Here is a 49,285-nt window from a genome sequence, read left to right as displayed (position 1 = left end):
TGGGCCCCCCGCACAGTTGCGGTAGTGGCACATCTGGAATCCGTGTCCTCGCACATTCGACGTGAGTGACGAGGGGCTCGTCAGCTCCCACTCCGCACTGCGTGCGTCGCGGATGGGTCTGCATGGGAAACCAAGGGGGCTGTTGGCCGCGGTGGGGCTTCGACTTCGCCTCGGCGTCAGCGGACTCAGTGTCTCAGAATCGTCGCCGATACCCAACATAGTTAGCGGCATACGAAGCGTGGCCGGGTGCAAAAATGGTAAGCCGTCTTTTGAAGTGCCGTGGGCATCAAATACGGCAGGCAGCTTCGAGAGAGGCCGGTGGATTCGAGCACGGCAGGCAGCCTTGTGAGGTACTGCTGCGCGAAAAAAGCGGTGGGTCGTGAGTGAAGTACCGCGTCGGCGCGCGCAGCGCCGCCGGAGGTATGACGCCCTTGTCACTCACGCCGAATGTGCGGGGACACGGATTCCAGATGCACCACTACCGTGACTGTGCGGGAGACCCGCTTATGAGCTAGCGGTTTGAGCTGCTTTCTTTTGCCTACTTTTCTTTGCAGCAGGCAAAGAAAAGTAGGTGCCTGCCCCGCACAGGGGCGACGCTAATAAACCACTAAGAATTCAAGGAAAGGCCAACGCCGCAGGCAAACAGACGAAACAGGCGCCGCGCAGACAATACCCCCGTCAATAAGCAATACAAACAGACTTGATTTCAGTATAGGAATCAACGATAGCCTTCCCATGTTCGCGTCCAATCCCGGACGCCTTGAACCCGCCGAATGGCATGGCGGGATCAACCATGTTGTGCGTGTTAACCCAAACGGTTCCCGCTTCGATGCCGTCAACCAGCCTTAACGCCTTGTCGAGCTGATTCGTCCACACACTCGCGCCAAGACCATATTCCGATGCGTTGGCCTGCGTCAGGACCTCGTCGATATCGTCATAAGGCATTGCCACCAGCACCGGCCCGAATACCTCCTCCCTGACCACGGAAAGCGGCTTGCATGTGCGATTGGCAATGACCGTCGGGCGGACAAAGAAGCCATCCGCATCAACGGCCGCGTCACGCGACAGGATCTCGCCGCCTTCCTGTCTGCCTTGCGCAATCATTCCCATGACCTTGTCGCGGTGCCGTGCGGAAACCATCGGTCCCATCTGCGTCGCTGCATCGAACCCGGAACCCAATGCAATGCTGTCAGCCACCGCCGCAATGCCTTGTACGACTTCGTCATAGATCGATCGCGCAACGTACAGGCGAGAACCCGCGGTGCAGACCTGTCCGTGGTTGAAGAAAATCGCGCCGGCAGCGCCTTCAATCGCTTTCTTCGGATCACAATCGTCCAGCACGATCACCGGGCTCTTGCCACCCAGTTCCAGCGACGCCCGTTTCAGATCGCTAGCGCATTGGCGGCCGATGATGCGGCCCACTTCGGTCGATCCCGTGAAGGTGACTTTGTTCACCATGGGATGCTTGACTAGCGCTGCGCCGGCGGTCTCGCCGCGGCCGGTGACGACGTTGAATACGCCCGGCGGGAAGCCGGCTTCGTGGGCCAGTTCGGCCAGGCGGATCGCCGTCAGCGGCGTTTCCTCGGCGGGTTTCAGCACTACCGTGCAGCCGCATGCCAGCGCTGGGGCGATTTTCCATACTGCCATCAGAAGCGGGAAATTCCACGGGACGATTGCGGCGACGACGCCCGCCGGGACGCGCTTTGTTGAGGCGTTGTAGCGGGTGCCGGGCGGGAAGGGGATCGACAGATCGAAGGTGGTGCCCTCGATTTTGGTGGCCCAGCCAGCCATGTAGCGCAGCCATTGGACGCTGCCTGAGACTTCCAGCATCTTGGAGAAGGCGATTAGTTTTCCCTGGTTCAGGGTTTCTAGTGCGGCGAGTTCGTCGGTGTGTTGTTCGACCAGGTCGGCTAGCTTTAGTAGCAAGCGTTCACGGGCGGTTGGCGGCATTCTGCGCCAGGTGTCTGACTCGAAGGCTGCTTTGGAGGTTTTGACCGCGTGGTCGATGTCTGATTCTGACGCGTCTGGGAGGTGGGCTAGTTGTTCTCCTGTTGCCGGGTTGTAGATGGGGAAGGTTTTGCCTGCGGCGCTTGTGGTTTTTTCGCCGTTGATGAACATTGTTTTTGGTAGCTGCGCTGTTTGGATTTTCTGTTCGGTCATGGTTCGTCTCCGTCGGGGGGATGTTGGCGGTGCTATTCGGTTGTTGCTTTGTTGCTCTGTTGCTCTGTTGCTTGCCTTGGGTTTTGGCCTTTCCTTGAATTGTTTGTGGTTTATTAGCGTTCCCCCTGTGCGGGGGGCACGTACTTTTCTTTGCCGCCGCAAAGAAAAGTAGGCAAAAGAAAGCGGCTCACACCACGCCTGCTAAGCGGGTCCCGCAGCTCTCAGACGGTAGTGGAACATCTGGAATCTGTGTTCTCGTACATTCGGCATTCGTGACAAGGGAGTCATACTTCCCGACTTGCACTTTGTGCTCGTCGGAAGAGTCTGCCTCTGCCTCGCGGGAGAGGTGGTTTGGCTGCTCGCGGTGTGCTTTTCTTTCGAACCAGTTGGTTGCTAATGCGCCGGCGCATATCACGTTCGTGATCGCGCTTAGCGCATACAGCACGATGAATCCGTCGCCGAAAAAGTAGGGCGTTGTCGATAACGTCGCTCCCAACACCATGCCGATGTGGTGGGCCGCGCCGGGACAACCCGTGCTCAATGCGCCGCGTGATTTTCTCCGCAGTTTCATGAGCGCCGGAATCGTCAGACAGTCGAGAATCAGAAATATCTTTCCTGCAAGTAGTGCCAGTGTTGGACTGTCCACGGATGCAAGGACCCCAATTAACGCCGCTCGTAGCACGTACAGCACAATCAACATTCGGTTGCTATCGCCAGAACGGTCGGCGATGAATGCCATCGCGCAAACGGCACCCACCGAAAGCAAGATCTGCCATACCGCTGGTGTGCCACTCATGCCGCAAATCGCAAACAACTGGAAACGCGCGAGACTGCCGCTCGATAGGCCCGCAAGCAATGCGAGCAGCGCCGTCGTGCCGATCGCGTGGATGACCTTGGCAGACTGGTCCGTGTCTTGATTCGCGTGTTGATTCCGATCGAAGTCCGCAGGAGGCAAGGCTGGCACGCCAGCAAAATGCTGCCCGTACAACAGCAATGCGCCACCTGCTGCCACAAACAACTCAGCTATCGTGGTGGAATGATCCAATCCACTCACATACGCAGGCACGACGACCATTGCACTCATCGCGGCAATCAGCGTCACCGCCGTTGCAAGCGTGGTGTGCGGTTTGGACATGCGTGACACCAACAACGGCACGATCGTCATCGTTGCCAACGCCAACACGCTCATCCACAGCGCGTTGGCTCGTTGACTAAGACCGGCTTGGGTCACCAGGGTCGCGGAGCCGCTCACGACCAACACACAGGCCGTCCCGCTAACGCTCGCAATTAGAGCGCGCGCGGCGCCACGCACGCCCACTATTAGTCCGCGTGCCGCACCGCCCACGCTTGCCATCGACACACGCGCTGCCCGACTCGTGCTCGCAATTAACCCGCGTGCCATGCCCCTCGCGCACGCAATCCGCCCGTGCACCGCACTGCCCACGTCCGCACTCCGCATGCGTGCCACGCCGCCTTCGCTTGAAGTCAGCCGGCGCTCCACGCTGCACGCGATCTCGGGACGCACGCATGTCGCGTCGGTCAAGCGTGCAGCAGCGAGCCGTTCGCCGCGCGTCGCCGAATCAGCGCTTGCAGCAGCCATGATCCGTGGACTTGCCGTCTTCAACGCTGTTCTGATCACGCTCGGACGGCAAGTCCATCGTCGGGTTGGCGGAGAAGAAGTTGTTCGGCTTGAGCATGAAGCCGGCGTATTCCACCGGCATCACCGGGAAGTCCTCGGGTTTGCACACGTGCGTGTGACCGAAGCTGTGCCACAAGACGATGTCTTCATTCTCGATGTTGCGGTTCGCCTCGATGTAGCGCGGCAAACCATCACCACCCGCATGCTGGTTCGGATAGTCGCCGCTCGCGTAGCGCTCGGCGGAGTCGAATGGTGTGACCCACACGTGACGTGTCGCAAAGCCGCCGCGTTGGCGGACCTTCGAGCGCTCGTCGGCCAGCATCAGCGGGGAGTCGTTGACGATCAGCTTGTAGCCCGGATTCGCACCGACAGCGTTCTTCACGTTCGGGTTGGTCACCTTCCAGTAGCGTCCCGTGCCACCGTTCGCAAGGCGCGCGGCTTCGCCCTCCGTCTTGAACACGCGCCTGGTGGTGTCGAAGACGTTGCCGTACGGATTCGTTTCGCCCATCGGACGCGGTACGAATTCGTGCTCGCTGACGGTGTTGCGTTCGCCGTCCACCATCATGTGCATCCGTGCATTAAAGAAATGCTGGTGGGTCGGGCCACCGAGATTCTCGGTGATCATGCCGCCCCACGGATACGTGTCGCCGTGGGCCACCGCCGACGTTTGTACGATGCCAGTCAGCTTGCATTCGAGTTGAATCGTGCCGTCCTGATACAGGTACCAGTAGAAACCGTAGTCGTAGTTGCCCACCGTCGCGAAAAACGAGATCACAAGGCGTCGCGACCGGCGCATTTCGAAGACGCCGGTACGGAATTCATAGTGCTTCCACAGGGTGCCGTAGTCTTCTTCGTGCATGCACACGGCGTTCTTCATCAGGAACGCATTGCCGAAATCGTCGGCTGACGGGATGTCGAAATAGCGAATCGTGCCGAGACAATCGCAACCGAGTTCAAGTTGATTCGCCAGTTTGCCAAGGCCGTATTCGCCGGCATCGAATGCGCTTTTCCAGTAGTGATTCGTGCTCGGATCGGAGTAGGGCACGCACATCTCCGTCACACTCGCACGGTAGATGATCGGCCGCGTGTTCTTGCCGTCGTCCCATGACAGTTGATGCAGCACCAGCCCTTCGCGCGGCGTGAAGCCGACCCGGAAGTTCCAGTTCTGCCAGCTCACATGCCAGCCGTCGATCTTGAAGCTTGGGCCCTCGGGTTGACTGATCGACAGCGGTTTGAGCGTGTTGCGTGGCTCGCCGAGGCTCGGCGTGTCGTAGTTGTGCTTCGCACGCGGAATCGGGATGATGCGGCCGTCGTCCACCAGCTCGATCACTTTCTTCTCGAGCAGATCGACTACCGCCACCACGCCCTCGATCGGATGCGCGTAGCCGTTGTCGGTCACGGTTTCGCGGTAGTAACTCACGCAACGCACAAGGCGCCGGCCATTCTCGTTCTCCCGGTCGAAGCAGCCGGCGGAAAACGGATCGACCTGGACGCGCTCCAGATCCTTCTCGGTCAGACCGCGTTTCATCACGGCAACGCGCCAGGCGTCGTCGCCCTTGACGATCTGCTCGGCGTTCATGAAATCTTCGATCATGATCGGCGGTTGGCCGTAAGGCGCCTGATCGAACGGCAGCACGTTGCGCGAGGCGACTCTCTTCTCTCTCAGATCCACATTGAATTCAGTGGTCGTCCCATTCGTGCGGTCGATTGCCAGTACGAACGCCGTGCGCGAAAAATATTCGCCGGACTTGAATGCGAGCACTTCAGCCTTCGGCGGCTCACGCAATTCGACCATCGGAAAGCGGACCTGCGCGTCGAGGTTTTCGGCGGCCTTCACGAGATCGCAGGCAAGCTGCATTTCGTCCGGACTCAGCGGATCGAGCGGATGAACGGGGGCGTGAGCGGCTTTCGTGGCATTCGTGTTCATAGGGTTCCCGTAAGGAGTGTGCTGGACCAGACTGCGTGCCGGCGATGCTGAATGAAGCGCGGCGAACGCTGAGTCGATGGCCAATCGTAGGAACCCAATATTATTTTCGCGCTTGCTTATCGCGCCAAATGAACGATAAAGTGCGCCAGGTTCAATGACACGGCAGTACATTAGCGAAGACTTGAGAGGAGACGCTCTGCATGAAAAAAGTCACGCTCAACGGCAGTTTCCCGATGATCCGCGGCGCGGTAATGGGACCGGTTGTGCGCGCACTCGATGCATCAGGCGCCAATTGCGACGCCCTGCTTGAAGCGTTCGGCATGAGCCGCAAGCTCCTGTCGAATCCGTATGAAATCCTGCCGCTCACGCGTTATGTGGCGGCATTCGAGCGTGCGGCTGAAGTACTCGCAGAACCCTCGCTCGGCTTGCGTCTCGGTAGTGAATTGCAAGTAACGGAGCTTGGGCCGGTGGGGCTCGTGTTTCTCTCGTCACCGACCTTGAATGCGGCGATACGCAAGTTTTCGCTCGCGCTCGCGTCGTGGCAGAACACCACCAGCTGCGAGTTGCTGCGCGATGGCGAATGGCCGGTCTGGACCTATCAGATCGCCAATCCGCAAATCTGGCCGCGCCAGCAGGACGCGCAATACAGCCTTTCGACGATGTGCCATATGATCCGGCTCGTGCGCGGCGCGGCATGGAATCCGGTCGAAGTGCATTTCGAACACGCCGCGCCTGCCGACCTCAAACCCTATGCGCGTAATTTCCGCGCACCGGTGCGCTTTCATCAGCCTTTCAATGGTGTGATTCTGCGTCCGCAAGATCTTGATGCGCCGCTCAAGAGCGCAGACACGCAGATGGCGCGCATGATGGAGCGCCATGCGACCGACCTGATTGCGCGCGACGCGGTGCCCCACAGCATCGTTGAACAGGTGCGCGATCTGGTGATGCGGCGGCTAGCGCACGAAAAGCTGATCGTCGCCGACATCGCGAAGGATCTCGGTCTCTCGCATCGCTCGCTGCAACGGCATCTGGCCGAGGCAGGGACTTCCGTGCGGCAGATCGTGCGCGAAGAGCGGCAGCGTAGTGTGGAAGGACTGCTTGAACATGACGGGCTCACCAATGCGGAGATCGCTCGCGCCGTAGGTTATGCCGACGCAACCGTGCTGTGGCGCGCCACGCGCAACTGGAAAAAACAATAAAAGGGGGTGATGCGATTGTTGTCATTCTGAAAGCACGCGAAAGCGCAATCGTCACACGAAAAAGCTTCAGGTTCCTAAGTATTCGCTGCGAACCGTAGTGCCTGACACGCTCACGAGCATTGGCGCAAATTATCGAAAATTTGGCGCAATTCGCGAAGTCGTTTTATTTTTTAGCTACCTACCATGCGCTCACACCGAATCATCGAACGTCGGTCGACCGAGCGCCTTGACCAGCATTTCCAGGGTTCAGGCGAGTTCCAGACTAGCCAACAAAATAGAGGCAGCGATGAATGAACCCTATTCTCCGACCCGTTTGATCGACGCGGAGAACCCCGTGAAACTGAAGGGCAATACGCTAGGCTTGTGGCAGATCGTGTTCCTTGTGATTTCCGCAGCCGCACCGCTGACGGGGATGCTCGGCGCGGTGCCGCCCGCGATCAGCCTGGGCAATGGCGCAGGCATTCCGGGCGCGTTCGTGATTGCCGGCATCGTGCTGCTGATTTTCAGCGTGGGTTTTGCGTCAATGAGCCGGCACGTGGTGCGCGCCGGTGCGTTCTACGCGTACATCACGGCCGGACTCGGACGGCCGTTGGGCATGGCCGGCGCACTCGTCGCGCTGATGTCGTACACCTTCATCCAGATCGCGCTGTATGGGTTGTTTGGATTCTTCTGCACGGTGATTCTTTCTCCACTCCTGCATACCGCAATGCCCTGGTACGGCTATTCGCTGATCTGCGTGGCAGTGGTGCAATTCACTGGCATCCGCGGTATCGATCTGAATAGCCGGCTACTCGGCGTGCTGATGTGTCTCGAACTGGGCATTCTGCTGCTGCTTGCCATTGCGATCGTCGTGCATGGCGGTGGCCCGAACGGCCTCACGCTCGCGCCGTTCACACCGGAGCACGTGTTCAGCGGCCACCTCGGCATTGCCGTGATGTTCGCCTTCGCGTCGTTTATCGGTTTCGAAGCGACGGCGATTTACGGCAAGGAATGCCGGGACCCGAAGGTGACCGTGCCGCGCGCGACGTATGTCTCGGTGATACTGATTCTCGTGTTCTTCGCCTTCGTTACGTGGACGATTGTTTGCGCGTACGGACTGAACGACGTGGTCGCGGTCGCGACGAAACAGCCGGGCGATTTCTGGTTCATTCAATCCGGCAAGTACCTGGGCGGTGCGGTAACGACGGTGATGAGCTTCCTGCTGCTCAGCAGTATCTTTGCGAGTCTGCTGTCATTTCATAACACGCTGGTGCGCTATATCCACGCGCTGAGCCTGGAGGGCATCCTGCCGCAAGCGCTCAACCGGGTGCACGAAAAATACCGTTCGCCGTATGTGGCTAGCTATCTGCAGACGTTCTCCGTGTGCGTCCTGCTCGGGCTCTTCATCGCGGCGGGCAGCGATGCGTTCAACATCGTTTTCAGCTGGAGTTCGGCGCTCGGCACGATCGGTATCGTGATGCTGCAAGCGGTGACGAGTTTTTCCGTCATCGCGTTCTTCCGCAAGACGCGCAAGGACACACGCGTATGGCACTCGTTTCTCGCGCCCCTGGTGGGCGGCATCGGCCTGCTGTATATCGGCGTGATTCTGGTGCGCAATCTCGATGCGCTCAGCGGCTCCGACAGCCCGATCGTCAGGTCTTTCCCCTGGATCGTATTCGCGGTGGCGCTCTTCGGCGTCGTGGCCGGTTTCATCTTGCGTAAGAAGCGGCCAGACATCTACGCGCGCTTCGGGCAGTAATCGAACAGCGCGCAAGGCACTCAGCGCGCGCCCCGTCTCGTCACGTTCTAACGATCGACTGCTGCCGTTCATTCCCGAGCGGCAGCGGAGCGCTGTCGTTCGTCTGGTTCGGCGGGTTCGGCCGGGTCGTCCTGCTGGTTCTCGCTGATTTCACCACTCAACTTTCGACAAAAAATATGGCACACAAATTCGTCAAGCGCTCGGCGCTTGCGCTGGCCGCGTGCGGCCTCGCGATGGGCGCGCATGCGCAATCTTCGGTGACGCTCTATGGCACGGTCGACGCCGGCGTCGTCTACACGACCAACCAGCAGACAACGCTCGCCGACGGCAGCACCAACGGCCACGCGAATTACCAACTGGCGGGCGGCAACCTGGTGCCTTCGCGGTGGGGCTTGATGGGCACCGAGGATATCGGGGGCGGCACCACGGTAAACTTCACGTTGGAGAATAGCTTTCTGATCGGCAACGGCGCGATGGTGCAATCGAATACGCTATTCAACCGCAACGCATGGGTCGGTTTGAACAACGGCACGTACGGAGCACTGACATTCGGCCGTCAATACGATCCGTTTTCCGACTACATGGGCGCCTATGCATCGAGCAATAACTGGGCGACGTTGTACGGCTCGCATTTCGGCGACGTCGACAACCTCAACGAAGCGTTCAACTTCAACAACTCGATCAAGTACATCAGCCCGAGCTTCGGCGGTTTGACGGTTGGCGGCCTGTTCAGCCTGGGTGGCGTCGCGGGGAATTTTTCGCAGAACAAGGGCTGGGCGCTGGCGGCGAATTACGCACAGGGGCCCCTGTCGTTGAGCGCGGGGTATCTTGAGTTGAATCAGCCGTTGCAGGCGGCCTTAGGCGGTACTGCAGGATATATCGGCGATTTCAGCTGCGCGAATGCCGGCGCGTCGTATTGTCTGCTGCAGCAGGCGAGCAAGGTGAGGATTTTCGGAGCAGGGGGCTCGTATGCGTTCGGCAAGGCGAGCGTGGCAGTGAGCTATACGCATACGCGTCTGTCGCAGAGCCAGTATTTCGCAAGCGTGGCGAACCCTGCCGGGGCCGATATTTCATTCGACATTGCCGAACTGAACACGACCTATATGCTCGCGCCTGATTTGCAGTTGGGTCTGGCGTATATCTTCAACGACGCCAAGCCGAGCGGCGGAGCTTCGACGCGCGTGCATCAGATCAATCTGGGTGCGGTGTACAGCCTGTCGAAGCGGACGGCGGTCTATGCGGTGGCGATCGGGCAGAAATCTTCCGGTGCGGGACTGGGGATCAATCCGTCGACGGGGCAAACGGAGAATCTGGCGCAGATTCCGAATATCGTCAATTCGGATACGGATAAACAACTCTCCGTGATCGTTGGCGTGCGGCACAATTTCTGATCTGCCCGCGCGGCGCTGGCATACAGATCAACGCAGCCAGCGCCATATGGCGAATCACTCAACGTGCCACGCGGGAAAACGCTAATCCGCCACGCGTTTGTCCGCAAGCGCGCTCTGGCAATCCGCCAGTACCTGCTTCACCAGCCGCGCTTGAGGGTCAAGCTCGTCGGTATCGAGAATCTCCTCGACAGCGTCCCGCGCCCAGTCGGCATCGACAAAATTCGCGTGCCGCCGCGCAATCTCCAGTGCGGTTGCCGACAGTCTGGCGATACTCAACCAGTCTGCTTCCCGCGACCGGAGGTCGAGCCACTTATGGGCGGCCTGCACCTGAAACGCCGCGTCGGGCCAGTCCTCATTCAGGTAATAAGCGCCAAGGGACCCGCATGTGAGCCAGCACAACAGCTCCAAACGGTCACGTGGACTCAGATGATGGCGTACATCACTCATGGCGACGCTCGCTGCTGTAATTTGCGTTCCGGTCAGGACGGCAAGCCGTCCTCCGCTTCTGTTACACAATATCACGCAGTATTCACGAGCGGCAATTCCTGACTGACCCTGGCCACGCGGGCGCCACAAATACCACGCGGCGGCCGGGCCGGCGCCGCCGCACTAGCGCGTAGCAACGATAAAGAGGCGCGGAAAGGGCAACAGCACGGTGCCGTCTGCGAGAGCCGGATACGCCCGCGCGATCTCACCCCGGTAGCGCTCCAGGAAGGGGCCTTCCTCGCTGTCGTCAAGTTCGTCCAGGAACGGTCTGAGCGCGCTGCCCTTGAACCATTCGACTACCGCGTCCGCGCCGCCGGCGAGCGGGTGATAGTAGACGGTACGCCACACGTCGACCCGCGCGCACAGCGGTTTGAGCAACGCGTAGTACCAGTCGGCGCCATAGCGCATGGTGCGCTCCACGCCCTTGAGTTTGTTTGCCCACGGGCCGTCCGCCGCGATTTCGCGCAACAGACGGTGCGCGGGTTCGTCGAGGTTGTCCGGCATTTGCACGGCGAGATTGCCGCCCGGCGCAAGTTTCTTCACCAGCGACGGAAATAGCTGCTCGTGATCCGGCACCCACTGCAGCACGGCATTGGCGAGGATCAGGTCGTAGGGGCCTGCGGCATCCCATGTTGCAATGTCGCTCACCTCGAACTGGAAGTGTGGCAGGCGTTTGCGGGCCGCCGCGATCATGTCGGCGGAACTGTCCAGACCGCTGACTGCCGCGCCGGGCAGGCGCGCCGCCAGCGCCTCGGTGGAATTGCCGGGGCCGCAGCCGATGTCGACCGCCACCCGCACGTCAGTTACCGGGACCGCCGCCAGCAGATCCCTGACCGGACGGGTGCGCTCGTTTTCGAACATCACATACTGTTTCGCATACCAATTTGTCGATGAAGTCATGTCACGGTCCTTTGCCTTGATTGCCGGGCCGGTTCTCGCTGACATCCGCGCCCAGTGTGCGGTGTCAAACCGATCCAATCCGCTTATTCTGTGCGGGGTCGAGGGTGGAGTAAAATGAATTTATCATTCCGATTCCTTCATTTTTCTAATGAAAATCGACACGCTCGGCGTACAGGCGTTTGTCGCGATTGCCGACCGGGGCAGCTTTCAAGGCGCCGCGGATTCTCTGCACGTCACGCAGACGGCCATTACGCAACGTCTGCGCAAGCTGGAAACGTTTCTCGGCGTCACGCTGATTGAACGGACGACGCGCTCCATGGCGCTTACCGAAATCGGCCGCAGTTTTCTGCCGCAGGCGCGCCGTTTGTTGGGCGAGCTTGCCGATGCGCTGGTGGAGATTCGTGAGACGGGCGTGGCCCGCCGGGGCGACGTATCGATCGCCTGCGTGCCGACGGTGGGCGTGCAGTATCTGCCGCGCATTCTGCAGGCGTATGCCGCGCGTTATCCGCATAACCGCATCAAGATTCTCGATCACGCGTCGTCTGCGGTGGAGGAGGCTGTGCTGCGCCGGGAGGTGGAGTTCGGCATCAATATCGCCGGCGAGCGTCATCCGGATCTCGCCAGCGTGCCGTTGACGGAAGATCGCTACGTGCTGATTTGCCATGAAGATCATCCTTTGGCAAAACGGCGGCGCATTGCGTGGCAGCAATTGCAACCGTATCCGCTGATCTTTGCCGGGGAGGTCAGCGGCAATCGCGCGTTGCTCGATGTCGCACTGGAAAAGAGTGCGCTGGCGCTGCGTTCCTTTTATGAAGTGCAACGCAGTTCGACCGCTGTCGGGTTGGTCGCTCAAGGGGTGGGCGCGGCCGTCGTGCCGGCGCTCGCCATTCAGAAGGGCGCGTATCCGACGGTTCGCACCGTCGAGCTCACGCATCCGGTGGTTTCGCGCACGCTCGTCCTCGTGGCGCGCAAGACCGCTCAACTTTCACCGGCGGCGCAGGCGCTTTACGACATGATTCTTGAGCAGGCTACGCTGAAAGCGTGATGCGGGGAGGAGACGCTGAGCCTAAACCTCAATCCCCCAAGTCTGATGCGCTGAGCTTGAGACTCCAAAGAGCCCCCCGAAACTGGACCCCAAGCCTAGGTCCAGCCCAGCCGCTACAAACACTGCGCACGCAAACAACTCGCCGCATGATTCAGATCGTCCTCAATCGCGCGTCGCACGCCGGCCGCGTCGCGCGCCTTTGCGGCGCTCAGCAAGTCGTCGTGCGCATCGTTGAGCGTGCTGGCAAACTGTGCATCGCCAAACAACAGATTCGAAATCGGCCCGACCTGCAGCCAGACTGTTTCGATCAACTCGAGCAGAAGCGGTGAGCCGGCCGCGCGGTACAGAATCAGATGGAATGCCTCGTTGGCGTCGAGATAGTCCTTGGCGTTAGTGGTGCGCAGCGCCCGCGCCATCTCCTCGTTCAGTGTGTCCAGCGTTTCCAGATCGCGCGCGCCCAGATGCGGCACGCCCAGTTCGGCGGCCTGGCCCTCGAGAATCAGGCGCACGCGCAGCACATCGTCGAATTGTTCTTTCGACAGGCGTGGCACGGTCACGCCGCAATTGGGCACGTTCACCAGCGCCGATTCGGCCGCGAGGCGCTGCAAGGCGGAGCGCACCGGCATCTCGCCCACCCCGAGTTCGGCGGCGACGTGACGGATCTTGATGCGCTCGCCCGGCACGAAGCGCCCGATTGTCAGCCATTGCCGCAGCGTTTCGTAAGTCTGGTCCTGCAGCGTGTGGTGGCGCGAAGTTTTCATAAAGCTCGGTGCTGGGCCGAAAAAGGCTGCAAGAGAGGCTGCAAAAAAGGCCGACGACCTGGCGCCGGCCGTGCTCGGTCAAACCACGATCTGAATGCGCTCAGCTTAATTCGTCAGTTCGTCAGTTCGGCAAGGCAGGCGTCGAACGTGGAAACCAGTCTGTCGACGTCCGCCGCCGATGTGTCGGGGCACACCAGGATCATGTTGTGAAACGGCGTGATCAGCACGCCGCGATTGAGCAGGTACAGATGCACGACATGCTCCAGTTCCGGGTCGAGCTGACGGCCGGCTTCGGCGCCGTTGCGCGGCGGTGTCAGCGTGAACTGGAATTCGGTGCGGGCGCCGACGCGCGTCACGCACCACGCGAGGCCGTGGCGCGCGATCGCACTTTTCAGGCCGGCCTCGATTCGCTCGGCGAGCGCGAACATGTGATCGTAGGCGGCATCGGTCATCACCTCGGCGAGCGTCGCGCGGATCGCGCTCATCGCCAGCATGTTCGCGGTGAGCGTCGTGCCGATGCCGGAGTGGCCGGGCGGTGCGCTGCGCTTGGCGTGCTGCGCGCGGGCTGCCAGTTCGGCGCTGAAACCGTACACCGCGCACGGAAAGCCGCCGCCCACCGGTTTGCCGAGGATGAACAGGTCGGGTTCGAGGCCGTACGCCGTTGAATAACCACCCGGTCCGCAACTGATGGTGTGGGTTTCATCGATGGCGAGCAGCGTGCCGTAGCGGCGCATCAGCGCCTGCGCTTGCCGCCAGTAGCCCGGTTCGGGCAGCACCATGCCGATGTTGGTCATCGCGGGTTCGGCCAGCACACAGGCGACGTCGCCGTCTTTCAGCGCGTTTTCCAGCGCGGCCAGGTCGTTGAATTCGATCACTCGCGTGGTGCCGAGCAGGTCGTGCACCTGGCCGATCAGGCTGTCGCGCTGTTGCGGCTTGCCGTCGACGAGATCGACGAACACGTCGTCCACGGTGCCGTGATAGCAGCCGTTGAAGATCACGATCTGCCGGCGTCCGGTCGCCGCGCGCGCCCAGCGCAACGCAAAGCGGTTGGCGTCGCTCGCCGTCATCGCGAACTGCCAGTAGGGCAGCCCGAAGCGGCGCGCGAGTTCTTCGCCGACCCACGCGGCGTCCTCGCCGGGCAGCATGGTCGTCAGTCCGCGTTCAGCCTGGGTAGCCAGCGCGCGGGCCACGGGGGCGGGCGAGTGGCCGAACATCGCGCCCGTGTCGCCAAGGCAGAAGTCCGCGTAGCGATGACCGTCCACGTCGGTAAACGAAGCGCCGCGGGCCTGATCGACATAAAGCGAGAAGGGCGTGGACCAGTCGTTCATCCAGTGCAGCGGTACGCCGAACAACAGATGGCGCGCGGCGCGTTCGGAGAGCGCGCGCGATGTCGGCATGGCCTCTGCAAACGCGCTGCGTTCGCGTTCGACAAGCGTCTGCGCACGCGCCCAGTTGATGCCATGACGGGTAGTCAAATCCGGCTTCTCCGCTGATATTTCCATAAACCGCCCGCGCTCAGACGAGCAGTTGCAGATGCTCGCGTTCCCACGCGGTAATGCCTTGCGAGAAGGTCTCGAACTCCGCCTCCTTTACCGCGCAATAGGCCTGAACGAACTTGTCGCCGAGTACATCCGCGAGTTCGGTGCACTTCAGGAGCGCCTTGAGCGCATCTTCGAGACCGCGCGGCAGTTCGTATTCGAGGTCGTAGGCACTTTCGATCATCGGCGCTGACGCCTGCTGCTGCTCTACCATGCCGAGATAGCCGCAGGCGAGGGTGGCCGCCATCGCCAGATACGGATTGACGTCGACCCCTGGCACGCGGTTTTCGAGCCGCCGTCCGTCCGGCCCGGAATTCGGCACGCGGATACCGCAGGTGCGGTTGTCGTACCCCCAGCGCACGTTGATCGGCGCGGCGGTGAAGCGCGACAGGCGCCGGTAGGAATTCACGTAGGGCGCGAACATCGGCATGGCTTGCGGCATGTACTTCTGCAAGCCGCCGATATAGTTGAAAAACAGCGGGCTCGCGGATCCGTCTGGCAGCGAAAAGATGTTCTCGCCAGTTTTGCTATCGACGATGCTCTGGTGAATATGCATCGCGCTGCCGGGCTCGTGCTCCATCGGCTTGGCCATGAAAGTCGCGAAAATGCCATGACGGAAGGCGGTTTCGCGCACCGCGCGTTTGAACAGGAACACGCGGTCGGCGAGATCGAGCGCGTCGCCATGCGAAAAGTTGATCTCCATCTGCCCCGCGCCGACTTCGTGCACGAGCGTTTCGACGCCAAGATGCGTGGTCTCGCAGAAGCGCGACAGGTCCTGGAAGAACGGATCGACTTCGTTGACGGCGTCGATCGAGAACGACTGGCGGCCGGCTTCGTGACGCCCCGCGCGGCCGAGCGGCGGGCGCAGCGGTTCATGCGGATTCTTGTTCTGCGCGATCAGGTAGAACTCCATCTCCGGCGCGACCACAGGGCGCCAGCCTTTGTCCTCATAGAGCTTCAGCACACGGCGCAACACCGCGCGTGGCGAAATGCCAATCGGCTGCCCGTCGAGTCCAACGCAATCGTGAATCACCACCGCGACCTGTTCGATGGCCCACGGCACGAGCCGTACCGTGTTCGGATCGGGGATGCAGACCATGTCGGGATCGCTTGGGCCCACAAAGCGCTCGAAATTCGCGAACTCGCCGTTGACGGTGATCATCAGCAGCGCATTCGACATGTGCATCTTGCCTTCCGAGAGAAACAGGTTCTTCGGCACGATCTTGCCGCGCGCGACGCCCGTCATGTCCGGTATCACGCATTCCACTTCATGGATGCGGTGATGCTCCAGGAATTCACGCAGGTCGGCGCGTAGGTCGCTTTGCAAGGTTGACTCCAGTCGGTTGATGAAGACGGCGCGACGCGCTGCCGGGTCGGGAAAGCGGACGTTTTGCATGATGGGATTTGATCAAATCATCGCACGGAATTTTACTTTTGGGAAATTTGATCAAATCTAGGTAGGGTGAGGACCGCCTTCAGGGTGCCTTGCCGACCTTTTCCTGCTCGATACCCCGTTGCGCCAGCAGCCGGGTCAAGAGCACCAGTTCGGCCGGCCGGCAGGGAGGCGATGCACGGCGCGTTTATAGCGCTGGCCCAGCTGGGCAGGCGCGAAGTGTATCTGTCTGCTTTGGCGAGTCATGGATACGCTACGATTCGAGCCGGATTCCGGTGAATGAAGTTATCCATAACGACCGAACGAGCGGCCACGATCCCATGCTTCAGATATTAGGCAAAGCGTCATCCATCAACGTTCGCAAAGTATTGTGGGCATGCGCCGAGCTCGGCCTGCCGTTTGAACGGGAGGACTGGGGGGCCGGATTCAGGGCGACCGACGTGCCCGAATTCGTCGCTTTGAACCCCAACGCCATGGTTCCGGTGATCAGGGACGGCGAGTTTGTGCTGTGGGAGTCCAACTCGATCATCCGATATCTGGCGGGCCGCTATGACGGTGAGTCTCTCTATCCGCTCGACCCTCGCGAACGTGCGAAGTGCGATCAATGGATCGACTGGCAGGCGAGCGAACTCAACCGGGCATGGAGCTACGCGTTTCTGGCGCTGGTCCGGCATTCACCGGCTCATCAGGACCGTCAACAGATCGACCTGTCGTGCGCGAACTGGGCAAGGCATATTGCAATCGTCGACAGGCAACTGGAGACGACCGGGGCCTTCGTCGCCGGGTCATCGTTTTCACTTGCGGATATTCCGATCGCGCTTTCGATTAACCGCTGGCTCGAAACGCCATTGCAGCACGCCGGTTTTCCAGCGCTGACGGCTTACATGGCACGCCTTGCGATGCGTCCGGGTTACCTCGAGTACTGCCGCAACGGTACGCCTTAAACCGCGCGTTCGTGACGCTATCCGGCCGCGCCGGCTACTCCGGCATCACGCCGTTTTTTCGCCCGCGAAGGCTTACAAAAATACCCGCGAAATGCTTACGGAATCCTGAGCACTGAACGCTTCTGCGCACCGCGACCCGACTCGCCTACAATGGCCGCTTTTGCGACACAGATTGAAGGTTCAAAGATGCGGGTATCGAATTTTGCAGTGGCTTTGCTTACGGCCTGTTTCACTCTCAATGCAAGCGCCGAAATGACGGCCTCGCAATACAAGCTCTGGGCGCATACCGACAACAACTCGGTCTACGCGGCTTACATCACCGGCACGATCAATGCGCTGGGATGGGCGAACGGGGATCTGGTGTCGAAGAAGCGGCCGCCGCTGTTCTGCCCGCCGCAAAACCTTGCAATCGGCAACCAGAACGTCTATCCGCTACTCGATCAGTTTTTCACCAACCATCCGGGCCTTTCCGACGATTTCCCAATCGGACTCGCCATTCTGCGCACGCTTGAGGCGGCATTTCCCTGCTGATACGAAAGCACCAGAGCGGCGCTTAGCCGACGCTGTCTTGTGACCGGCGTCAGCAGTCCGGCGGTTCAAAACGGTTCAATGCTGCTCGACGAACTCGACCACCTCGCCGTTATCGCGCTTCAGAAAGAGCGCGTCGCCTTTCGTGCGAATTTCGTTGCAGGAACTGCCGATCTTGTGGCCTTTGCTGCACACCTTGCCGTCTTCCGCTTTCCATTCGCCTTTGTCAGTGAAGCCTTTGTTGGTGCTGAAGTCGTATGCGCCATCCGGGCTGTATTGGACGTGCCAAAGGCTGCCATCGGCGAGTTTGATGTTGAAGGTCTTGCCGGCTAAGCGCTGCTGAATGTCGGAGGCCGATGCCGCTGCGGCATCGTCGGGAAACGCCGTTGAACCGGTGGCCTGTGCGATCGCCGCAAAAGCGGGCAGCATCGTGATGGCAAGTATGAGCAGGGATTTCATCGAGTGTCTCCGCGTTGTTAGCAACGACTGGCTTTCGGACGACGAGGCTACGGTCCGTCGGCCGACGCTACACCGATTGCATCGATCAATGTGTGGCTTAACGCACAGACTGATAGCGGTCCAGCTGAAACGCGCCGGTTCGCAACACGGATAAACACGCCTGATGCGTTCGGCTATGACGCCAGCCGAAACGCGTCCACCGCCCACGCTTCGTTCGCGAGAATGTGGGATTGCCAGCGCGCAAGCCATTCCGCCAGCGGCGTGAGACTTATTCCCGGCGCCACCGAACCGCCGAAGGATTCGGAAACGAACGGCGCGTCATCCTCCGGGCGGCGGACGACCTGAACGATGTGTGTGATGCCGCGTGGCCGGGGATGGTTGATGGCCCATGCGGGCTCCCCCATCTTCAAGCCGATGGTAGCGCGGCGCGGGAGGGTGTGGGCCGTGATCCCGGCCCCCTGAAGAATAAATCCTGTGCGGTGTTCGATCTCGTGAACGATCCGATCGGACCACGTGTGCAGCGCTTCTATGTCGTCAACGGCAAATATCGTGCGGGAAGCCGTTTCGTTTTCGGCGTGCAGCGCATGGGTCAGAAGCAGGGCGGTCCACCCGGAGCAATCGATAACCGGCGGGTTTGCTGAAAGTCCTTCGGACTTTACGCCGCGCCGGTATCCCACTCGACCTGTATAACGCTGTACCAGCCGCCACATCGCCGCTTCGCCCGCCTCGAACGTCATCGCGCGCTAGCCTTCGTGTATGTCGTGTATGTCGTGTGTGTTCAGCCCGCGATGGGCTGCCGATGATCCGCAAACAGACAACGTGCAGGGGCCGCGAAGGCCCCTGCCAGCAAGCATCAGATCTGCACGAGCCCGGGAATCTGCACATCCGGATTGACGTCGGCTTCATAATCCACGCCGGCGATCTCGAATCCGAAGAGTCGCAGGAAGTCGGTCTTGTAGCCGCTGAAGTCGGTGAGTTCGTAGAGATTGTCGTTGGTCACCTGAGTCCAGAGTGCCTGGACTCGGGCTTGCACTTCCGGATCGAGTTCCTTGTAGTCGGCGCGCAGACGGCCTTCTTCATCGACATGCGGCGTCGCGCCGTACATGCTGTCTTTGTAGAGCCCGTAGACCTGCTCGATACAGCCTTCGTGCGTGCCTTTTTCCTTCATGACCTTGAAGAGCAGCGACAGGTACAGGGGCATCATCGGGATCGCGGAGCTTGCTTGCGTCACGACCGCCTTGAGCACCGAGACGCGTGCATCGCCGCCCTTGGCCGCGAGTTTTTCGCGGATGCCGAGCACCTTCTGATCGAGATCTTTTTTGGCTGCGCCGATCGAGCCGTTCCAGTAGATGTCGTGCGTGATTTTTTCGCCGAGATAGGTGAACGCGGTCGTCTTCGCGCCGTCGGCGAGCACGCCGGCGTCGAGAAGGGCGTCGATCCACATTTGCCAGTCTTCGCCGCCCATCACCGCGACGGTGTTATCGATTTCGGCTTGCGTGGCGGGTTCGAGGACGGTTTCCTTGATGACTTCCTTGTCGGTGTCGATGCCACGCAGGTTGACGGCCTTGCCGACCGGCTTCAGGGTCGAGGTGAAGACTTCGCCGGTCTTCGGATGTGTGCGTTTGGGCGAGGCGAGACTGTAGACGACCAGGTCGACCTGACCGAGATCGCGCTTGATGACCTCGATGGTGCGTTGTTTGACTTCTTCGGAGAAGGCGTCGCCGTTGATGCTGGTTGCGTACAGGCCCTTGTCCGCGGCGAATTTCTCGAAGGCGGCGGTGTTGTACCAGCCTGCCGTGCCGGCTTTGGTTTCGCTGCCGGCGCGCTCGAAAAACACGCCGAGTGTGGCGGCGTCCGAGCCGAACGCGGCGCTGATGCGTGCGGCGAGGCCGTAGCCGGTGGATGCGCCGATCACGAGCACCTTCTTCGGGCCGTTGGCGATGGGGCCGCGTGCCTTGACGTATTCGATTTGTTCCTTGACGTTGGCTTCGCAGCCGGTCGGATGGGTCGATACACAGATGAAGCCACGCACGCGCGGTTTGATGATCATGAAGCACCTCTTGTCGGAATTGCCGACATTATAGTGGGGTTGGGTTTTGGCCTGTTCGGCGGTTGTTTTTTGTTTGCCGGTGGCGGTGGGGTTTGTTTTGCCTGTTCGGCGGTTGATTGTCTGTTCGCCTGCGGCGTTGGCCTTTCTGTTCGCCTGCGGCGTTGGCCTTTCTGTTCGCCTGCGGCTTTGGCCTTTCCTTGAATTGTTATTGGTTTATTAGCGTTCGCCCCTGTGCGGGGCAGGCACTTACTTTCTTTGCCGCCGCAAAGAAAGATAAGCAAAGAAAGCGGCTCACACCGTCAATTCTTAAGCGGGTCCCCCGCACAGTTGCGGTAGTGGCACATCTGGAATCCGTGCCCTCGCACATTCAGCGTTAGTGACACAGAACTCATCAGCTCCCACTCCGCACTTCGTGCGTCGCGGATGGGTATGCACGGGACACGGGAAACCTGCGCTTCGTTTAGGCGCGGTGGGAGGCCACCGGCTTCGCCTCGGCGAGGCGCCCAAGCGTTCAAAAACGAACCCCACACACGAATCAAAGTGCAAAACTACACGCCGAAAACCATGATTGCCATTCCAGAGGAAAAAGCAGAAGCAGAAGCAGGTAATCTGAGAGTCTGCAGTCGCAGTCGCAATGGCGGAGGCACGGGCAAAAGCAGAGGCGGAAGCGATGGCGATGGCGAGCCACGATAGTGAGCGAAATGCGAGTACGAGAACGCGGAGGTCGGTTCTATGAAGTAAGCTTCGGCGCGCGCAGCGCCGCCGGAAGTATGACGGCCTTGCCACGAAGGCGGAGTGTGCGAGGGCACGGATTCCAGATGCGCCACTATCCCCTCCAAGCTAGGGGACCCGCTTAAGAATTAGCGGTGTGAGCTGCTTTCTTTTGCCTACTTTTCTTTGCAGCAGGCAAAGAAAAGTAGGTGCCTGCCCCGCACAGGGGCGACGCTAATAGACCAATAAGAATTCAAGGAAAGGCCAACGCCACAGGCGAACAGACAAACAGACAAACAGATCAAGAAAAGTCCGCTGCCACAGGCAAACAAACAGGCAAAAAAGAAAGCGCCGCGCACGCCACCCAAACCCCATACAAATCAAAACCCGCCGCCCAGGCGCCCCCATCTTGATACGATGCTGCCTTCGTCAAGCAGAACGGTAACCCGAGTGAAGCGTCTGATCCCCACATTCCTGCAGACCCTTGAAAAAGGGCTAATCCTCGCAAACCAGCCCGTCACCCGGGCACTATGGCACCTCCGCCATCCCACGCTGCGTGGCGCGGCAAAGGCCTGCGCGGCGATCCCCGTACTGCTCGTCCTGTATGTCCTGATCCTGATTCCTTTCACGCCCAGCATCGGCGATATCCGCAAGGCGAAAATCGAGCAACCCGCGCAGATTCTGTCGGCGGACGGCAAACAGCTGGCCGAATTCAAGCCCTCGAACCGCGAGTGGGTCAAACTCCAGGACATCTCGCCGAACGTGGTGAACGCGCTGATCGCCACGGAAGACCATCGCTTCTACCAGCATTTCGGGCTCGACTGGCGCCGTACGGCATCGGCCGCGCTGCACACGTTTTCCGGCGACCGCCAGGGCGGTTCGACCATCACCCAGCAACTCGCCCGCAATCTTTATCCGGACGAGATCGGCCGCGCCCCCACGCTGACCCGCAAGATCAAGGAGGCGATCACGGCCTTCAAGATCGAGGCGCTCTACACCAAGGACGAGATCCTCGAGACCTACCTCAACACGGTGCCGTTCCTCTACAACGCCTACGGCATCGAGATGGCGGCGCGAACCTATTTCGACAAATCGGCCGGCGACCTGAACGTGCTGGAAAGCGCGACGCTCACCGGCATGCTCAAAGGCAATAGCTACTACAACCCGGTGCTCAACCCTGAACGCGCGCTGCAGCGGCGCAATACGGTGCTGGCGCAAATGGTCAAGTACGGCAAGCTCACGCCCGCGGCCTACGCGACGCTCGTGCGCCGTCCGCTGCGCATCGATTTCGAGCGGCAGACCGAGCCGCCTGGACCCGCGCCGCACTTCGCGCAGCAACTGCGCAAGTGGCTCGCAGCATGGGCCGATCGCAACGACTACAACATCTATTCCGACGGATTGGTGGTGCGCACCACCATCGATTCACGCTTGCAGACTATGGCCACTCAGGCCGTGACCTTGCAGGGCAATCAGTTGCAGGGCATCGCCAACTCAGCGTGGGGTGCGCGCTCGGGTTGTTCAGGTGGCCGGGACCTGCTGCAGACTTTCCTGCGCGAAACGCCCGACTATCGCGCCGCGAAAGACGCGGGCCTGACGGACGACGACGCGATGAAGCGCGTCTTGTCCGACCGCGACCTGGTGCAGTCGGTTTGCGAATCCAAAACGCGGGTGCAGGCTGACTTTCTTGCGATGGATCCACGCAACGGCCAGATCAAAGCCTGGGTCGGCAGCCGCGACTTCAGCCAGGACCCGTTCGACCACGTCCAGCAGGCGCGGCGCCAGCCAGGGTCGACCTTCAAGCCGTTCGTCTATGCCGCGGCCTTCGAAGACGGCGCCAAGCCCAGCGACACGTTTATTGACAAACCCGTCGAGATTCCGCTGGCCGGCGGAGAAATCTGGCGTCCAGGCGACGAGGATGAGCCAAGCGAGCGCGCCATCAGCCTGCGCGACGGCCTCGCTTACTCCCGTAACCGGATCACTGCCCAGTTAATGGAGCAGGTCGGTCCGAACAAGGTCGCGCGACTGGCGCGCGCCATGGGCGTTCGGGACAGCGAACTCGACCCGGTGCCGTCGCTCGCGCTCGGCACGAGCCCGGTGACGCTGAAGGAAATGGTCTCGGCCTACGGCACGATCGCCAATCTCGGCGGCTATGTGGAACCGGTGATGGTCACGCGTATCGAAGACCGCAACGGCGAGGTGCTGGCCGACTTCGCGCCGGCGGCGCCCAGGCAGGAACTTCCGGCCGACGCTGCCCGCACGCTCGTCGATGTGATGCGCGACGTGGTGAGCCGGGGCACGGGTTCGAGCATTCGCAGCCGTTTCGGGGTTCGCGGCGACGTCGCGGGCAAGACGGGCACGACGCAGGGTAACGCCGACGGCTGGTTCATCCTGATGTCGCCGCAGCTCGTTGCAGGGGCATGGGTTGGCTTCAACGACAGCCGCGTGACCTTGCGCAGCGACTACTGGGGCCAGGGGGCGCACAGCGCGTTGCCGATCGTCGGCGACTTTTTCCAGCGCGCGCAAAGGTCGAAACTGGTCGACAGCCGCGTCAGGTTCGCGACCGACCAGGAGCCGGGCTGGTTTGCCGAACGGTCGGGCAGGTTGCGCGAATGGTTCCAGCATCTGTTCGCTGCAGCGCCCGCGAAGACTGAAGCGCCGGCTGTCACGCGCAATACGCCGCGTCACGCGCCGGCTGTTACTGCTGCTGCGCCTGCGTCGGCACCTGCATCGGCGTCCGCAGCGGATGTCGAACCCAAGTCGTTCCCGGCACAGCCGCCGCTCCTTCAAGCACCGGCGTCAGCGCCTGTATCGGCGAGCGGGGCGGTCGACGGTGAGGCGCATGGCAACGGCGAGCCGGCTCTGGCACCCACGCCCACGCCGGACGACGTGCTACCTCCGGATGCAGGCGGCGGCACGGCAAACTTACTCCCAAGCGCGCCGGCCAGCGCGAGTGCATCGCCCTGAGGCCGAAACCGGGATCCAGACGTGCTGCGCCGCGTGGCTAAGTCCGCGCGGCGTTTTCATTCGCGCGGCTCGACACGCTTCCTTCTGATCAGCGATTCCGTCCCTGACCAGTCAGGCCTGCGGTATCCGGCGCTGCGCAGACGGCGCTACGACCTCGCCACCTTCGTGCCGCCCGTCGCGCCCGGGTCCGGAGGAAGGCTGCACGCCGCCTCAAGCGCCGTGTCATGACGCAGCAGAAGCACGGCCGCCACGCCGACCAATCCGGCACCCGACAAACACAGCAGGCCGGCGCCGAAGCCGCCGGTGCTGTCCTTGATCCAGCCCATCGCGTAAGGCCCGAAGAATCCCGCCAGATTGCCGAGGGAATTGACGGCGGCGATGCCGCCCGCCGCCGCCGCGCCCGACAGGAACGCGGCCGGCAAGGTCCAGATCACCGGCAGGCAGCCGAAGATGCCGAACCCGGCAATCGACAGCGCGATCATCTTCTGCACCGGATCGTCGAGCCCGGCCGCCGCCGCGATACCGCCGGCCGCGACCAGCAATGCGATCGCCACGTGCCATTTGCGTTCGAGCTTGCGGTCCGAATGGCGCCCCCAATAAATCATGCTGATCACGCCGACGATGTAAGGCAGCGACGTCACGAAACCGGTCTGCAGATTGGTGAGGCCGAAGGACTTGACGATCTGCGGCAGAAAAAAACTCAGGCCATAGTTGGTTGCGTTCGCACCGAAGTAGATGAGCGCGACGGCCAGAACGCGCGGATTGAACAGCGCTTCCTTCACACTGAACGTACGCACGGCCTCGCGATGCTCGCGCTCCTGCGCCTGGCGGGCGACGAGCCAGTCACGTTCGTCGTCGGCAAGCCAGCTGGCATCCGCCGGTTTGTCGGTCAGATAGAACAGCACGGCGAACGCAAGCAGCAGCGCGGGCGCCGCCTCGATCAGATAGACCCACTGCCAGCCGGCCAGTCCCCCGTGTCCATCCATCGAGAGGAGGGCGCCGGAAATCGGGCCGCCGATCACCGTCGACAGCGGAATGGCCGCCATGAAATAGCCGACCACGCGGGCGCGATAGGCAGCGGGAAACCACAATGTGAGCAGGAAGATGATGCCGGGGAAGAAACCTGCTTCGGCCACGCCCAGCAGGATGCGCAAGCCGTAAAACACATGCGCGGGCGAGAAGCCGGTGATGCGGGCAATGTTGGGGATATACGCCATCGCACCCGCAAGGATCCCCCACGTGAACATGATCCGGGCGATCCAGCGCCGGGCGCCGAATTTCTCGAGCAGAAGATTGGACGGGACTTCGAAGAAGAAATACGCAATGAAGAAGATACCTGCGCCGAAGCCGAATGCGCTCGCGGACAGCCCGAGCGCCTTGTTCATTTGCAGTGCAGCAAAGCCGACGTTGACCCGGTCGAGATAAGCAATGAAATAGCAGACGATCAGGAACGGCACGAGCCGGACCGTCACGCGCGTTATGGTGCGTGCTTCAATATCCATCGATGTCTCCTCCGGTTCAGCGTCCGGTCCGTTCGCTTGATGTGCTTACAGACTAGTCGGTGAAGTGCGATTCCGGAAGTGTTTTGCCAAAGCTGTGCCGCGAGGCGGCGCTCCCGCACCACCCAGCGGCCGCGATTCGCCTTAGAACCGATGCGTCATACCCACGGTCGCAAGAATCTGCTTTGTTCCTGGGGCAGTTACGGTCACGCCCGGCCAGCTCACCGTGGCGGAACCGTTGTTCTTCATATAGCCCGCGCGCATGTAGAGACTGGTGCGTCTGGATAGCGAATGATCGACGCCGAGTTCAATGCCCGGCGTGTTGTCATGCGCGCCGCGCACGTTGCGCTGCACGCCGGCAATCGCGATCACGTCGGCCGGGGTTGCCTGAATCGTGGCGCCCAACTCCGCAATGCTGAGCGAATGGCCGGTGCCGAGGTGCGCGGCAAGCGATCCCGCCGCCGGGTCCTTAGAGCGGTTGTAAGAGTAGTTGAACTGGAAGTTCACAATGCCGATCCGGTAAGCGAGCGCGCCGATGAAGTGCTCGGTGCCCAGCAAACTCAACGAACCAGGCAGGCCGGTGATGGTTTCCTGTCCCGGATGCTGGTTCACATACGCAAGACCCGCATAGAAACCGTACCCCGTGTAAGTGGCCGCGACGTTCAGCATGTTGCCCGTCGTGGCCGGCACCGGCTGGGTCACCGTTGCGGCGAACGCATACATGCCGTAAAACTGCAGGCCCTTCAGATTGGGCGATTGATACATGATCGAATTGCTGGCGCGGCCGGAATCGTATTGCGTCGACAGCGTGTTCCGGTCGACGGCGAGCACGTTCGCTGAAAACGGCGACAACACTTCGTTCGCGCGAAACGGATCGGACGGGTAAATGACCCGGAAGCTCGGCTCGTACTGACGTCCCATGGTTACCGATCCGTATTTGTCATCGCTCAGACCGACCCATGCCTGACGATAGAAGAGCGCCGAGGTGTCGGCGAACAACCCGCCGTTGTTCACGTTAAAGCCCGTTTCGACGTTGAACTGCGCCTTCAGGCCGCCGCCTAAGTCCTCGCTGCCCTTCAGGCCGAACAGGGACCCCGTCGAGCCGCCGCTTTTTTCCGAGTACGAATGGACGCCGCCGTTGTCCAGATACTGGATGTTCGCATCGACGACGCCATACAAGGTCACGCTCGACTCGGCGGCCGCGGCGCCACCAGCGGCAAGAATCAGCGTGGCTCCGCAAACGCCATGATTGATAAAACGCATGCATGTCTCCTCTTTTTATATCCGCCTGTAGCGGACTTGATTGCACAGCCCTTGCTGCGGAGCGAGTGCGGTCTGGGCTCTACGCCCCCGGCCGTTCGCGGCAAAATGGAATGACCGTGCCAATTTCAAGCGAACTGGCGGGATAAAGCCAGTGCATTGTTTTTATGAGGAGAGTGCAGAAATTGCATGACAGAAAAGCGCGATGAAAACCCGGCTCAGGCCGACGGGATCACGCCGCGCGTCCTTCATACCGCGACCCGGCGAAGCGCCATCCGGACACGGGCCGGCGGCGATTGTTCAGGCGTATGCAACAGTGTTTTCGGATGACGAGGCTGATCTCGCGCGTCTGATTGCGCATAATTCCGGGATTGGTAAAACGGTTAAAAAATGTAGGCGAATCATGTTGAACAATGTTTCAGATCACATGCCCGACCAGGAGCGGGCATCCGTAGCGCAGGAGCGTCAAAGCCTGTTGTTCAGCCGGGGGCGCTCGCTGATCGCGGCGGTGGCCGCGTGTGCCAGCCTGGTGGGATGCGTATCGGCGAGTGACGTTGCCGCCACCGACAAGCCCGGCACCTACACCGTCGCGGCGAGCGCAACGGGCGGGCGGATGGCTTGGGCCCGCGCACACGAACACGCCGTCAGCGAGGCGCGCGACTATTGCGAACGGCGCGGCATGCAGAGCAGCGTCACGACTGAAACGGTGAGTGGCGTGCAGATGATGAGCGCGCATGCATCGTCAGTGAATTTCGAATGTCATCCGAAGTTCTAAGCGGACGGGGAAATTGACGAAGCCGTGTCGTCGATCAGGGTGAATCCATGCTCGGGGTTCCACTGACGGCGACGCATCGCGTAATCGCCGGCCGCCATCGCGGTGCAGATGAAGGTGCGGCCGCCGCCGCACCAGTCGATGGTCAGCGTTTGCGAACACCTTCAGCCCGGTGGCCACACCATCGACAAACACATCGCCTTGCGGCCGCCGGAGCAAAGCAAGTGGATCGTCGAGCGTGCGCAATGACTCTGGCAGCCAATGACGGCATTCGACAACCGGCGATTTGACGGGAGACGGTTCGCGCGACCCGGACATTCTCGCGCGGACCCGTAAACTGGACGCACTCCAGGCGGTCGCAATCAGCTGGCAGCATCAGATAGATGTGATTGGCGACCAGCAGTGGGCGCTCGGATCAAAGCAATCCCAGCTGGAATCGCAAATCGCCGATGAAGACGCCGTAACCGAGCGGCGGTTCAATGAAGCGACCCGGCATTATGAGTTGCAGGTGTTCAGCCTTCGGCTCGCGCTGACGTTGCCGATTCTGCTAGTGGCTGTCTGGTTGTTCATCCGCTATCGCAAGGCCCGTTACTGGCCATTCATATACGGCTTTGCGCTGTTCGCATTGAGCGCCTTTTTTATCGAACTGGTTCCGTATCTGCCGAATTTCGGAGGATACGTCAGGGTATTGGTCGGCATTGCGCTCACGGTGTTTGCCGGCCTTTATATGCTGAAAGCGTTCCAGCGCTACGTCGAACGAAAACGCCTCGAACTGCAGCAGGATCAGGGCGAACGCGCGCGCGATCGGATACGACAAGGCTGTTCGTTCATTCGAGAAAAAGCGTTGCCCATCATGCGATAAGCAATGGAGTCTGGGTGGTGACGACTCTACATTCTGTGTGCACTGCGGATTGAGACTGTTCAATCTCTGCGGGTGCGGCGGCCGGAATTTTTCCTTCTTTCCGCATTGTCACCAATGTGGCGTTGCGCAGACTACCGGGCTGCCGGCGGCAAGCGACGTCGATGCCGTATAGCCGACGCGTTGCTGAGCGCGAGGGTCGGTCGCATCAGCTGGCAGCAGGTCCATTGATGAGTGGTATCCAGTGAAAACCTTTTTCTCCTGCATTCGTTCGATCGTCCTCATTCTGTTCGGACTGATGGCTCTCGTTGCAGCCGTAAAAGGGCTTTGCGATGCCGCCATGCTTTGGCGGGCACGCAACTGGCCGGTGGTCGTGGCGCGTGTCGATCAATGTTCGATGTATAGGCACTATGGCAAACACGATTCGTGGTGGGAAGTTTCGGCCACCCTCAGTTACGGGAGCGGTTTCAACCGGCATTACCAGGAAACCTGGACGCCACCGGATTCGCCGAGATATAGCCGCGGGCCGGATCCTGTCGTTAGCGAGCGTGACGAGGAAGCGCTCACGAAAAGGTTCTGTGATCGGGCCGCTGCCGGAGGGCTACGGGTGTCGGCCGATCATCCATCGTTCGCGTGGCGAAGTGAAGCGGTCGAGACTGGAGAATGGAAGACAGATCTGGGGATGGGATTGGGAATTGGCCTCGCTGCGGTGTTTATGATCGCGGTCGGTGTGTCGCTATGGCCGGGAAGGGAGGCCGCGGTGAAGTCGGCCAAAGCAAAAAAGCAGCGCCAGGCGGCGAGGGCGGCGCGAGAGAATGCGCGAAAGAGCCGCCGGACCGACCCATAAATGACGGCATACGCTATGCCGACATCAACCATCATTACGGATGCGCCGGATGCTGAAGATATCCGGCTCATTTCCGACGGACTCACCGCTTTTAACGTGCAGGAGATTGATAAGCGGTACGACTGGCGCGTTCGGCGGGATTCACGTTACGCGCTCACTGTTTGTCAAACGTGACCAGGTTTTTATCATTCGTGTCCGCCACAAAAATTGCCAGCAGCTTCGCGGGCTCCGTATTGCTCGCGTTTTCGCTGACCATGTGATGCGCGCCGGGTTTCTCAGTCCAGTGTTCGCCGGCATGAAAGACGCGTTCCTCGCCATTGTCGACACGGCTGCGGATCGCACCCGACAGCACATAGCCGACCACAAAAGCCCGCCCATGCCGATGCGGTGACGACTTGCCGCCCGGTGCATAGTCGACGACCAGCGCCGTCATCGTTTTGCCCGGAACGTTGGCGATTGCCTCAGTGAACGCGGGCGTAATCGTCTCATGTGCAACGGCTGCATCGGCGGCGAGTGCGGGATGGGAAATTCCAGCGAGGGAAAGACCGGTGAGTGCGACCATCGCGATAAGCGTATGCATTTTCATGCGATTACGCCTTGCGTTGAATTGCTGACGTTCGGGATTCGCGTCGGTGTGCATGTTTTTCACGACTTCTTTCCTTCATGGTTTGTGCAGAAATGATTCGCGAGCGGCATGGCTTCCGTGAGCTCAAACCAGCGTCTTGCGAAACCCGATACAGATTAGGCGTTCAAGTGGCATTATAAAATATCCATTTAGAGGTAATTTAAGGTAGCCACTTTTTTGATTGCCTGCCTCTGCCGGTCGGTGTTTGCCTAACCTTGCCTAACCTCTACGCCCGCTTTCTTCGTGAAAATGACAGGGACCGGGCAAGGTATCTCCCAACGGTGCCTGCCGGGAACAGCGTTTGCGGTGTCCCCGGCAGACAGATTGCACCGGTCCGTTCATGAAACCCCGCTTACCACCCCATCCGTCGCCGCGCCAGCAGGAATTGGCGCCCGCACTGCAGAGCTTGCGCGCGCTGAATTCGCTCGCCAGCGGCGTGGTTGTGATCGCCGCGCTGTATGTCGGGCGGGGCGTGCTGATTCCGATTACGCTGGCCGTGTTACTCAGCTTTATCGTTGCGCCGCTCGTCGGGTTGCTAAGACGATTCCGCTTCGGCCAGTTGCCGTCGGTGATCGTCGCGGTGCTATTCGCGCTTTCTGTACTGTCGGCTGCCGGCGTGCTGATCGGGGCGCAGGTGGCGCAACTGGCGGAGGATCTGCCGCAGTATCAATGGACGGTCGAGCACAAGATCAGGGTCGTGCAGGAAAAGACCTTTGGCCGCGCGGATACGCTGCTCGCGAGCGTGTCGAATGCACTGAATCGCTTCACGCCGCCGCCTGGCGACGCATCCAGGAAAGACAATCCGGCTTTTGCGAACAGCCGTGCGCCGATGCCCGTCGAAGTGCACGAGCCGACACCGTCGCCGATCGAACTGGCTCAGCGCTATCTGTCGCCGGTGGTCAGCCCGCTGGAAACAGCCGGTATCGTGCTGGTGGTCGCGATTTTCATCCTGCTGGAGCGCGAGCGGTTGCGCGACCGGATGATCCGGCTCTTCGGTTCGGGCGACCTGCATCGCACGTCGACGGCAATCAGTGAAGCCGCTGGCCGCCTGAGCCACTATTTCGCGATGCAACTGGCGATCAATACCGGCGTTGGCGTTTTCGTCGCAACCGGCCTGGCGATCATCGGCATGCCGGGCTCGCTGCTGTTCGGCGTCATGACGGCGCTGCTGCGATTTGTGCCGTACGTCGGCGCCTGGATCGCGGCGCTGATGGCGATGGTCATGGCCGCCGCGGTCAGTCCAGGATGGTGGATGGCGGCCGGCACGGCGGGCCTCTTTGCGGTGACCGAGGGAATTTCGAGTCAGTTGATCGAGCCGCTGCTGTATGGGCGCGGCAACGGGCTTTCCCCACTTGCCGTGATCGTCGCGGCGATTTTCTGGAGCTGGCTGTGGGGGCCGGTGGGACTGGTGCTATCGACCCCGCTGATGCTGTGCGTCGTCACGCTTGGGCGCCATGTCGAACGGCTCGAATTTCTCGACGTTCTGTTCGGCGATCGTCCCGGCCTGACGCCAGCCGAAAATCTCTATCAGAGACTGCTGGCCAACGATCCGCTGGAAGCGTTGCACCAGGCGGGCACGCTGCTAAAAGAATGCTCGCTGACGGCTTATTACGACGACGCGATACTGGCCGGCCTGCGGATCGCACATGCCGACGTCCGGCGCGGGGTAGTGCCGTCGCCCCAACTGAGGCTGGTCCGGTCGGCAACGCATACGATCATCGCCGAACTGGAGGCAGTCAGTGATGCGACGATGATCACGTCCGACGGTGAACGGGTGCAGCCGGTATCCGTGCTATGTATCGGCGGTCGCGGCAAGCTGGACGATCTGTTGACTGCAATCGCTGTGCAACTGCTGAACAAACATGGTTTCGAGGCGTCGCACGCAAGCTATGAGCGGTTTGCCGCAGGGCGTCTTGATGAAGCACGGCTTGCGTCCTGTCCCGTAGTCTGCGTGATTTCGTTCGACGCGAGCGAACGGCTGCCGTATCTGCGCAACCTGCTGCAGCGATTGAGCGAGGGACGGGTTCCCCGCGAAGTGATACTGGGCATGACGACAGAGGACGAATCCGCTAGCGAATCTTCACCTGTCACGATACCGGGACGTGCGATTCCCGTCGTTGCGTCGTTCCAGCAGTTACTGCGGGCGTGTGCGCGGGCTGCGCAAATGCGGGAACCGGGGCAGGCACAAGTACAAACCCAGGAACCGGGCAATGCCGACTCTTTACGCACAGGGACGGATGCGTGATTTTCCGGCTCGCGGCCAGATTCACCCGTCATTTTTATACTCAGGCAGGTTGCGGGATCGACGACATTCGGTATGCGCGGCCCGAACGGGCCGCGCGGTTCTCCATCGGTCAAGATTACGGCTTAGCGCTCACCGTTATTGGCCGTTGTGCATCGTACCCGGCTGCGGCTGATTGATGCCGTTGCCGTTCATGCCGTTCATGCCGCTCGTTCCGTTCGGGGACGCCGAATTCGCGCCATTCGGCATCATCGTGTTAGGCGAGGCGCCTGTCCCCGTACCTTGCCCACCGCCGGTAGCCGTGTTACCTGGGCTGCCGTAGCCGCTCGTATTCGGCGCCGACGACGAGCCCGGCCGAACCATGGTACCGCCGCCTCCCGTTCCCACGCCCCCTCCGCCACCGCCCACACCCGCGGCGCCGCCACCACCCGTTCCGCCACCGCCCGCACCCGCGGCACCACCACCCATCCCGGCGCCGCCTGCCTGCGCATACGCGCCGCCTGCAAATGCCATCACCAGCGCCGAAACAATCAGTTTCTTCGTCGAGGTTTTCATCGTCGAGTCCTCCACAAGTAGGGTTACATTGCAGCGAGCCTGTGACAGCTCGCGTACGAATAAAGCCGCAAGGGCTGTGCCTCGCGGAATAGTGCAGCGCGCGTGCGTGCGTCGCCGGGACAATGCGGCCATAGGCGGCGCGGGCACCGTGCTTGCTCGCCCCAGATGGAAGGCCGCTACGCCAGGCGTCGAGGTATCGGACTCGATACCAGGCCGTCGCGGAATTTCCTGACTTCCCAATGGAGTACGACAAATGGCTAAGGAACTCGCAGGATGCAAGGTCGCGGTGCTCGCGGTCGACGGTTTCGAGCAGGCGGAGTTGCTCGAACCGAAACGCGCGCTGACGGAAGCCGGCGCCGAGGTGCATGTAGTCTCGGCAAAGGCCGGCAAGATTCAGGGCTTCAAGCATGTCGACAAAGGTGAAAAGGTCGACGTGGACGCAACGTTCGGCGAAGTCCGTCCCGACGATTACGATGCGGTCGTATTGCCCGGTGGCGTGGTGAACAGCGACGCGATCCGGTTGATTCCGGAAGCACAGGCGTTCGTGCGCGCGGTCGACGGAGCGAACAAACCTGTGGCGGTGATCTGTCACGGTGGTTGGCTGCCTATTTCAGCGGGCATCGTCAAGGGCCACACGATGACGAGCTGGCCCAGTTTGCAGGACGACATCCGCAACGCCGGCGGCACATGGGTCGACGAACAGGTTGTCGAGGATGGCAACTTCATCACGAGCCGCAAGCCGGACGATCTTCCCGCTTTCAACAAGAAGCTGATTGCGCAACTGTCGGGGCACAGCGGCCGGCGCGCCTGACATGCACGCGTGCCTGGGCCGACGAATCGCTCAGGCCGCTGCCACCGTCATCGACGAGCCGTTGTTGCGGTTCGACAGACATCATTTGTCGCGGTGCCCCGGCAACACGGCGTCGAGTACCTGTTTCGCTGTTTCGACGATAACGTTGCCTTCGTTCGGATCGCGCTTGATCAGCGTCGATGCGAATGCTTTGGCTTGCGCCAGCGTGATATGCGGCGGCAGCGGCGGAATATCCGGATCGGCCTTTACCTCGATCACCACCGGCCGGTCCGACGTGAGCGCCTCATCCCATGCTGCGCCCATACGTTCGGCGTCATCGACATAAATGCCTTTCAGGCCGATCAGTTCCGCGAAGCGGTGATAGGGCACGGACGGAATATCCTGCGACGCCTCGAACTTCGGGTCGCCTTCCATCGCACGCTGCTCCCACGTCACCTGATTCAAATCGCTGTTGTTGAGCACCATGCAGATCCAGCGCGGATTGGCCCACTGTTTCCAGTACCGGGCCACCGTGATCAGTTCGGCCATGTTGTTCATCTGCATCGCACCATCGCCGACTAGCGCGATGACGGGACGCTCGGGGTACGCGAATTTTGCGGCGATCGCATACGGCACTGCGGCACCCATCGAAGCAAGACCTCCCGACAACGAGCACATCATGCCGCGTTGTACTTTCAGGTCGCGTGCATACCAGTTCGCACAAGAGCCGGAATCGCTTGTAACGATTGCATTGGCCGGTATGCGCGAAGAGAGTTCCCACACGCTGCGCTGAGGGTTCATGCCGTTCTTGCCAGCCTCATGGGCACGCTTGTCGAGCGTCTTCCACCAGTCGGCAGTCCAACCCTCGATCTTCTTGCGCCACCCGCGATCCTGTTTCTGCTCGAGCAACGGCAGCAAAGCGCGCAGCGTCTCGGCGCTGTCGCCCACCAGGTTGACTTCCATGGGATAGCGCAGGCTGAGCATGTCAGCCTTGAGGTCGATCTGCACGCCGCGGGCGGCGCCTTCTTTCGGGAGGAATTCAGCGTATGGAAAACCGGAGCCGATCATCAGCAGGGTGTCGCACTCGCTCATCAGATCGTAGCTAGGTTTAGTGCCGAGCAGTCCGATCGACCCGGTGACCCAAGGCAAATCATCCGGCAACGCCGCTTTGCCAAGCAAGGCCTTGGCGACGCCCGCGCCGAGCTTCTCAGCCACGGCGACGACTTCATCGGTGGCGTGCAGCGCACCTGCGCCAACCAGAATGGCGACTTTCTTGCCGGCGTTGAGCACGTCGGCCGCCTGCTGCAGATCGTCAGGGTAGGGGACGAGTCGCGGAGCGCGATAGCCAACGCCCGAATGCAAGGTGCCGTGTTTGCGGCCCGGCGCGTCGTAGGGGAGGTCCTGAAGATCGTTGGGTAGCACGATTGCCGTGACCTTGCGTTCCGATAACGCGGTCCGTACCGCACGATCGACCAGATGCCGGACTTGCGAAGGCACGCTCGCCTGCTCCACGAACGCACCGGCGACGTCCTTGAACATCGAGACCAGATCCAGCTCCTGCTGATAGTGACCACCGAGCGCAGCGCGCGCCTGTTGTCCGGCAATCGCCAGCACGGGCATATGGTCCATGCGAGCGTCATACAGCCCGGTGATCAGATGCGAGGCGCCCGGTCCGGAAGTGGCGATGCATACACCCAGTTCGCCGGTGAACTTCGCGTGCGCCGAGGCCATGAATGCGGCCATTTCCTCGTGCCGTACCTGCACGAATTCGATCTTCCCCTTCGCCCGGTTCAGCGCCCCGAATACGCCATTGATGCCGTCTCCCGGATACCCGTAGATACGCCGGACGCCCCATGCATGCAGTCTTTCTACAATAAAGTCACCGACGGTTTGAGTCATTGCAGTCTCCACGAGGGGATGGCAAGCATGGCGTTACGCGTTACGCCATGCCGCGGCCGATGTCATATATGCGCTGTGTCTGTGGCGTCCATGAGCACCGCATCTGGTTGCGGCACGAACAGTCCATCTGCGAGCAACGCATGTACCTGCCTGGTTTCTTCAGCGTCGATGCAGGATTTCCGCGTCGCATCAGGCCTGCGTCCGGCGCACGGCGTTGGGCGGGCGGTCAACGCGTACGACCCAACGGGCACGTCGCTTGCGCGCCACGCTTCGCATCTTGATGAGGAGAGTTCGGTATGAACGCAACCTATGAGCATGCGACGCCCGAAGCCGCCGCGGCAGCCTGTCAACGGGTGCCGGTGACCTTTGAGATCAACGGCACAATCCGGCAATTCGAGGTTGAACCCTGGACAACATTACTCGACCTGTTGCGGGAACACTGCCGGCTGACCGGCACCAAGAAGGGCTGCGACCACGGTCAATGCGGCGCCTGCACCGCCATCGTCGACGGCCAGCGCATCAATACCTGCCTTGCGCTCGCAGCGGTACGCGACGGCGCGAAAGTGACGACCATCGAAGGTCTGGCGGACGGCGAGCGACTGCATCCCGTCCAGCAGGCGTTTATCGATCACGACGCGTTCCAGTGCGGCTACTGCACACCGGGGCAGATCTGCTCGGCCGTGGCGATGCTCAACGAAGGGCACGCCCATACGCCTGACGACATCCGTGAACTGATGAGCGGCAATCTGTGCCGCTGCGGCGCCTACACTCATATCGTCGCCGCGATTCTGGCGGTCGCGGAGCAGCCCCAGGGAGCGTCGAAATGAATCGCTTCTCCTATGCCCGGGCAACAGACGTCGAGCACGCCATCGTCGCGCACGGTGGCGGCACGCGTGGCCAGCATGGCAACCCTCAGGTTGCGGCCTTCATTGCCGGAGGGACCAACCTTGTGGACCTGCTGCGTGAACACGTCGCCCGTCCGTCGTTGCTGATCGACATTAACCGCCTCCCGCTCAAGGCAATTGAGACGACACCGAACGGCGGCCTGAAAATCGGCGCCTTGGTGACTAACAGCAACGCGGCCTATGACGAAGAGGTCATGCGGCGCTACCCATTGCTTGCCGAGGCGATTCTTGCGGGTGCCTCGGCGCAGATCCGCAACGTGGCGACGGTGGGTGGCAATCTGCTGCAACGCACCCGTTGCCACTATTTCTACGACGCGGGCACGCCTTGCAATAAGCGTGAACCTGGCAGCGGCTGTCCTGCGATGCACGGCGTCAACCGCATTCATGCGATTCTGGGCGCGAGCGAACACTGTATCGCTGTGCATCCGTCGGACATGTGCGTCGCGCTCGCGGTGCTGGACGCAACGGTGCATCTGAGCGGACGCGACGGCGCGCGTGCCATGCCGCTTGTCGATTTTCACCGGCTGCCCGGCAATACCCCGCAGATCGATACGAATTTGCGCGACGACGAACTGGTCACGGCCGTCGAGCTGCCGCCCGAGGGATTTGCCGCGCATCACGCGTACGTGAAAGTCCGCGATCGCGCCTCGTATGCGTTTGCGTTAGTTTCAGCCGCCGTGGGTTTGCAACTGAACGGCGACACCATTCACGAAGCGCGCTGCGCATTGGGTGGCGTCGCGCACAAACCGTGGCGCGATACGGGCGCCGAAGCGGCGCTGCGCGGCGCGCGCCTGACGCCGCAGACGGTACGTGAATTTGCAACGGCGCTCGTGCGCGACGCACAAGGGCGTCGCCACAACGCGTTCAAGATCGAACTCGCGATTCGCACGGTAATGCGCGCATTCGAAGCCGCTACTCAAACTTCGTTCGGAGAGCTCACATCATGAACGGGCCGACATCGCCGCAGGTCGCGCAAACGCAGTCGCGGGCAACCGGGAGACCGGTCAACCGTGTCGATGGCCGCCTGAAAGTGACAGGAGGCGCTTGCTATGCCGCTGATTTTTCCGCTGACGGGCTGGTATACGGCTTCGTCGTGTCCAGCACTATCGCGAGCGGGCACATCGTCTCGATCGATACCGCCGCGGCACTCGATATATCGGGCGTCCTATGCGTGTTAACCCATCAAAACCGCCCGGATTTGCCACAGGACGTCGCCCTCTACAAAGATCAGGTCGCGCCCGGGGGCACCCCGTTCCGGCCGTTATGGGACGACCGCGTGTGGTACAGCGGCCAGCCGGTCGCGCTGGTGGTCGCCGAGACGCTGGAGCTCGCGCGTCACGCGGCTACGCTCGTCGAAGTCAGCTATGAACGCGGACCGCATTGCACGGATCTGACCCAGGCCGTCGCTGACGCAGTGCCGCCTTCGCTGGAAAAAGGCGGTTTTGAGCCGCCGCCGCACGAGCGCGGCGACGCGAGGCGGGCACTCAGGCAGGCCGCCGTCCACGTGGATGAGTTCTATGCGACGCCTGCGGAATATCACAGCCCGATGGAAATGCATGCTTGCACCGTGGTGCCGGAACCGCACGGCAAACTGACCGTCTACGAGAAGACTCAGGGCGTCATGAATACGAAGAAGTATCTGATGAATGTATTTGGCTTCGGCGAGGACGATGTCCAGGTGGTGTCGCCCTTTGTCGGCGGCGCATTCGGATCCGGTCTGCGGCCGCACTATCATTTGCCGCTTGCCGTGATGGCCGCACGCGATCTGCGGCGACCGGTACGGGTTGTCCTGACGCGGCAGCAGATGTTCACGTTTGCGCACCGCCCGCAATCCATCCAGCGCGTCGCGCTCGGCGCCGAGCCCAATGGCAAGCTCACCGCGGTGATTCACGAGGCCGTGTCGGAAACCTCGCAATATGAAGACTACTGCGACGTCGTAGTGAACTGGGCGGGGCAGCTGTATGCCTGCGAGAACGTCAGCATGGGCTACAAGGTCGCGCGCCTCGACGTGCCGACGCCAGCCGACACCCGCGCACCCGGCGCGGCTCACGGGCTTTTCCCGCTCGAAGTGGCGATGGACGAACTGGCTTACGCGTTGAAGATGGACCCGCTCGAATTGCGTCTTGTCAATTACGCCGAACGCGACGCCAATAAAGACCTGCCGTTCTCCAGCAACGCGCTAAAAACCTGCTATCGCGAAGGCGCAGCACGCTTCGGCTGGGAAGGGCGTCCACTCGCGCCGAGGGCACGCCGCGAGGGACCCGAACTGATCGGCTGGGGGATGGCCACTGGCGCGTGGGACGCGATGCAAAACGAAGCGACCGCACGCGCCGTGCTGCGCCATGATGGGCATGTGACTATCTCGAGTTCGACCGCCGACATCGGCACCGGCACCTATACGGTGATGAGCCAGATTGCCGCTGACGCACTCGACTGCACCGTCGAGGACATCAGTGTCGAACTGGGCGACACGCGTCTGCCGAAAGCGCCGATCGAGGGGGGATCATGGACGGTCTCGTCGGTCGGCAGCGCGGTGGACGTGGCGTGCCAGCGTCTCTATAACCGGCTCGTTGAACTCGCGCAACAGCAGGGCGGCGAACGCTTTACCCAGGCACCGCGTGAGGCAATTCGCCGTGCCGCGGGTGCACGGCTCGCCTGCGGGCCGCATGAACAGGACAGTGTCGCAATCGAAGCACTGTTACGCATGGCGGGTCTCGATCAACTCGAAGAACAGGCCACGGTGAAACCGCATGACAGGCAGCAGGCCTATTCGATGGGCACTCACTCGGCCGTCTTCGCGGAGGTGCGGGTCGACGAAGCGCTCGGCGTCGTGCGGGTCACGCGCGTGGTGAGCGCGATCGCCGCAGGGCGCATCGTCAACCCCAAGACGGCTGCCAACCAGATCGCCGGGGGCGTGGTGTGGGGCATCAGCATGGCGATGCATGAGGACGGTCAGTTCGATCACACCTTAGGGCGCCAGATGAACCACAACCTTTCGGAGTACCACGTCCCGGTGAATGCGGATATCCACGACATCGACGTGCTGTTCGTCGAGGAGCGCGACGAGATCGTTAATCCGCTCGGTGTGAAGGGCGTGGGCGAAATCGGCGTGGTGGGCGTCGCGGCGGCAGTGGCCAATGCGATCTGGCACGCAACCGGCAAGCGCATCCGGCAGTTACCGATTACGCCAGACAAGCTGTTCGCCTGACGGTATCGAAACGCACCGGGAACAACGCTTGCTGATTCTGACATTCGAGCCAATGCGAATCATCGCGTGGCGCTGCTAACGCAAGGAGTGTTTCCATGGCAGGAAAAACCGGTAGCCGTCAGCCCGCCAAGCCGGCTGACGACAGCAAATCGCAGGATCTAGAACAGTTTCGCGTACGTCCCGACGGCGCAGCGCTGCGAACCAACCAGGGCGTAAAGATCGCCGATAACCAGAATACGTTGCGCGCCGGTCCGCGTGGTCCCTCGCTCCTCGAAGACTTCATCATGCGCGAGAAGATCACGCACTTCGATCACGAGCGGATTCCCGAGCGCATCGTGCATGCACGTGGTTCCGCCGCACACGGCGTATTCCAGTTATACGAGCCGATGACCGAGTACACGAAAGCCGCGTTCCTGCAGGATCCGGCCGTGCAGACACCGGTCTACGTGCGTTTTTCCACGGTTCAGGGGCCGCGCGGATCGGCGGATACGGTGCGTGACGTGCGCGGTTTCGCGGTGAAGTTCTACACGCAGGAGGGTAATTACGATCTGGTAGGCAACAACATGCCAGTGTTCTTCATTCAGGACGCGATCAAGTTTCCCGACTTCGTACACGCCGTCAAACCGGAAGCGCCCAACGAGATGCCCACTGGCGGATCCGCGCACGACACGTTCTGGGATTTCGTGTCGCTGGTGCCCGAGTCCGCGCACATGGTGCTGTGGACCATGTCGGACCGCGCGATTCCACGCAGCCTCCGCACCATGGAAGGTTTTGGCATTCACACTTTCCGCTTCGTGAATGCGCAAGGCAAGGCGCGCTTCATCAAATTTCACTGGCGTCCGGTGCTGGGCTCCTATTCGCTGTTGTGGGACGAAGCACAGAAGCTCGCCGGCAAGGATCCCGACTTCCATCGGCGCGATCTGTGGGAGGCAATCGAACGGGGCGACTTCCCCGAATTCGAACTCGGCGTGCAGATCGTCGAGGAACAGGACGAAAACAGCTTCGGTTTCGATCTGCTCGATCCGACCAAGCTGATTCCGGAAGAACTCGTGCCGGTAAAGATCATCGGCAAAATGACGCTCAATCGCAATCCGGACAACTTTTTTGCCGAGACCGAGCAGGTCGCGTTCCATCCTGGCCACGTCGTGCCGGGCATCGACTTCAGCAATGACCCCTTGCTGCAAGGGCGGCTCTTTTCGTACACGGATACGCAGATCAGCCGGCTGGGCGGTCCTAACTTCCACGAGATTCCAATCAACCGGCCGGTGTGCCCGTTTCATAACAACCAGCGTGACGCGATGCATCGCCAGGCGATCAACGTGGGGCAGGCATCCTATGAGCCCAACTCGCTGAGCGGAGGCTGGCCGAAAGAAACCGATCCGGCGCCGTCCGACGGCGGCTTCGAGAGTTATCAGGAACGTGTCGACGGTGTCAAGATCCGCGTGCGCAGCGAGTCTTTTGCCGATCATTTCTCGCAAGCCGCGTTGTTCTATCGCAGCATGTCTGAGGTCGAGCAGGAACATATCAGCGCCGCGTATCAGTTTGAGCTCGGCAAAGTGACGAAGCCGGAGATTCGCGAGCGCGTGGTGAACGAGATTCTTGCCAATTTCGACGCCGGTCTGGCCGCGAAGGTCGCGGCCGGCCTGGGCTTGCCCGCGCCAAAGAAGGGTAAGGCGCCACCCGCCTCGAAGCCGCAGACTTCACCGGCGCTAAGCCTGCTCAATCGCGTGAAGCCAGGCATCAAGACCAGCAAGATCGCGTTGCTGGCCGCCCCCGGTGCCGACGCTGCATCCATCAGGAAGCTTCAGGCGGCGCTGCGAGGCGAGGGCGCGACGCCTTTGCTGATTGCACCGACCCTCGCTGCGATCGACGGTTTGCAGCCGGACGCGACGATTGCCGGCATGCCGTCGATCATGTTCGACGCAGTGATCGTCTGCGGAGGCGAAGCCGGCGCAAAAACGCTGGCGCAGTCCGGCGACGCGCGCCATTTCGTGCTCGAAGCGTTCAAGCATCTGAAAGCGATTGCCGCACTCGGGGCGGGGCGCGACGTGTTGGCCGCAGCGCAACTGCCCGACCATGCCGATGGCGTTGCAACCGGCGACGACAGCCAGAGCGCCGAGGTGCTGAAAGCGTTCATCGCAGCGGCGGAACAGCATCGCGTATGGTCGCGCGCGGCGCTGGCGCAAACGGTACCGGCATAACGTCAAGACGATGAGGCAACGGGCGGCGCCGCATGAAGTTCGTGCATGTCCTGCGGCGCCGCCACGGCGGATGCCGCGGGCGCGCCCGCCGGCAGATCTGCGGGCCTTTCGTCAAGCAAGAGCCAGCGGCGAACGGTCGCGCCAGCAGATCCCATTCGTCAGCATGGCGACCTCTGGCTTGATGCCAGTTACCACTCAAACGCGCGTTCCAAACGCTTCTGCGGCAGATGACTACCGTGTTCGCGCAACTCGGGCTCGAAGAATATCCACCTTGCCGTCGGAAACGCGCTCTTCAGATCGTTTTCGATCTGATCCGCGACGTTGGACGCCAGCGCGTAATACACCGCTCGCGGCGCGGCGCTGCTCATGCCTCGACGGACCAGGAGGCGGCGTGGCTGCTGGTGCCGACGAGTGCGCTCATCGCGCGCTCGACCACGTCGCTCTTCAGCGGCGCGCGCCAGCGAATCTCGAAGCGCTCTTCGAGCAGCCCGTTGCTCGTGTTCATGCGTACGCCCCTCGAGTCCACGTTGCAGCGTTGCTGTTGAAGACGCGCGATCAGTTCGTCGCGCTCGCGCGACGCCGCGGCGTATTCAATCGTGAGCCACGCGCGATGGTTGCGCGGCAGATGGCGCTCGAGCACGCCGAGCACCTCCAGTACGATCAGGCCGAGCGCGGTGCCGGCCACTGCCAGTGCGATCTGACCGCCGCCTGCGCACAGTCCGATCACGGTGACGAACCACAGCGTCGCGGCGGTCGTCAACCCCATAACGAAACCGTCCTTGCGCAGAATTGCGCCCGCGCCGATGAAACCGACGCCGGACAGGATGCCAAGCGGCAGACGCATCAAGTCGAGCACTACGAACGAATGCTCCGGTTTGCCGGCTTGCGGCAACAGCACGTTCACCTGAAGCATTGCAATGCAGGCGGCAAGGCAAACCAGCAGGGTCGTGCGCAACCCTGCGGCCTTGCCTGATTCGCCGCGGTTCAGGCCGATCGCGGCGCCGGCGATGAGCGCTACCGCGAGGCGGATCGCGAAGTCTTGCCAGCCAGGGACGAGCGGCATCGGTTGCATGGTGATGGGGCTCTCTATTGCCGAGTTAACCCGTAGATCTCAGGTTAAAAGCCGTGCCGAACAGAAAGCGTCGCGCCCGTATCGTGTGAATGGAAAACCGCGACACGCGCCGTGCCGGAAAAGACCCAATCGTTGACGGTCAACGACAGCCTTCGCTGCGGTTGCGCACCGAGCGTTAAAGTCGCGTTCGACAACTGGACAATCGAGAGTTGCGGCGCCGTCGACGGGCCCAGCTGGAAATAACTCGACGCCTGCAGGGGTGCCGCCTCAGGCTCAGGCGCAGGTGTGGCCCGGTCGCTGCCGAGATGGAAGTCGTGGGTCACGGGTGAACTATAGAAGTTCTCGATTTGAGCGTAAAACGGCTGCCCCTGATCCGGCTGATATTCCATTTCATAGCGCTGCAGATAGCGTTGCGGTTCCGGAATGGACGAAGCAAGCTTCTCGGGCGGCGGCGCGATATTCGCCACGGTCATCTCTTCGGGCGAGTCCGTGGCAAGGCCGCCCGCGAACGCATATGCGCTCAGCAAACAAAATATTGCGCCGACAATCCTTTCGCTCAGGCAGGTCATGGCCATGCCTCCAATGAAGGAATTGGAACGTCACACTACTGACTGCGATCTCTGAACAGACTGCCGTTGCAGTTTCGTTTGCATCACTACATTGTAGTCAAGCTATCGCCAGATTTTGGAGGGAAAGTACGGAGGCCCGGTGCCCCCCGCGCTGTAGACGCCAGCAAGGAAAAGTGGTCGCTGCGCTCCAAAGTGTGCGTCGCCTGGAATTCTTCCACGCCTTTCACCGGCATGACACGGCCGCGCAAAACCGCCCCTTGTTTGTCGCAAACGGCTCTCGCTGCGCGGCCCGTTTTTTGCTGATCGCCACACGCAGGTCGTTCTCCTTCCGGGTGGCCTGCCGCAAAACCAGGACTCACGGAGACGGGACGGATGCGGACACGGCAACAGTTCACGATGGCGTTGCGCGACGGCCTTGCAATGCGCATGTGTGCCGCATCGGCCTGGTTTGCCGCGAAGTCGGCCGTCGCGCAACCGGCGCCGGGCATCGCGCCTCTCAATTATTTCCTGCACGCGGCCGGCCCTGCTGCGGCGCCCACCATGCACCTGGGCTGGATGCTCACGGCGCTGGCGGCAGCCGTGTCGTCGCTGGTGGCGGTGCTGTTGTTCGTCGCCATTGTGCGACGCCGGCCGCGTACCGACCCGGCCGCGCTCCATGCGGATAGCGGCGGACTTGCGTGGATCTATATCGGCACCGGGGTGTCGTCGGCCGTGCTGCTCGTGACGCTTGTTTATGTGCTGATGACCCTCGAAACTGTCGCGGCACCCGCGCGGCAGCCGAACCTGACGATCACCGTCACCGCGTACGACTGGTGGTGGAAAGTGGCCTACAGCGACGCGCCCGACCCGGCGCGCAACTTCGCGACTGCCAATGAAATTCATATTCCGGTCGGCGAACCGGTAAAGATCGAATTGCAAAGCGCCGACGTGATCCACGCGTTCTGGGTGCCACAACTCGCCGGCAAGACGCAGACGATTCCCGGCCAGATTAACGAACAATGGATCGAGGCCGACCGGCCCGGCACCTATCGCGGCCAGTGTTCGCAGTTCTGCGGCGCGCAGCATGCGCACATGGCGTTCGAGGTGGTCGCGCAAAGCGCACAGGATTTCGATGCGTGGCGTCTCGCTCAGGGGCTGGCCGCGCAAGCGGTGAGCAGCGCCGATGCAACCGCGGGGCAGCGGCTCTTCGGCGAGCGCTGTGCGGGGTGTCACACGGTGCGCGGCACCGATGCACTGGGCGCCCAGGCACCCGATCTGACGCATCTGAACGCGCGCCGCCTGCTGGCCGCCGGGGCGCTCACCAACACGCCCGCGCATCAACTCGACTGGATCCAGCATGCGCAACGGATCAAACCCGACTCGCTGATGCCGTCCATTGCGTTGAATGCAGCGGATGCCGCTGCGCTGTCCGCGTATCTGTCCACGCTGCACTAACGAAGGAGCCACGCCGATGGCCGATACCACCGTGTCTTCAGCGCGACCCGAGGCGTTAGATCTGACGCGCACGCTGCGCATCGGCCGCATCGATCCGGGCAGCGCTGAGGAGGCGCGCTTGCGGGAACTGTGGGAAGCGCGGCCAGGCTGGCGCGGCGGGTTCTCGACGGTCGACCACAAGACTATCGGCCTGCGCTATCTGGTGACGGCCTTTGTGTTCCTGCTGGCGGGCGGCATCGAAGCGCTGCTGATGCGGGTGCAACTGGCGCGCCCCAACGCCACAGTGCTGACGCCCGAACAGTACAACCAGCTCTTCACGATGCATGGCGTGACGATGATTTTCCTGTACGCGCTACCCGTGCTATCCGGTTTCTCGAACTACCTGTGGCCGCTGATTCTCGGCGCGCGCGATATGGCGTTTCCGCGCCTCAATGCGTTTTCCTACTGGGTGTTCCTGTTCGCGGGCCTGTTTCTCTATGCGAGCTTTCCGCTTGGCGAAGCGCCGAATGCGGGCTGGTTCAACTACGCGCCGCTCTCCGGACTGGAGTACAACACGGGACCCAACATCGACGTGTACGCGCTTGGCATGGTGTTGCTCGGCATTTCGACCACCGTCGGTTCGATCAACTTTGTCGTCACGCTGCTGCGCATGCGGGCGCCAGGCATGTCGCTCGACCGGATGCCGGTGCTGGTGTGGGGCACGCTGACCGCATCGGGTGCCAACCTGCTGGCGGTACCGTCGGTGAGCCTGGCGTTTTTTCTACTGTGGCTGGACCGGCGCGTGGGCACCCATTTCTTCGACGTGCTCAACGGCGGGCGTCCTTTGCTCTGGCAGCACCTGTTCTGGATTTTCGCGCACCCATGGGTCTACGCGGTCGTGCTCCCGGCGATGGGCATCGTCTCCGACGCGTTGCCGGTGTTCTGCCGCAGACCGCTGGTCGGCTACGGGCCGGTGGCACTCTCGACGGTGGCGACCATGCTGGTGGGGTTTGTCGTGTGGATCCATCATATGTTCGCGACCGGCATCCCGGCGCTCGCGCTGTCGTTTTTCGGCGCGGCCAGCATGGTGATCGCCGTGCCCAGCGCCGTGGCAACTTTCGCGTGGATCGCAACGATCTGGACGGGGAGGCCGGTCATGCGCACACCGTTCCTGTTCTTTGCCGGCTTTGTGTTCCTGTTCGTGGTGGGCGGCGTGTCGGGCGTGATGACGGCCGCCGTGCCGTTTGACTGGCAACTGACCGACACGTATTTTGTCGTCGCGCATCTGCACTACGTGTTGCTCGGCATCAATGTGTTTCCGGTGATTGGCGGCATCTATTTCTGGTTTCCGAAATTCACGGGTCGAATGATGAGTGAACGGCTTGGCAAGATCGGTTTCTGGGTGATGTTCGTCGGCTTTAACGTCGCGTTCTTTCCGATGCATATCGCCGGGCTGCTTGGCATGCCGAGGCGCATCTACACATATCCGGCCGACATGGGCTGGAACACCGTGAATCTGGTGACTTCGCTCGGCTCGTTCGTATTCGCGTTTGGCGTGCTGATTTTCCTGGTTGATCTGCTCTATAGCGTCAAACGCGGCGCCATTGCAGGCGATAACCCGTGGGATGCGCCGACGCTCGAATGGTCCGTTTCGTCGCCGCCGCCACCCTATAACTTTGCGGTGCTGCCGATCATCGCGAGCCGCCATCCGCTGTGGGAAGGGCGGATGGAAGAGGGTGCAGACGGCGGGGCGCCACACCGCCGTTCGCAACTCGACGAGGGCTTCCTGCTGGGTGAAGGCCGGGAAGCGCTCGGCACCACGGCGCTCGAGGGCAAGCCGGATGTGATCCTGAAGATGCCCGACGATTCGTACGCGCCTTTCTGGCTCGGCCTGTTCGCGACGCTCGTGTTCGCCGGGCTCGCGCTGCGCGCCGAGCTCTTCACGGCGGCGACGCTGTTCGCTTGTGCAATAACCATCGTGGTGTGGCTGTGGCCCGAACGCGCGCTCATCCAGCGCGAGCCACAGACCGTGACCGACGCAGGAGACTGACATGGGCGAGGTCACAACACCTCGCGAGACCACCTTGCCCGTCGGCAGTGCCGGCGAGCGCTCGGGCGGGTGGTGGGGTTGCCTCACGTTGATTGTCACCGAAGGGGCGCTGTTCGGTTATCTGATCTTTTCGTATCTGTACCTTGCGTCGCAAACCGGCCAGCAATGGCCGCCCGAAGGGCTGCCCAGGCTCGGGCTCGGCATTCTGAACACCGGCATCCTGTTGTCGAGCAGCGGCTTCGTCTGGTTCTGCGAGCGTTGTGTGCGGCGCAGACAGCTGCGTTGGGGTGTTGCCTCGATGGGCGTGGCGGTCGTGCTCGGCATCATGTTCGTCGGCATCCAGTTTCGCGAGTGGCATAACCATCCGTATGGGCTGACTGCGCAACTGTACAGCTCACTTTACTTTACGATCACCGGCTTTCACATGGTGCACGTCGCGGTGGGTATCGTCGTGCTGTTCCTGCTGTTGTTGTGGACGGCGTTCGGGTACTTCGACGAGCGGCGCTGTGTTGCGCTGACGATCGGCGGACTGTACTGGCACTTCGTCGATGTGGTGTGGTTGTTTATCTTCGCCACCTTGTATCTGACGCCGTATCTGTTCAGGCAAGCGTCATGAGTCCCACCAGAACCAACACGCCGTCAGCAGCACAGGCCTCCACATCGGCTGTCATGCCGCGCCTGCGCGGTTCGCACGCGCTGATCGGCTTGCTCGCCGCTCCGTTCGCATGGATCATGCAGATGGGCATCACCGAGGCATTGGCCGCACATAGTTGCTTTCCCCGTAATCATCCGCTGACGGCCCCAATGTTGCCGTGGCTGGATGCCGCCATTCTTGCGGTCAATTTCGCCTGTCTGGTGCTGGGCTGTTGGGGTGCCTTCGTTGCATGGCGCAACATCCAGTTCGTCAAACGGATTCGCTCTGGAATGCCAGGTAATTCAAACGACGAACAGGATCTGCTGGATGGTTTCCTCGCAAGAGTAGGGGCAATGTGCAGCACCCTGTTCGTGTTTGCGCTGATCGCCACCGATATCGCGGTGCTGATCGTCTCACCGTGCCGGTGGTGAAAATGAACGCGCGCCAATCCGCACGCCGCGCTACGCGAGGCCGTTTCAACGGCCGGCTCAGCAGCCAGCATCTGCGCGTTGTGCTGGCGTTGGGTTGTGCAGCAGCTTTCGCGGGCATGCTGGCCGGGTCAGCGACGCTGCGCGCGGCGCAACCGGCCGTGCCGCTTACGGGTGCCACGCAAGCCGCGCTGGATCCAGCATTGATTGCCCGTGGCGCGTATCTGGCCAAAGCCGCCGACTGCGCGGGCTGCCATACCGCAGCGCCCACCGGCGGCCAGGCGGGCGGTGGAACGCCGCCCGCTCCCTTCGCTGGCGGACTGGGCATGGCCTCGCCGTTCGGCACGATCTATTCGTCCAACATCACGCCGGATCCGGCCAATGGAATTGGGCGCTATACCTACGGCGACTTTGCCCGAGCGCTGCGCGAGGGGATCGCGCCCGGCAGCAAGCGGCTCTATCCGGCGATGCCGTTCCCGTCCTTTGCGAAGATCAACGACGACGACATGCGAGCGCTGTACGCGTACTTCATGCACGGCGTCAAACCAGTCGCACAGCCGGCGCCGCCGACGCGTCTGCCTTTTCCGTTCAGCCAGCGCTGGGCGCTGATGTTCTGGGACTGGGCGTTCGTGCCGAGCGGACCATACGTGTCACAAGCCGGGCACGACGCACAGTGGAATCGCGGCGCCTACCTCGTGCAATCGCTCGGCCATTGCGGCGCGTGCCACACACCGCGCGGGCCGGCCTATGAAGAACGCGGCTACGACAGCGATGCGCATCTTTACCTGACAGGCGGTACCAACGACCACTGGTTCGCGCCGAACCTAACCGGCGATTCAGGTTCGGGTCTCGGACACGTGCCGGCGCAGGACATCGTAGCGTTTCTGAGAAGCGGGCACGGCGGAGGGCTCGTCACGTTCGGCAGCATGGTTCAGGTCGTCGAAGACAGTACGCAGTATCTGAACGACGACGACCTGGCCGCGATCGCCGCGTACCTGAAGAGCTTGCCACCGCGCGAGCCGGCTGGACTCTACGACATGTATTCACGCGCGGCGCAGCAAACCGTGCAGGCGCTGCACACCGGCGACGTCGAGCGGCCGGGCGCAGGCATTTTCCTGAGCTATTGCGCGCGTTGTCACCAGCCGGATGGCCTCGGTGTCGTGCAGAAGTATCCGCGGCTCGCGGGCAATCCCGTTGTGCTCGCGCCGCAGACCACGTCGCTCGTACGTCTGCTGGTCGAGGGTGGCGCGAGTCCGCACACGGAGAATGGGCCGCTCTCGCGCAAGATGCCGTCGTTCGCGGACAAGCTGTCCAGCGAGGAAATGGCTCAGGTGTTGACGTTCGTCCGCAATACGTGGGGCAACGCGGCGCCGCCTGTTACGACGCGCGATGTGACTAGCGTGCGCAGCGCTATTCATAAATAGTGCGGGCGGTGTGGCGTGTCAGGTCGTCAGAATGACAACGATCGTCGACTGGATTGTATTGAGCCGGTCAACCTCGCGCATCGTCATGGTGATCGTCCCGGATGTCGTCATGCGAGCCTCCCATCAAAGGTCAGCCAGCATGGCATGCGACGTTTCAGCTTTGCCCAGGTACGACATTACAGCTTTGCTGTAACATGCAT

38 protein-coding genes and 2 pseudogenes are annotated in these 49,285 nt (G+C 61.6%); 21 read left to right on the top strand and 19 right to left on the bottom strand.

Annotated elements, in window-relative coordinates:
* Positions 1-678 precede the first annotated feature (678 nt).
* From styD to PQQ52_RS32940, 3 genes are all read right to left on the bottom strand, one after another.
* Positions 679-2,160 carry a phenylacetaldehyde dehydrogenase StyD gene (styD, locus tag PQQ52_RS32950; RefSeq protein WP_408220941.1) on the bottom strand — a complete coding sequence of 494 codons (1,482 nt, stop codon included), beginning with the start codon at positions 2,158-2,160 and terminating at the stop codon, positions 679-681.
* Positions 2,161-2,347: 187 nt separating this feature from the next.
* Positions 2,348-3,391: a hypothetical protein gene (locus tag PQQ52_RS32945; RefSeq protein WP_408220939.1), complete on the bottom strand. Its 1,044-nt coding sequence runs from the start codon at positions 3,389-3,391 to the stop codon at positions 2,348-2,350.
* 349 nt (positions 3,392-3,740) lie between these two features.
* A complete protein-coding gene (locus PQQ52_RS32940; protein ID WP_408220937.1) occupies positions 3,741-5,726 on the bottom strand; it encodes a primary-amine oxidase in 1,986 nt (661 codons plus the stop codon).
* A gap of 200 nt (positions 5,727-5,926) precedes the next feature.
* Here PQQ52_RS32940 and PQQ52_RS32935 point away from each other — a divergent pair, with 200 nt between their 5' ends.
* From PQQ52_RS32935 to PQQ52_RS32925, 3 genes are all read left to right on the top strand, one after another.
* Positions 5,927-6,925, top strand: coding sequence for an AraC family transcriptional regulator (locus PQQ52_RS32935; RefSeq protein WP_408220935.1), 999 nt, complete (start codon positions 5,927-5,929; stop codon positions 6,923-6,925).
* A gap of 286 nt (positions 6,926-7,211) precedes the next feature.
* Entirely contained in the window at positions 7,212-8,663 is a 1,452-nt protein-coding gene (locus PQQ52_RS32930; RefSeq protein WP_408220933.1) for an APC family permease, read from the top strand.
* A 176-nt stretch (positions 8,664-8,839) separates the two neighbouring features.
* The gene (locus PQQ52_RS32925; protein ID WP_408220931.1) at positions 8,840-10,054 is read left to right on the top strand and encodes a porin; all 1,215 of its coding nucleotides are present in this window, start codon (positions 8,840-8,842) and stop codon (positions 10,052-10,054) included.
* Between the two features lie 81 nt (positions 10,055-10,135).
* Here PQQ52_RS32925 and PQQ52_RS32920 read toward each other — a convergent pair whose 3' ends face one another.
* Positions 10,136-10,501, bottom strand: a complete 366-nt coding sequence (locus PQQ52_RS32920; protein ID WP_408220929.1) for a hypothetical protein — start codon at positions 10,499-10,501, stop codon at positions 10,136-10,138.
* Between the two features lie 162 nt (positions 10,502-10,663).
* Positions 10,664-11,440 (bottom strand): trans-aconitate 2-methyltransferase, encoded by a 777-nt coding sequence (gene tam / locus PQQ52_RS32915; RefSeq protein WP_408220927.1) that lies wholly within the window; start codon positions 11,438-11,440, stop codon positions 10,664-10,666.
* Positions 11,441-11,588: 148 nt separating this feature from the next.
* Here tam and PQQ52_RS32910 point away from each other — a divergent pair, with 148 nt between their 5' ends.
* Positions 11,589-12,485 (top strand): LysR family transcriptional regulator, encoded by an 897-nt coding sequence (locus PQQ52_RS32910; protein WP_408220925.1) that lies wholly within the window; start codon positions 11,589-11,591, stop codon positions 12,483-12,485.
* Positions 12,486-12,598: 113 nt separating this feature from the next.
* Here PQQ52_RS32910 and PQQ52_RS32905 read toward each other — a convergent pair whose 3' ends face one another.
* From PQQ52_RS32905 to PQQ52_RS32895, 3 genes are all read right to left on the bottom strand, one after another.
* The gene (locus tag PQQ52_RS32905) at positions 12,599-13,246 is read right to left on the bottom strand and encodes a GntR family transcriptional regulator (protein WP_408220923.1); all 648 of its coding nucleotides are present in this window, start codon (positions 13,244-13,246) and stop codon (positions 12,599-12,601) included.
* A 113-nt stretch (positions 13,247-13,359) separates the two neighbouring features.
* Complete coding sequence (locus tag PQQ52_RS32900) at positions 13,360-14,721, bottom strand: aspartate aminotransferase family protein (RefSeq protein ID WP_408220921.1); 1,362 nt, start codon at positions 14,719-14,721, stop codon at positions 13,360-13,362.
* 40 nt (positions 14,722-14,761) lie between these two features.
* Entirely contained in the window at positions 14,762-16,111 is a 1,350-nt protein-coding gene (locus PQQ52_RS32895; RefSeq protein ID WP_408220919.1) for a glutamine synthetase family protein, read from the bottom strand.
* A 386-nt stretch (positions 16,112-16,497) separates the two neighbouring features.
* Between PQQ52_RS32895 and PQQ52_RS32890 the strand changes: the two genes are divergently transcribed.
* Complete coding sequence (locus tag PQQ52_RS32890; protein WP_408220917.1) at positions 16,498-17,121, top strand: glutathione S-transferase family protein; 624 nt, start codon at positions 16,498-16,500, stop codon at positions 17,119-17,121.
* A gap of 252 nt (positions 17,122-17,373) precedes the next feature.
* Positions 17,374-17,652 carry a hypothetical protein gene (locus PQQ52_RS32885; RefSeq protein ID WP_408220915.1) on the top strand — a complete coding sequence of 93 codons (279 nt, stop codon included), beginning with the start codon at positions 17,374-17,376 and terminating at the stop codon, positions 17,650-17,652.
* 75 nt (positions 17,653-17,727) lie between these two features.
* Here the strand turns inward: PQQ52_RS32885 and PQQ52_RS32880 are convergent, their stop codons facing one another.
* The 3 genes from PQQ52_RS32880 to fabV form a co-directional block, all read right to left on the bottom strand.
* Positions 17,728-18,108 carry a hypothetical protein gene (locus PQQ52_RS32880; protein WP_408220913.1) on the bottom strand — a complete coding sequence of 127 codons (381 nt, stop codon included), beginning with the start codon at positions 18,106-18,108 and terminating at the stop codon, positions 17,728-17,730.
* 173 nt (positions 18,109-18,281) lie between these two features.
* Positions 18,282-18,845 (bottom strand): hypothetical protein, encoded by a 564-nt coding sequence (locus tag PQQ52_RS32875; RefSeq protein WP_408220912.1) that lies wholly within the window; start codon positions 18,843-18,845, stop codon positions 18,282-18,284.
* A 116-nt stretch (positions 18,846-18,961) separates the two neighbouring features.
* Positions 18,962-20,158: an enoyl-ACP reductase FabV gene (gene fabV, locus PQQ52_RS32870; RefSeq protein ID WP_408220910.1), complete on the bottom strand. Its 1,197-nt coding sequence runs from the start codon at positions 20,156-20,158 to the stop codon at positions 18,962-18,964.
* 1,161 nt (positions 20,159-21,319) lie between these two features.
* On the opposite strand from fabV, the gene PQQ52_RS32865 reads away from it, so the two are divergent.
* Positions 21,320-23,833: a penicillin-binding protein 1A gene (locus PQQ52_RS32865; protein WP_408220908.1), complete on the top strand. Its 2,514-nt coding sequence runs from the start codon at positions 21,320-21,322 to the stop codon at positions 23,831-23,833.
* A gap of 146 nt (positions 23,834-23,979) precedes the next feature.
* Here the strand turns inward: PQQ52_RS32865 and PQQ52_RS32860 are convergent, their stop codons facing one another.
* Positions 23,980-25,335 carry an MFS transporter gene (locus tag PQQ52_RS32860; protein WP_408220906.1) on the bottom strand — a complete coding sequence of 452 codons (1,356 nt, stop codon included), beginning with the start codon at positions 25,333-25,335 and terminating at the stop codon, positions 23,980-23,982.
* Between the two features lie 141 nt (positions 25,336-25,476).
* The gene (locus PQQ52_RS32855; protein WP_408220904.1) at positions 25,477-26,595 is read right to left on the bottom strand and encodes a porin; all 1,119 of its coding nucleotides are present in this window, start codon (positions 26,593-26,595) and stop codon (positions 25,477-25,479) included.
* Positions 26,596-26,995: 400 nt separating this feature from the next.
* Between PQQ52_RS32855 and PQQ52_RS32850 the strand changes: the two genes are divergently transcribed.
* The 3 genes and pseudogenes from PQQ52_RS32850 to PQQ52_RS32840 all read left to right on the top strand — a co-directional run bounded on the left by PQQ52_RS32850 (position 26,996) and on the right by PQQ52_RS32840 (position 29,070).
* Entirely contained in the window at positions 26,996-27,367 is a 372-nt protein-coding gene (locus PQQ52_RS32850; protein ID WP_408220945.1) for a hypothetical protein, read from the top strand.
* 274 nt (positions 27,368-27,641) lie between these two features.
* Positions 27,642-28,398, top strand: a pseudogene (locus PQQ52_RS32845) (hypothetical protein); the annotation flags it as partial.
* Positions 28,399-28,467: 69 nt separating this feature from the next.
* A complete protein-coding gene (locus PQQ52_RS32840) occupies positions 28,468-29,070 on the top strand; it encodes a DUF3592 domain-containing protein (protein ID WP_408220902.1) in 603 nt (200 codons plus the stop codon).
* A 154-nt stretch (positions 29,071-29,224) separates the two neighbouring features.
* Here PQQ52_RS32840 and PQQ52_RS32835 read toward each other — a convergent pair whose 3' ends face one another.
* The gene (locus tag PQQ52_RS32835) at positions 29,225-29,656 is read right to left on the bottom strand and encodes a cupin domain-containing protein (RefSeq protein WP_408220943.1); all 432 of its coding nucleotides are present in this window, start codon (positions 29,654-29,656) and stop codon (positions 29,225-29,227) included.
* Between the two features lie 379 nt (positions 29,657-30,035).
* Here PQQ52_RS32835 and PQQ52_RS32830 point away from each other — a divergent pair, with 379 nt between their 5' ends.
* On the top strand, positions 30,036-31,940 hold the full coding sequence (locus tag PQQ52_RS32830) for an AI-2E family transporter (RefSeq protein ID WP_408220900.1): 1,905 nt from the start codon (positions 30,036-30,038) through the stop codon (positions 31,938-31,940).
* Positions 31,941-32,075: 135 nt separating this feature from the next.
* Here PQQ52_RS32830 and PQQ52_RS32825 read toward each other — a convergent pair whose 3' ends face one another.
* Positions 32,076-32,492, bottom strand: coding sequence for a hypothetical protein (locus PQQ52_RS32825; RefSeq protein WP_408220898.1), 417 nt, complete (start codon positions 32,490-32,492; stop codon positions 32,076-32,078).
* Positions 32,493-32,745: 253 nt separating this feature from the next.
* On the opposite strand from PQQ52_RS32825, the gene PQQ52_RS32820 reads away from it, so the two are divergent.
* The gene (locus tag PQQ52_RS32820) at positions 32,746-33,303 is read left to right on the top strand and encodes a type 1 glutamine amidotransferase domain-containing protein (protein WP_408220896.1); all 558 of its coding nucleotides are present in this window, start codon (positions 32,746-32,748) and stop codon (positions 33,301-33,303) included.
* 81 nt (positions 33,304-33,384) lie between these two features.
* Here PQQ52_RS32820 and PQQ52_RS32815 read toward each other — a convergent pair whose 3' ends face one another.
* Positions 33,385-35,181, bottom strand: coding sequence for a thiamine pyrophosphate-requiring protein (locus PQQ52_RS32815; RefSeq protein ID WP_408220894.1), 1,797 nt, complete (start codon positions 35,179-35,181; stop codon positions 33,385-33,387).
* A 296-nt stretch (positions 35,182-35,477) separates the two neighbouring features.
* Between PQQ52_RS32815 and PQQ52_RS32810 the strand changes: the two genes are divergently transcribed.
* The 4 genes and pseudogenes from PQQ52_RS32810 to katE form a co-directional block, all read left to right on the top strand.
* Positions 35,478-36,008 (top strand): (2Fe-2S)-binding protein, encoded by a 531-nt coding sequence (locus tag PQQ52_RS32810; protein ID WP_408220892.1) that lies wholly within the window; start codon positions 35,478-35,480, stop codon positions 36,006-36,008.
* A complete protein-coding gene (locus PQQ52_RS32805; protein ID WP_408220890.1) occupies positions 36,005-37,033 on the top strand; it encodes an FAD binding domain-containing protein in 1,029 nt (342 codons plus the stop codon). The genes PQQ52_RS32810 and PQQ52_RS32805 overlap by 4 nt, the downstream gene beginning before the upstream one ends.
* Positions 37,030-39,294, top strand: coding sequence for a xanthine dehydrogenase family protein molybdopterin-binding subunit (locus tag PQQ52_RS32800; protein ID WP_408220888.1), 2,265 nt, complete (start codon positions 37,030-37,032; stop codon positions 39,292-39,294). Before PQQ52_RS32805 ends, PQQ52_RS32800 begins: the two co-directional genes overlap by 4 nt.
* Positions 39,295-39,350: 56 nt before the next feature.
* Positions 39,351-41,495 (top strand): annotated as a pseudogene (gene katE / locus PQQ52_RS32795) (catalase HPII); the annotation flags it as partial.
* A gap of 188 nt (positions 41,496-41,683) precedes the next feature.
* Here the strand turns inward: katE and PQQ52_RS32790 are convergent.
* Genes PQQ52_RS32790 through PQQ52_RS32780 form a run of 3 tightly spaced genes read right to left on the bottom strand, consistent with a single transcriptional unit; the run spans position 41,684 to position 43,136 of the window.
* Positions 41,684-41,863 (bottom strand): hypothetical protein, encoded by a 180-nt coding sequence (locus tag PQQ52_RS32790; RefSeq protein ID WP_408220886.1) that lies wholly within the window; start codon positions 41,861-41,863, stop codon positions 41,684-41,686.
* Positions 41,860-42,567, bottom strand: a complete 708-nt coding sequence (locus PQQ52_RS32785) for an MgtC/SapB family protein (RefSeq protein ID WP_408220884.1) — start codon at positions 42,565-42,567, stop codon at positions 41,860-41,862. The genes PQQ52_RS32790 and PQQ52_RS32785 overlap by 4 nt, the downstream gene beginning before the upstream one ends.
* 44 nt (positions 42,568-42,611) lie before the next feature.
* Positions 42,612-43,136: a hypothetical protein gene (locus tag PQQ52_RS32780; RefSeq protein ID WP_408220882.1), complete on the bottom strand. Its 525-nt coding sequence runs from the start codon at positions 43,134-43,136 to the stop codon at positions 42,612-42,614.
* A 372-nt stretch (positions 43,137-43,508) separates the two neighbouring features.
* On the opposite strand from PQQ52_RS32780, the gene coxB reads away from it, so the two are divergent.
* The 5 genes from coxB to PQQ52_RS32755 are packed head-to-tail and all read left to right on the top strand — an operon-like array spanning position 43,509 to position 49,085.
* A complete protein-coding gene (gene coxB / locus PQQ52_RS32775; RefSeq protein WP_408220880.1) occupies positions 43,509-44,570 on the top strand; it encodes a cytochrome c oxidase subunit II in 1,062 nt (353 codons plus the stop codon).
* Between the two features lie 16 nt (positions 44,571-44,586).
* On the top strand, positions 44,587-46,599 hold the full coding sequence (gene ctaD, locus PQQ52_RS32770) for a cytochrome c oxidase subunit I (protein WP_408220878.1): 2,013 nt from the start codon (positions 44,587-44,589) through the stop codon (positions 46,597-46,599).
* Position 46,600: 1 nt separating this feature from the next.
* Positions 46,601-47,215 (top strand): cytochrome c oxidase subunit 3, encoded by a 615-nt coding sequence (locus PQQ52_RS32765; protein ID WP_408220876.1) that lies wholly within the window; start codon positions 46,601-46,603, stop codon positions 47,213-47,215.
* Positions 47,212-47,664, top strand: coding sequence for a hypothetical protein (locus PQQ52_RS32760; protein WP_408220874.1), 453 nt, complete (start codon positions 47,212-47,214; stop codon positions 47,662-47,664). Before PQQ52_RS32765 ends, PQQ52_RS32760 begins: the two co-directional genes overlap by 4 nt.
* 2 nt (positions 47,665-47,666) lie before the next feature.
* Positions 47,667-49,085 carry a c-type cytochrome gene (locus tag PQQ52_RS32755; RefSeq protein WP_408220872.1) on the top strand — a complete coding sequence of 473 codons (1,419 nt, stop codon included), beginning with the start codon at positions 47,667-47,669 and terminating at the stop codon, positions 49,083-49,085.
* Positions 49,086-49,285: the final 200 nt, after the last annotated feature.

It is taken from the genome of Paraburkholderia sediminicola, from assembly GCF_046030555.1.
Classification (GTDB): Bacteria; Pseudomonadota; Gammaproteobacteria; order Burkholderiales; family Burkholderiaceae; genus Paraburkholderia; species Paraburkholderia sediminicola_E.
Note: the sequence above shows the minus strand (reverse complement) of the source record. Positions and strands in the feature narration are given on the sequence as shown.

Bases quoted from the DNA above. Each gene is read 5' to 3' on its own strand.
- PQQ52_RS32910 (WP_408220925.1), top strand. From the start codon at position 11,589: ATGAAAATCGACACGCTCGGCGTACAGGCGTTTGTCGCGATTGCCGAC.
- tam (WP_408220927.1), bottom strand. From the start codon at position 11,440: ATGACTTCATCGACAAATTGGTATGCGAAACAGTATGTGATGTTCGAA.
- PQQ52_RS32925 (WP_408220931.1), top strand. From the start codon at position 8,840: ATGGCACACAAATTCGTCAAGCGCTCGGCGCTTGCGCTGGCCGCGTGC.
- fabV (WP_408220910.1), bottom strand. From the start codon at position 20,158: ATGATCATCAAACCGCGCGTGCGTGGCTTCATCTGTGTATCGACCCAT.
- PQQ52_RS32835 (WP_408220943.1), bottom strand. From the start codon at position 29,656: ATGAAAATGCATACGCTTATCGCGATGGTCGCACTCACCGGTCTTTCC.
- PQQ52_RS32905 (WP_408220923.1), bottom strand. From the start codon at position 13,246: ATGAAAACTTCGCGCCACCACACGCTGCAGGACCAGACTTACGAAACG.
- PQQ52_RS32890 (WP_408220917.1), top strand. From the start codon at position 16,498: ATGCTTCAGATATTAGGCAAAGCGTCATCCATCAACGTTCGCAAAGTA.
- ctaD (WP_408220878.1), top strand. From the start codon at position 44,587: ATGGCCGATACCACCGTGTCTTCAGCGCGACCCGAGGCGTTAGATCTG.
- PQQ52_RS32875 (WP_408220912.1), bottom strand. From the start codon at position 18,845: ATGACGTTCGAGGCGGGCGAAGCGGCGATGTGGCGGCTGGTACAGCGT.
- PQQ52_RS32760 (WP_408220874.1), top strand. From the start codon at position 47,212: ATGAGTCCCACCAGAACCAACACGCCGTCAGCAGCACAGGCCTCCACA.
- PQQ52_RS32800 (WP_408220888.1), top strand. From the start codon at position 37,030: ATGAACGGGCCGACATCGCCGCAGGTCGCGCAAACGCAGTCGCGGGCA.
- PQQ52_RS32755 (WP_408220872.1), top strand. From the start codon at position 47,667: ATGAACGCGCGCCAATCCGCACGCCGCGCTACGCGAGGCCGTTTCAAC.
- PQQ52_RS32790 (WP_408220886.1), bottom strand. From the start codon at position 41,863: ATGAGCAGCGCCGCGCCGCGAGCGGTGTATTACGCGCTGGCGTCCAAC.
- PQQ52_RS32940 (WP_408220937.1), bottom strand. From the start codon at position 5,726: ATGAACACGAATGCCACGAAAGCCGCTCACGCCCCCGTTCATCCGCTC.
- PQQ52_RS32935 (WP_408220935.1), top strand. From the start codon at position 5,927: ATGAAAAAAGTCACGCTCAACGGCAGTTTCCCGATGATCCGCGGCGCG.
- PQQ52_RS32855 (WP_408220904.1), bottom strand. From the start codon at position 26,595: ATGCGTTTTATCAATCATGGCGTTTGCGGAGCCACGCTGATTCTTGCC.
- coxB (WP_408220880.1), top strand. From the start codon at position 43,509: ATGCGGACACGGCAACAGTTCACGATGGCGTTGCGCGACGGCCTTGCA.
- PQQ52_RS32920 (WP_408220929.1), bottom strand. From the start codon at position 10,501: ATGAGTGATGTACGCCATCATCTGAGTCCACGTGACCGTTTGGAGCTG.
- PQQ52_RS32820 (WP_408220896.1), top strand. From the start codon at position 32,746: ATGGCTAAGGAACTCGCAGGATGCAAGGTCGCGGTGCTCGCGGTCGAC.
- PQQ52_RS32830 (WP_408220900.1), top strand. From the start codon at position 30,036: ATGAAACCCCGCTTACCACCCCATCCGTCGCCGCGCCAGCAGGAATTG.
- PQQ52_RS32930 (WP_408220933.1), top strand. From the start codon at position 7,212: ATGAATGAACCCTATTCTCCGACCCGTTTGATCGACGCGGAGAACCCC.
- PQQ52_RS32885 (WP_408220915.1), top strand. From the start codon at position 17,374: ATGACGGCCTCGCAATACAAGCTCTGGGCGCATACCGACAACAACTCG.
- PQQ52_RS32810 (WP_408220892.1), top strand. From the start codon at position 35,478: ATGAACGCAACCTATGAGCATGCGACGCCCGAAGCCGCCGCGGCAGCC.
- PQQ52_RS32780 (WP_408220882.1), bottom strand. From the start codon at position 43,136: ATGACCTGCCTGAGCGAAAGGATTGTCGGCGCAATATTTTGTTTGCTG.
- PQQ52_RS32880 (WP_408220913.1), bottom strand. From the start codon at position 18,108: ATGAAATCCCTGCTCATACTTGCCATCACGATGCTGCCCGCTTTTGCG.
- PQQ52_RS32805 (WP_408220890.1), top strand. From the start codon at position 36,005: ATGAATCGCTTCTCCTATGCCCGGGCAACAGACGTCGAGCACGCCATC.
- styD (WP_408220941.1), bottom strand. From the start codon at position 2,160: ATGACCGAACAGAAAATCCAAACAGCGCAGCTACCAAAAACAATGTTC.
- PQQ52_RS32785 (WP_408220884.1), bottom strand. From the start codon at position 42,567: ATGCAACCGATGCCGCTCGTCCCTGGCTGGCAAGACTTCGCGATCCGC.
- PQQ52_RS32860 (WP_408220906.1), bottom strand. From the start codon at position 25,335: ATGGATATTGAAGCACGCACCATAACGCGCGTGACGGTCCGGCTCGTG.
- PQQ52_RS32850 (WP_408220945.1), top strand. From the start codon at position 26,996: ATGTTGAACAATGTTTCAGATCACATGCCCGACCAGGAGCGGGCATCC.
- PQQ52_RS32765 (WP_408220876.1), top strand. From the start codon at position 46,601: ATGGGCGAGGTCACAACACCTCGCGAGACCACCTTGCCCGTCGGCAGT.
- PQQ52_RS32815 (WP_408220894.1), bottom strand. From the start codon at position 35,181: ATGACTCAAACCGTCGGTGACTTTATTGTAGAAAGACTGCATGCATGG.
- PQQ52_RS32825 (WP_408220898.1), bottom strand. From the start codon at position 32,492: ATGAAAACCTCGACGAAGAAACTGATTGTTTCGGCGCTGGTGATGGCA.